General features: G+C 69.1%; 59 protein-coding genes, 1 tRNA gene and 1 pseudogene (2 of these 61 only partly in view). 30 read left to right on the forward strand and 31 right to left on the reverse strand.

All coding sequences use genetic code 11. The annotated features are described in order from the left end of the window. The 4 genes from OIE40_RS09510 to OIE40_RS09525 all read right to left on the reverse strand — a co-directional run. On the reverse strand, positions 1 to 1,188 hold the 5' portion of the coding sequence (locus OIE40_RS09510) for a flotillin family protein (protein WP_264701957.1). It extends 321 nt beyond the left edge of the window; the window shows 1,188 of its 1,509 coding nt (coding positions 1-1,188); the start codon lies at positions 1,186 to 1,188; its stop codon lies off the left edge, out of view. A gap of 37 nt (positions 1,189 to 1,225) precedes the next feature. Next, a complete protein-coding gene (locus OIE40_RS09515; RefSeq protein ID WP_264701958.1) occupies positions 1,226 to 1,723 on the reverse strand; it encodes a hypothetical protein in 498 nt (165 codons plus the stop codon). Between the two features lie 146 nt (positions 1,724 to 1,869). Further along, positions 1,870 to 3,318 (reverse strand): NADP-dependent phosphogluconate dehydrogenase, encoded by a 1,449-nt coding sequence (gene gndA / locus OIE40_RS09520; protein ID WP_264701959.1) that lies wholly within the window; start codon positions 3,316 to 3,318, stop codon positions 1,870 to 1,872. A gap of 169 nt (positions 3,319 to 3,487) precedes the next feature. Then, positions 3,488 to 4,252: a hypothetical protein gene (locus tag OIE40_RS09525; protein ID WP_264701960.1), complete on the reverse strand. Its 765-nt coding sequence runs from the start codon at positions 4,250 to 4,252 to the stop codon at positions 3,488 to 3,490. Positions 4,253 to 4,363: 111 nt separating this feature from the next. Here OIE40_RS09525 and OIE40_RS09530 point away from each other — a divergent pair, with 111 nt between their 5' ends. Further along, positions 4,364 to 5,725: a mannitol dehydrogenase family protein gene (locus OIE40_RS09530; RefSeq protein ID WP_264701961.1), complete on the forward strand. Its 1,362-nt coding sequence runs from the start codon at positions 4,364 to 4,366 to the stop codon at positions 5,723 to 5,725. A 1-nt stretch (position 5,726) separates the two neighbouring features. Then, entirely contained in the window at positions 5,727 to 7,253 is a 1,527-nt protein-coding gene (locus OIE40_RS09535) for a gluconokinase (protein ID WP_264701962.1), read from the forward strand. A gap of 87 nt (positions 7,254 to 7,340) precedes the next feature. On the opposite strand, the gene OIE40_RS09540 is transcribed toward OIE40_RS09535, so the two are convergent. From OIE40_RS09540 to pyrR, 3 genes are read right to left on the reverse strand one after another with little or no spacing between them, the layout of a single operon-like run. Next, on the reverse strand, positions 7,341 to 8,609 hold the full coding sequence (locus OIE40_RS09540) for a dihydroorotase (protein ID WP_264701963.1): 1,269 nt from the start codon (positions 8,607 to 8,609) through the stop codon (positions 7,341 to 7,343). Further along, complete coding sequence (locus OIE40_RS09545) at positions 8,606 to 9,535, reverse strand: aspartate carbamoyltransferase catalytic subunit (RefSeq protein ID WP_264701964.1); 930 nt, start codon at positions 9,533 to 9,535, stop codon at positions 8,606 to 8,608. The genes OIE40_RS09540 and OIE40_RS09545 overlap by 4 nt, the downstream gene beginning before the upstream one ends. Next, a complete protein-coding gene (pyrR, locus tag OIE40_RS09550; protein WP_264701965.1) occupies positions 9,535 to 10,080 on the reverse strand; it encodes a bifunctional pyr operon transcriptional regulator/uracil phosphoribosyltransferase PyrR in 546 nt (181 codons plus the stop codon). The genes OIE40_RS09545 and pyrR overlap by 1 nt, the downstream gene beginning before the upstream one ends. Before the next feature lie 97 nt (positions 10,081 to 10,177). Here pyrR and OIE40_RS09555 point away from each other — a divergent pair, with 97 nt between their 5' ends. Continuing rightward, positions 10,178 to 10,387, forward strand: a complete 210-nt coding sequence (locus OIE40_RS09555) for a hypothetical protein (protein WP_264701966.1) — start codon at positions 10,178 to 10,180, stop codon at positions 10,385 to 10,387. A gap of 54 nt (positions 10,388 to 10,441) precedes the next feature. On the opposite strand, the gene pepN is transcribed toward OIE40_RS09555, so the two are convergent. From pepN to OIE40_RS09570, 3 genes are all read right to left on the reverse strand, one after another. Further along, positions 10,442 to 12,994 carry an aminopeptidase N gene (pepN, locus tag OIE40_RS09560; protein ID WP_264701967.1) on the reverse strand — a complete coding sequence of 851 codons (2,553 nt, stop codon included), beginning with the start codon at positions 12,992 to 12,994 and terminating at the stop codon, positions 10,442 to 10,444. A 76-nt stretch (positions 12,995 to 13,070) separates the two neighbouring features. After that, positions 13,071 to 13,307 (reverse strand): helix-turn-helix domain-containing protein, encoded by a 237-nt coding sequence (locus tag OIE40_RS09565; protein ID WP_425326174.1) that lies wholly within the window; start codon positions 13,305 to 13,307, stop codon positions 13,071 to 13,073. An 8-nt stretch (positions 13,308 to 13,315) separates the two neighbouring features. Further along, the gene (locus OIE40_RS09570; protein ID WP_264701969.1) at positions 13,316 to 13,795 is read right to left on the reverse strand and encodes a DUF2975 domain-containing protein; all 480 of its coding nucleotides are present in this window, start codon (positions 13,793 to 13,795) and stop codon (positions 13,316 to 13,318) included. Positions 13,796 to 13,923: 128 nt separating this feature from the next. On the opposite strand from OIE40_RS09570, the gene OIE40_RS09575 reads away from it, so the two are divergent. The 7 genes from OIE40_RS09575 (at position 13,924) to OIE40_RS09605 (ending at position 18,768) form a co-directional block, all read left to right on the forward strand. Continuing rightward, positions 13,924 to 14,523, forward strand: a complete 600-nt coding sequence (locus OIE40_RS09575; protein WP_264701970.1) for a mycothiol-dependent nitroreductase Rv2466c family protein — start codon at positions 13,924 to 13,926, stop codon at positions 14,521 to 14,523. A 54-nt stretch (positions 14,524 to 14,577) separates the two neighbouring features. Then, a complete protein-coding gene (locus OIE40_RS09580; RefSeq protein ID WP_264701971.1) occupies positions 14,578 to 15,033 on the forward strand; it encodes a ribose-5-phosphate isomerase in 456 nt (151 codons plus the stop codon). A gap of 28 nt (positions 15,034 to 15,061) precedes the next feature. Beyond that, entirely contained in the window at positions 15,062 to 15,880 is an 819-nt protein-coding gene (locus tag OIE40_RS09585) for an Fpg/Nei family DNA glycosylase (protein WP_264701972.1), read from the forward strand. Further along, positions 15,853 to 17,448: a hypothetical protein gene (locus tag OIE40_RS09590; RefSeq protein ID WP_264701973.1), complete on the forward strand. Its 1,596-nt coding sequence runs from the start codon at positions 15,853 to 15,855 to the stop codon at positions 17,446 to 17,448. Before OIE40_RS09585 ends, OIE40_RS09590 begins: the two co-directional genes overlap by 28 nt. An 80-nt stretch (positions 17,449 to 17,528) precedes the next feature. Then, positions 17,529 to 17,855 carry a hypothetical protein gene (locus OIE40_RS09595; RefSeq protein ID WP_264701974.1) on the forward strand — a complete coding sequence of 109 codons (327 nt, stop codon included), beginning with the start codon at positions 17,529 to 17,531 and terminating at the stop codon, positions 17,853 to 17,855. A 29-nt stretch (positions 17,856 to 17,884) separates the two neighbouring features. Next, positions 17,885 to 18,412 carry a phosphotransferase gene (locus tag OIE40_RS09600; RefSeq protein WP_264701975.1) on the forward strand — a complete coding sequence of 176 codons (528 nt, stop codon included), beginning with the start codon at positions 17,885 to 17,887 and terminating at the stop codon, positions 18,410 to 18,412. Further along, a complete protein-coding gene (locus tag OIE40_RS09605) occupies positions 18,346 to 18,768 on the forward strand; it encodes a recombinase family protein (protein ID WP_264701976.1) in 423 nt (140 codons plus the stop codon). Before OIE40_RS09600 ends, OIE40_RS09605 begins: the two co-directional genes overlap by 67 nt. 769 nt (positions 18,769 to 19,537) lie before the next feature. Here the strand turns inward: OIE40_RS09605 and OIE40_RS09610 are convergent. Genes OIE40_RS09610 through OIE40_RS09625 form a run of 4 tightly spaced genes read right to left on the reverse strand, consistent with a single transcriptional unit; the run spans position 19,538 to position 22,864 of the window. Continuing rightward, positions 19,538 to 20,236: a hypothetical protein gene (locus OIE40_RS09610; protein ID WP_264701977.1), complete on the reverse strand. Its 699-nt coding sequence runs from the start codon at positions 20,234 to 20,236 to the stop codon at positions 19,538 to 19,540. Continuing rightward, complete coding sequence (locus OIE40_RS09615) at positions 20,233 to 21,120, reverse strand: NmrA family NAD(P)-binding protein (protein WP_264701978.1); 888 nt, start codon at positions 21,118 to 21,120, stop codon at positions 20,233 to 20,235. The genes OIE40_RS09610 and OIE40_RS09615 overlap by 4 nt, the downstream gene beginning before the upstream one ends. After that, positions 21,117 to 22,532: an FAD-binding oxidoreductase gene (locus OIE40_RS09620; protein ID WP_264701979.1), complete on the reverse strand. Its 1,416-nt coding sequence runs from the start codon at positions 22,530 to 22,532 to the stop codon at positions 21,117 to 21,119. The genes OIE40_RS09615 and OIE40_RS09620 overlap by 4 nt, the downstream gene beginning before the upstream one ends. After that, entirely contained in the window at positions 22,487 to 22,864 is a 378-nt protein-coding gene (locus tag OIE40_RS09625) for a PQ-loop domain-containing transporter (protein WP_264701980.1), read from the reverse strand. Before OIE40_RS09625 ends, OIE40_RS09620 begins: the two co-directional genes overlap by 46 nt. 84 nt (positions 22,865 to 22,948) lie before the next feature. On the opposite strand from OIE40_RS09625, the gene OIE40_RS09630 reads away from it, so the two are divergent. From OIE40_RS09630 to OIE40_RS09645, 5 genes and pseudogenes are all read left to right on the forward strand, one after another. Beyond that, positions 22,949 to 23,665, forward strand: coding sequence for a TetR/AcrR family transcriptional regulator (locus OIE40_RS09630; protein ID WP_264701981.1), 717 nt, complete (start codon positions 22,949 to 22,951; stop codon positions 23,663 to 23,665). Next, positions 23,662 to 23,814: a hypothetical protein gene (locus tag OIE40_RS09635; RefSeq protein ID WP_264701982.1), complete on the forward strand. Its 153-nt coding sequence runs from the start codon at positions 23,662 to 23,664 to the stop codon at positions 23,812 to 23,814. Before OIE40_RS09630 ends, OIE40_RS09635 begins: the two co-directional genes overlap by 4 nt. Positions 23,815 to 24,154: 340 nt before the next feature. Then, positions 24,155 to 24,439, forward strand: a complete 285-nt coding sequence (locus OIE40_RS17030; RefSeq protein ID WP_413774486.1) for an alpha/beta fold hydrolase — start codon at positions 24,155 to 24,157, stop codon at positions 24,437 to 24,439. 62 nt (positions 24,440 to 24,501) lie between these two features. Continuing rightward, a pseudogene (locus tag OIE40_RS09640) lies at positions 24,502 to 24,813 on the forward strand (leucine zipper domain-containing protein); the annotation flags it as partial. A 163-nt stretch (positions 24,814 to 24,976) separates the two neighbouring features. Next, positions 24,977 to 25,897, forward strand: coding sequence for a M20/M25/M40 family metallo-hydrolase (locus OIE40_RS09645; protein WP_264701983.1), 921 nt, complete (start codon positions 24,977 to 24,979; stop codon positions 25,895 to 25,897). Here OIE40_RS09645 and OIE40_RS09650 read toward each other — a convergent pair. The 3 genes from OIE40_RS09650 to OIE40_RS09660 form a co-directional block, all read right to left on the reverse strand. Beyond that, on the reverse strand, positions 25,894 to 26,520 hold the full coding sequence (locus tag OIE40_RS09650) for a hypothetical protein (RefSeq protein WP_264701984.1): 627 nt from the start codon (positions 26,518 to 26,520) through the stop codon (positions 25,894 to 25,896). The genes OIE40_RS09645 and OIE40_RS09650 overlap by 4 nt on opposite strands. 456 nt (positions 26,521 to 26,976) lie before the next feature. Further along, entirely contained in the window at positions 26,977 to 28,296 is a 1,320-nt protein-coding gene (locus tag OIE40_RS09655) for a threonine/serine exporter family protein (protein ID WP_264701985.1), read from the reverse strand. A 64-nt stretch (positions 28,297 to 28,360) separates the two neighbouring features. Beyond that, on the reverse strand, positions 28,361 to 30,415 hold the full coding sequence (locus tag OIE40_RS09660; RefSeq protein ID WP_264701986.1) for a S9 family peptidase: 2,055 nt from the start codon (positions 30,413 to 30,415) through the stop codon (positions 28,361 to 28,363). Between the two features lie 130 nt (positions 30,416 to 30,545). Here OIE40_RS09660 and OIE40_RS09665 point away from each other — a divergent pair. The 4 genes from OIE40_RS09665 (at position 30,546) to OIE40_RS17115 (ending at position 32,268) form a co-directional block, all read left to right on the forward strand. Further along, positions 30,546 to 30,621, forward strand: a tRNA-Pro gene (locus tag OIE40_RS09665). A 166-nt stretch (positions 30,622 to 30,787) separates the two neighbouring features. Then, positions 30,788 to 31,906 (forward strand): tyrosine-type recombinase/integrase, encoded by a 1,119-nt coding sequence (locus tag OIE40_RS09670; RefSeq protein ID WP_483403792.1) that lies wholly within the window; start codon positions 30,788 to 30,790, stop codon positions 31,904 to 31,906. 37 nt (positions 31,907 to 31,943) lie between these two features. Next, positions 31,944 to 32,117, forward strand: coding sequence for an Lsr2 dimerization domain-containing protein (locus OIE40_RS16935; RefSeq protein ID WP_319805218.1), 174 nt, complete (start codon positions 31,944 to 31,946; stop codon positions 32,115 to 32,117). Between the two features lie 22 nt (positions 32,118 to 32,139). Beyond that, complete coding sequence (locus tag OIE40_RS17115) at positions 32,140 to 32,268, forward strand: Lsr2 family DNA-binding protein (RefSeq protein WP_425326175.1); 129 nt, start codon at positions 32,140 to 32,142, stop codon at positions 32,266 to 32,268. A 444-nt stretch (positions 32,269 to 32,712) separates the two neighbouring features. Here the strand turns inward: OIE40_RS17115 and OIE40_RS09680 are convergent, their stop codons facing one another. Then, positions 32,713 to 33,984 carry an ATP-binding protein gene (locus OIE40_RS09680; RefSeq protein WP_264701988.1) on the reverse strand — a complete coding sequence of 424 codons (1,272 nt, stop codon included), beginning with the start codon at positions 33,982 to 33,984 and terminating at the stop codon, positions 32,713 to 32,715. Between the two features lie 187 nt (positions 33,985 to 34,171). Between OIE40_RS09680 and OIE40_RS09685 the strand changes: the two genes are divergently transcribed. Both OIE40_RS09685 and OIE40_RS09690 read left to right on the forward strand, forming a co-directional pair. After that, positions 34,172 to 34,474: a hypothetical protein gene (locus OIE40_RS09685; RefSeq protein WP_264701989.1), complete on the forward strand. Its 303-nt coding sequence runs from the start codon at positions 34,172 to 34,174 to the stop codon at positions 34,472 to 34,474. Between the two features lie 323 nt (positions 34,475 to 34,797). Further along, positions 34,798 to 35,394: a TetR/AcrR family transcriptional regulator gene (locus tag OIE40_RS09690; protein ID WP_264701990.1), complete on the forward strand. Its 597-nt coding sequence runs from the start codon at positions 34,798 to 34,800 to the stop codon at positions 35,392 to 35,394. A 189-nt stretch (positions 35,395 to 35,583) separates the two neighbouring features. Here the strand turns inward: OIE40_RS09690 and OIE40_RS09695 are convergent, their stop codons facing one another. After that, positions 35,584 to 35,964, reverse strand: a complete 381-nt coding sequence (locus OIE40_RS09695) for a DUF2255 family protein (protein ID WP_264701991.1) — start codon at positions 35,962 to 35,964, stop codon at positions 35,584 to 35,586. Beyond that, entirely contained in the window at positions 35,961 to 36,548 is a 588-nt protein-coding gene (locus OIE40_RS09700) for a TetR/AcrR family transcriptional regulator (RefSeq protein ID WP_264701992.1), read from the reverse strand. Before OIE40_RS09700 ends, OIE40_RS09695 begins: the two co-directional genes overlap by 4 nt. Positions 36,549 to 36,649: 101 nt before the next feature. On the opposite strand from OIE40_RS09700, the gene OIE40_RS09705 reads away from it, so the two are divergent. After that, positions 36,650 to 37,561 (forward strand): alpha/beta hydrolase family protein, encoded by a 912-nt coding sequence (locus OIE40_RS09705; RefSeq protein ID WP_264701993.1) that lies wholly within the window; start codon positions 36,650 to 36,652, stop codon positions 37,559 to 37,561. Positions 37,562 to 37,681: 120 nt separating this feature from the next. After that, on the forward strand, positions 37,682 to 38,461 hold the full coding sequence (locus OIE40_RS09710) for an alpha/beta fold hydrolase (protein ID WP_264701994.1): 780 nt from the start codon (positions 37,682 to 37,684) through the stop codon (positions 38,459 to 38,461). Between the two features lie 11 nt (positions 38,462 to 38,472). Here the strand turns inward: OIE40_RS09710 and OIE40_RS09715 are convergent, their stop codons facing one another. Together OIE40_RS09715 and OIE40_RS09720 are read right to left on the reverse strand one after the other, a co-directional pair. After that, entirely contained in the window at positions 38,473 to 39,591 is a 1,119-nt protein-coding gene (locus OIE40_RS09715) for a DNA cytosine methyltransferase (RefSeq protein ID WP_264701995.1), read from the reverse strand. An 844-nt stretch (positions 39,592 to 40,435) separates the two neighbouring features. Beyond that, entirely contained in the window at positions 40,436 to 40,948 is a 513-nt protein-coding gene (locus OIE40_RS09720; protein WP_264701996.1) for a MarR family winged helix-turn-helix transcriptional regulator, read from the reverse strand. Between the two features lie 88 nt (positions 40,949 to 41,036). On the opposite strand from OIE40_RS09720, the gene OIE40_RS09725 reads away from it, so the two are divergent. Continuing rightward, a complete protein-coding gene (locus OIE40_RS09725; protein WP_264701997.1) occupies positions 41,037 to 41,693 on the forward strand; it encodes an FMN-dependent NADH-azoreductase in 657 nt (218 codons plus the stop codon). Positions 41,694 to 41,764: 71 nt separating this feature from the next. Here OIE40_RS09725 and OIE40_RS09730 read toward each other — a convergent pair whose 3' ends face one another. The 3 genes from OIE40_RS09730 to OIE40_RS09740 form a co-directional block, all read right to left on the reverse strand. After that, the gene (locus OIE40_RS09730) at positions 41,765 to 42,262 is read right to left on the reverse strand and encodes a hypothetical protein (protein ID WP_264701998.1); all 498 of its coding nucleotides are present in this window, start codon (positions 42,260 to 42,262) and stop codon (positions 41,765 to 41,767) included. A 196-nt stretch (positions 42,263 to 42,458) separates the two neighbouring features. Then, entirely contained in the window at positions 42,459 to 43,271 is an 813-nt protein-coding gene (locus tag OIE40_RS09735) for a PhzF family phenazine biosynthesis protein (RefSeq protein WP_264701999.1), read from the reverse strand. A 123-nt stretch (positions 43,272 to 43,394) separates the two neighbouring features. Further along, positions 43,395 to 43,703: a GNAT family N-acetyltransferase gene (locus tag OIE40_RS09740; RefSeq protein WP_264702000.1), complete on the reverse strand. Its 309-nt coding sequence runs from the start codon at positions 43,701 to 43,703 to the stop codon at positions 43,395 to 43,397. A 289-nt stretch (positions 43,704 to 43,992) separates the two neighbouring features. On the opposite strand from OIE40_RS09740, the gene glgX reads away from it, so the two are divergent. Then, positions 43,993 to 46,188, forward strand: a complete 2,196-nt coding sequence (gene glgX, locus OIE40_RS09745; RefSeq protein ID WP_264702001.1) for a glycogen debranching protein GlgX — start codon at positions 43,993 to 43,995, stop codon at positions 46,186 to 46,188. Between the two features lie 229 nt (positions 46,189 to 46,417). Here glgX and OIE40_RS09750 read toward each other — a convergent pair whose 3' ends face one another. Then, positions 46,418 to 46,642, reverse strand: coding sequence for a hypothetical protein (locus OIE40_RS09750; protein WP_264702002.1), 225 nt, complete (start codon positions 46,640 to 46,642; stop codon positions 46,418 to 46,420). A 155-nt stretch (positions 46,643 to 46,797) separates the two neighbouring features. On the opposite strand from OIE40_RS09750, the gene OIE40_RS09755 reads away from it, so the two are divergent. Then, on the forward strand, positions 46,798 to 47,439 hold the full coding sequence (locus OIE40_RS09755; RefSeq protein WP_264702003.1) for a winged helix-turn-helix transcriptional regulator: 642 nt from the start codon (positions 46,798 to 46,800) through the stop codon (positions 47,437 to 47,439). A gap of 111 nt (positions 47,440 to 47,550) precedes the next feature. After that, entirely contained in the window at positions 47,551 to 48,480 is a 930-nt protein-coding gene (locus OIE40_RS09760) for an aldo/keto reductase (RefSeq protein ID WP_264702004.1), read from the forward strand. 69 nt (positions 48,481 to 48,549) lie between these two features. Here OIE40_RS09760 and OIE40_RS09765 read toward each other — a convergent pair whose 3' ends face one another. The 4 genes from OIE40_RS09765 to OIE40_RS09780 all read right to left on the reverse strand — a co-directional run bounded on the left by OIE40_RS09765 (position 48,550) and on the right by OIE40_RS09780 (position 51,924). Continuing rightward, complete coding sequence (locus OIE40_RS09765) at positions 48,550 to 49,173, reverse strand: vitamin K epoxide reductase family protein (RefSeq protein WP_264702005.1); 624 nt, start codon at positions 49,171 to 49,173, stop codon at positions 48,550 to 48,552. Next, complete coding sequence (locus tag OIE40_RS09770; RefSeq protein WP_264702006.1) at positions 49,166 to 49,951, reverse strand: DsbA family protein; 786 nt, start codon at positions 49,949 to 49,951, stop codon at positions 49,166 to 49,168. The genes OIE40_RS09765 and OIE40_RS09770 overlap by 8 nt, the downstream gene beginning before the upstream one ends. Before the next feature lie 133 nt (positions 49,952 to 50,084). Then, on the reverse strand, positions 50,085 to 50,543 hold the full coding sequence (locus OIE40_RS09775) for a hypothetical protein (RefSeq protein WP_264702007.1): 459 nt from the start codon (positions 50,541 to 50,543) through the stop codon (positions 50,085 to 50,087). Positions 50,544 to 50,640: 97 nt separating this feature from the next. Beyond that, positions 50,641 to 51,924, reverse strand: coding sequence for a beta-1,3-glucanase family protein (locus OIE40_RS09780; protein WP_264702008.1), 1,284 nt, complete (start codon positions 51,922 to 51,924; stop codon positions 50,641 to 50,643). Positions 51,925 to 52,130: 206 nt separating this feature from the next. Between OIE40_RS09780 and OIE40_RS09785 the strand changes: the two genes are divergently transcribed. The 3 genes from OIE40_RS09785 (at position 52,131) to OIE40_RS09795 (ending at position 54,366) form a co-directional block, all read left to right on the forward strand. Then, positions 52,131 to 53,393, forward strand: coding sequence for a CotH kinase family protein (locus tag OIE40_RS09785; protein WP_264702009.1), 1,263 nt, complete (start codon positions 52,131 to 52,133; stop codon positions 53,391 to 53,393). 89 nt (positions 53,394 to 53,482) lie between these two features. Continuing rightward, positions 53,483 to 53,890, forward strand: coding sequence for an aminotransferase class V-fold PLP-dependent enzyme (locus OIE40_RS09790; RefSeq protein WP_264702010.1), 408 nt, complete (start codon positions 53,483 to 53,485; stop codon positions 53,888 to 53,890). Positions 53,891 to 54,054: 164 nt separating this feature from the next. Beyond that, the gene (locus tag OIE40_RS09795; RefSeq protein WP_264702011.1) at positions 54,055 to 54,366 is read left to right on the forward strand and encodes a cation transporting ATPase C-terminal domain-containing protein; all 312 of its coding nucleotides are present in this window, start codon (positions 54,055 to 54,057) and stop codon (positions 54,364 to 54,366) included. 52 nt (positions 54,367 to 54,418) lie between these two features. Here the strand turns inward: OIE40_RS09795 and OIE40_RS09800 are convergent, their stop codons facing one another. Further along, a protein-coding gene (locus OIE40_RS09800) for an NAD-dependent succinate-semialdehyde dehydrogenase (protein ID WP_264702012.1) crosses the window boundary here: on the reverse strand, positions 54,419 to 55,344 show its 3' portion. The gene runs 547 nt beyond the window's last position; only the last 926 of its 1,473 coding nucleotides appear in the window; the start codon falls outside the window, past its right edge — the gene reads right to left on this strand; the stop codon is at positions 54,419 to 54,421.

The following is a 55,344-nucleotide window of genomic DNA, read 5'->3' on the forward strand; positions in this document are numbered from 1 at the left end:
GGTGGCCAGGATCGACGCCGCCTGCGCGTCACCCTCGGCCCGGACGGCGTCGGCCTCGGCGATCCGGCGGGCCTTCTCGGCCTCACCGCGCTTGGCGCCCTCGATCGCCTCGGCCTCGGCGAGCGCGGCGCGGCGGGACTTGTCGCCCTCGCCGGTCAGCCGTGCCTTCTCGGCCTCGGCCTCGGCGGCCGCGATGGCGGAGGCCTTGTTGGCCTCGGCGGTCAGAATGGCCGACTGCCGCTTGGCGGCGGCCTCGGTCTCGACCCGGTACCGCTCGGCGTCGGCCGGCTTGCGCACCTCGGTGTCCAGCTGCCGCTCCTTGAGCGCCGCCTGACGCACGGCCACCTTCTCCTGCTCGGTCAGGATCGCCTGGTCGCGGTCGGCCTGGGCCAGCGGGCCGGACGCCGCGGCCTGGGCCGAGGCGGCGTCCGTTTCGGCCTTGATCTCGGCGCGCTTCAGCATCAGTTCACGCTCGGAGATGGCGATCTGCTGCTCGGCAGCGATCCGCGACTGCTCGGCGGCCTGCCGTGACTGTGCCTCGGCGACGGCGGCGAGCTGCTGGATGCGGGCCGCCTCGGGGCGTCCCAGATCGGAGAGATAGCTGCCGTCGTCGGTGATGTCCTGGATCTGGAAGGTGTCCAGGACCAGGCCCTGGCCCGTCAGCGACGACTCGGCCTCGTCGGCGACCCGCTGCGCGAACGCCGCCCGGTCGCGGATGATCTGCTCGACGCTCAACCCACCGATGATGGCGCGCAGCGAGCCGGCCAGCGTCTCCTGGGTGAAGGTCTCCACCTCGTCCTGTTGCTGCAGGAAGCGCTGGGCGGCGGCGCGAACCGAATCCTCGTTGCCGCCCACCTTCACGATCGCGACACCGTCGAGATTCAACTTGACGCCCTGGCCGGACACCGCGCCGCGGATCTGGACGGGGATGCGCCGGCTCTGCAGGTCGAGCACGTGCAGGCGCTGCACGAACGGCAGCACGAACACGCCGCCACCCATCACGACCTTCTGGCCCGACAGGTCGGTGGAGACCTGGCCGGTCTCGAGGTTGCGCACCTCCTTGCCGCGGCGGCCGGTCACGATGTAGGCCTCGTTGGGGCCGGCCACCTTGTACCGGCTGACGATCAGCAGACCCAGCAGCACCAGGACGACGACGATGCCGGCGATCGGAATGATGAGTGGGTACATGCGGCTCCTTCAAGTGGGCGTTGTGGGCGGACGTGGGTCAGCGGTAAGTGGGGACGACCTTGACCGAGGTCGGGGACAGCACGTCGGTGACCGTCACCGGGGTGCCGGACGGCAACGCCTCGATGCTGCGCGCGTTGAGCCGGGTGAGGTGCCCGGCGTTGACCACGCTGATCACGCCGAAGCCCTGCTCGGGGATGTCGTTGACGACGGTGCCGGTCAGGCCGACCAGGGACGCCGTGGTGGGGGTGCTGCCCGAGCTCGCGTCACGCAGCGCCAGAGTCACCCAGCCGACGGCGAAGCCGAGCGCCAGCCCGGCCACGACGCCGATCGCGACCGCCAGCCAGGTGTTCGCCGTGACGGCCAGAACACCTGCGCCGACGAACCCGACGCCGCCCAGGAAGCCAGCAAGAGCGGCACCGGTGAACCACTCACCGCCCCCCAGCGCCTCGAACACGCCGTCGAAGAAATCGTCGGCGATCAGGGCCAGCAGCAACAGCACGATTCCGACCACACCGATGGTGAGGAAAACTGTCACTGGGCTCCTTCCGTGTCCTCACAGGATACCGGGTCGGGGTATCACCCCGGTGGCGCCGGAAGGCTCCGAGAGGTCGGCAGGGATCCGGTGTGCGCCGGGATGACGGGAAGGTGCGCGCGCGCCGGGATGGCGGGCGACGACATCCGTCAGTGGCTCTCCTCGGCCTCGATCTCGCTGCGGTCGCCCGACCACTGGGTGTGGAAGGTGCCTTCGGCGTCGATGCGGTGGTAGGTGTGCGAGCCGAAGAAGTCACGCAGACCCTGGGTGAGGGCGGCGTTGGTCCGCTTGGCCCGGACGAGGTCGTAGTACGACAGCGCCGAGCTGAAGCCGGGAATCGGCACCCCGGCCTCGGACGCCCGCGCCACCACCCGCCGCCACGCGGCGTTGCTGTTGGCCAGTTCGGCGCTGATCGAGGGCGCCTCGAGCAGAGTCTCGAGGTTGTTCGCGGCATACTCGTTGCTGATCCGGTCGAGCAGCTTGGCCCGGATGATGCAGCCGGCCCGCCAGATGCGGGCGCAGGCGGCGACGTCGATGTTCCAGCCGTACTCCTCACCGCCGACCTTGATCAGGTGCAGGCCCTGGGCGTAGGCGATGACCTTGGCGCACCACAGCGCCTGCCGCACGTCGGCGATGAACCCGTCCCGGTCGTCCACTGTGATCGAGCCGTCAGGGCCGGACAGCGCCGCCTGCGCGGCGGCCCGCAGGCCGGGGCTCGAGGAGGCCGCGCGCGCGAAGACCGCCTCGGCGATCGCCGCGGCCGGGACGGCCAGATTGAGCGACTCCTGCACCGTCCAGGTGCCGGTGCCCTTCATGCCGGCGGCGTCGAGAATGACGTCGACCAGCGGCTTGCCCGTCCGGGCGTCCACCTGGCGCAGCACCTCGGAGGTGATCTCGATCAGGTACGAGTCGAGGTCGCCGGTGTTCCAGTCCTCGAACACCGACGCCGCCTCGGCGGCCGACAGCCCCGCGCCCTTGAGCAGGTCGTAGGCCTCGCCGATGAACTGCATGTCGGCGTACTCGATGCCGTTGTGCACCATCTTGACGAAGTGCCCGGCGCCGTCCGGACCGATCCAGGTACAACACGGCTCGCCGTCGTACTGGGCCGCGACCTTCTCGAGGATGGGGCCGATGTGTTCGTAGGAGTCCTTCGGTCCGCCCGGCATCATCGACGGCCCCAGCAGGGCGCCGGTCTCGCCGCCGGAGATGCCGCAGCCGATGAAGTTGAAGCCGAGTTCGGAGAGCCTCTTCTCCCGCCGGCGGGTGTCGGGAAAGTAGGTGTTGCCGCCGTCGACGATGATGTCGCCCTGGTCGAGATGCGGCACCAGTGAGTCGATGGTGGCGTCGGTGGCGGACCCGGCCTTGACCATCATGATGATCCGGCGCGGCTTCTCCAGCGAGTCGACGAACTCCTCGACGGATTCCGAGGCGATGAAGTTGGCCTCAGGATGCGCCGCCAGCACTGCCTCGGTCTTGGCATGGGTGCGGTTGAAGATCGCTGTCGCGAACCCCTTGCTGGCGAAGTTGCGGGCCAGGTTCGACCCCATCACCGCCATGCCCACCACACCGATCTGTGCACTGGCCGTCTTGTCGCTCATCTGATTCCTCACTGTCGGGACATCTCTCGCCCCCATTCCACCAAATCGGCGACCGGTATGGACAGGATGCGGCCCGACATGGACGCCGGTGACGGCCGCCGGGCGGGCGGCGGTGCGCGCCCCGACGACCCTGGGCACCGGCACCGGCGCTGGCTGCGGGATCGGCGGATCAGGACGGGTTGGCGGCGACCGGCGGTGAACCGGCCCGGCGCACGGCCGAGGGCAGCAGGCCGATCTTGGTCCAGATCTTGCCCGACAGCTGGTTGGTCAGGTCCTCGATGCCGGTGATGGTGCTGAGGGTGATCCGGTCCTCGGTGTCCTCGCCGAACAGGGCGGCCGTCTTGCCGACCATCGACAGCAGCTCGGAGCAGTAGTCCAGGTAGTTGGCCAGTTCGATTGCGGTCAGGCCGAGCTGCACGGTCTGGGCGGTGCTGTGGAAGTCGTCACGGAGCCGCTCGGGATCCTTGGTCAGCTGGTGCATGTCGATCACGTGCGCCAGCGACCGCAGCCGTTGCAGGGTGGCCAGGTCACCGCGGCGCTGCAGTCGCTCGGGCAGTGCCCACAGGAAGTAGACGGCGATGCCGGCGAAGACGATGTCGTTGACCAGCGACTCGAAGACGCTCAGCCACGCCCAGCCCTGCGGCTCGTCCGAGGGGGTGGTCTGGGTCGCGATCAGCACCAGACCCACCAGCAGGCCGACGACGGTCAGGGCGATCAGCAGCCGGCACGCCAGCTCCAGGGCCCGTCGGCGTGAGCGCCACGTCTCCTGCCGCTGCTGTAGGTGATCGATGACCTGGATCAGCTGACCGGGCAGCACCCGCAGGTTTCGGGTCGGGAACCGGGCGCCGATCCGCTGGTCCAGCCGCACCACGGTCGCTCGGACGGACCAGGCGTCCAGGTGCTGCGGATCTGCCGGGAGGGTCGGATCGGACACGGCAGAACCCTACCGCCGCAAGGGACGGGACAACTGGCGGCAACCTCACTGATGGCACCGCCGGATGGCCTAGGCTCGACCAGCAGCAACCCCTAGGGAAAGGCCGGCATCGTGGCCCGTCGACTCAACCGATCGACTGACGGACGTCCCGTCGCGGACGTCCGCATCGTGCACCTGGGTCTGGGCAACTTCTTCCGCGCCCACCAGGCCTGGTACACCGACCGGGCGCCGGATGCCGCGCAGTGGGGGATCGCCGCCTTCGCCGGGCGGTCGATGGGCATCGGCGCCGAGTTGTCGCGCCAGCAGAACCTCTACACGCTGGTCAGCGTCGGCCCGGAGCGCAACGAGTACCGGGTGATCAGTTCGATCTCGGCGGCCCACAGCGGCCACGATGTCGCCGCCCTGCTCGACTACTTCGTCCGCCCCGAGGTGAGCGTGGTCACCATGACGATCACCGAGGCGGGCTACCTGTGCAACGAGCAGGGCAGGCTCGACACCAGCAATCCCGACGTCGCCGACGACATCGAGAAGGTGGGCAGCGGCAACCTCGTGGCCGTGCGCACAGCCCCCGGCAAGCTCGCCGCCGGCCTGCTCAGCAGGTCGCGTGCCGGCGCCGGCCCGATCACGCTGGTGTGCTGCGACAACCTTCCCGACAACGGCACCATGCTCGCCACGGTGCTGGGTGACTTCGTCCGCGAGGCCTGCCCCGAGGCGTCCGCCTACCTCGACGACGAGGTCGGGTTCATCACCACCATGGTCGATCGGATCACCCCGCGGGCCACCGACGCCACCCGGCAGGCCGTGCTCGACGAGTGCGGCGTCGACGACCCGGCGGCGCTGGCCACCGAGCCGTTCAGCGAATGGGTGCTGGCCGGCACGTTCACCGGTCCGCGGCCCTCGTGGGAGGAGGCCGGCGCCGTCTTCGTCGACGACGTCGTGCCGCACGAGACCCGCAAGCTGTGGCTGCTCAACGGGGCGCACTCGCTGATGGCCTACGCGGCCACCATCGTCGGTCACGCAACGGTGGCGGACGCCATCACCGACCCGATCGTGCGGGGCTGGGTCGATGAGTGGTGGGACGTCGCGCAACGCCACCTGGAGCTGCCCGACGACGTCATCGCCGACTACCGGGCCGCGCTGCTGCAGCGGTTCAGCAACCCGCGGATGAAGGACCAGCTGAGCCGGATCGCCGCCGACGGGTCTCAGAAGCTCCCGATCCGGATCGTGCCGGCCCTGTTGGCCGACCGGAAGGCGGGCAACAGTCCCCTCGGCGCCGAGCGGGCGGTGGCCGCCTGGACGCTGCACCTGCGGGGCAGGGGAGCACCGTTCAACGACGCCCGCAGCGACAAGATCGCCCACCTCAGCGACGGCAGCCTGGAGGACTCGGTCGACAAGGTGTGCGAGTTCCTCGAGATCGACGACCGCGACTCCAAGGCCAGCATCCTCACCCTGGCCCGGCAACTGGGGGGCTGAGATGGGCCACGCTCCGGCGGGAAGCCGGGTGGTGATCGGCCTCGACGTGGGCACCACCGCCGCCAAGGTGTCGGCCTTCGCCCTGGGCGGCGGCTGGCGCACCGGCGCCGGCCACGAGCACCCGCTCCAGCAGCCGCGCCCCGGCTGGGAGGTGCAGGATCCCGAGGTCATGTGGCGGGCCCTGCACGAGGGCCTGGCCGACGTGGCGTCCGAGCTGGGTGACGCGCAGGTCGTCGGCATCGGCGTCTCGACCGCGATGCACGGGCTGATCGCTTTGGACGCCGAGCGACGTCCGATCACCCCGTTGCTGACCTGGGCCGACTCCCGGGCCGCCGAACAGGCGATGCGGTTGCGCGACACCGACCAGGGACGCCGCCTTCACCGCACGTCGGGAACGCCGATCCACTCCATGTCGCACCTGTGCAAGCTGCTGTGGTACGCCGAGAACGATCCGGACACGGTGGCGGCGGCGCGATGGTGGGTGGGCCTGAAGGACTACATCCTGCTGCAGCTGACCGGCGAACTGGTCACCGATCTGTCCAACGCGTCCGGCACCGGGCTGCTGGACTCGCGCGCCGAGGACTGGAACCCGGAGGCGCTCGAGCTGGTCGGGGTGCGGCGCGACCAGCTGCCACCGGTGCGGCCCACCACGGACGTGCTGCGGCTGCGGGACGACCTGGCCGGCCTGGTAGGGCTGCCGCAGGGCGTGCCGGTGGTGCTCGGCGCCGGTGACGGTCCGTTGGGCAATCTCGGGGTCGGCGCGTTGGAGCCCGGTGTGGTGGGTTTGTCGATGGGCACCTCGGGCGCGGTACGGATGATCACCCCCGAGCCCTACGTCGACGAGGCCGGCAAGCTGTTCTGCTACAACCTGGCCGAGGGCGCCTGGCTGATCGGTGGCGCGATCAGCAATGGCGGCATCGTCGTGCGCTGGGGCGGCGACGTGTTCGGGGTGGACTTCGCCGACGAGCCCGGCGGCAACCCCGACGGGATGCTGCTGGAGCTGTCCCGGGACGTGCCGATCGGTGCCGAGGGGCTGGTCATGCTGCCGTTCCTGATGGCTGAGCGGGCGCCGCTGTGGAACCCGACGATTCCGGGTGCGTTCCTCGGCGTCCGGCGGGGCCACACGCGTGAGTACTTCGTCCGGGCGGCGGTCGAGGGTGTGGCACTGATGCTCTCCGCCATCGTGGACGAACTCGACCGGGTCGAGCCGATCCGGCAGATCCGCGCGACCGGGGGCGTCTTCCGGTCGACGGTGTGGCGGGAGGTGCTGGCCGCCGCACTGGGCAAGCCGCTGGTGGTGACCGACGGGGCGGAGGGCACCGCGCTGGGAGCGGCGGCGCTGGCCGTGTACGGGTTGGGTGAGGCGGCCTCGCTGAAGGAGGCTCTGGTGGCGCTCGGCGCCGACCCGGAGGCCGGCTCCGACGAGCTGGTTCCCGACCCCGACGACGTGGCCGCGTACCGCGCGGTGCGCGCCGGCATCCCGGCCCTGCTCGCCCGCTACGACGAGGTGCGCACGCTGTTCAGCTGACTGAGGCCGGTGTGGGCGCCGCTGCGGACGAGCCGGGCAGGGGTTCGGTGAGCGGTGGCCTGAAAAGGAACCGTCCCCATTTGGGGCCTAGCGGCGGTGGGTGAGGCGTCCGGCCCAGACGGTGGCGACCACGGGGTCGGGAAGGTCGCGGCCGTGGTAGGGGTTGTTGCGCGACTTGGACGCCGTCCGGTCGCGGTCGACCACGGCCCGGGCGGCCGGGTCGACCAGCACCAGGTTGGCGGGCTCGCCGACCGCGATCGGACGCCCCTGGGTGGTCGACCCGGTCAGGGACGCCGGCGCCGCCGACATGCGGTCGACCACACCGGCCCAGTCGAGGCGTCCGGTGGAGACCATCACCTCGATCACCACCGCCAGCGCCTGCTCGAGGCCGAGCATGCCGGGCAGGGCGACGTCGAACGGGTGGTCCTTGTCCTGCCGGGCGTGCGGGGCGTGATCGGTGCCGACCATGTCGATCGTGCCGTCGGCCAGCGCTTCGCGGACCGCTTCGAGGTGTTCGTCGGTGCGCAGGGGCGGGTTGACCTTGAACGTGGTGTCGAACGATTCCACCTCGCGGGTGCCGAGGTACAGGTGGTGCGGGGTGACCTCGGCGGTCACGTTCACCCCTCGGCTCTTGGCCCAGCGGATCACCTCGACGCCCTCGGCGGTCGACACGTGACACACGTGCAGTCGCCCGCTCGTGAGCTGGGTCAGCTCGACGTCGCGGGCGATGATCGCCGACTCGGCCTGGGCCGGCCAGCCGGGCAGGCCCAGACGTCCGGAGATCTCCGACTCGTGGCAGCACGCCCCGGGGCCGGCCAGCCGGGTGTCCTGGGCGTGCTGGGCGACCACCCCGCCGAACGTCCTGGCGTAGGTGAGCGCCCGGCGCATCACCAGCGAATCCATCACGCAGCGGCCGTCGTCGCTGAACATCGTCACTCCGGCGGACGAGCGGTGCATGAGGCCCATCTCGGACAGTTCCTCGCCGGCCAGGCCCTTGGTGACCGACCCGACCACCACCACCTCGGCGTGGGCGTCCCTGGCCGCGAGCGCGAGCAGGTGCTCGGCGGCCTCGGCCGTGTCGGTGACCGGGTCCAGGTTCGCCATGGCATGGACGGCGGTGTAGCCGCCGCGGGCCGCCGCCAGGGTGCCGGTGGCGATGGTTTCGGCGTCCTCACGGCCCGGCTCGCGCAGATGGGTGTGCGGGTCGACGAGGCCGGGCAGCGCGAGCAGCCCGTCGGCGTCGAGCCGTTCCGCGTCATGCACCCCGGACGCCTCGACGAACCGCCCGGCCGAGACGGCCAGGTCGCCGGTGGTGCCGTCGGCCAACCTCGCCCCGGTGATCAGCAGGTCTCTCATTCGGGGCTTCCTCCCAGCAGGTGGTAGAGCACGCTCATCCGTACCGAGACCCCCGCGGTGACCTGGTCGAGGATGAGCGAGTTGGTGGCGTCCGCGGCCTCGGAGGAGATCTCCAGACCACGGTTCATCGGGCCGGGGTGACAGATCGCGGCACCCGGCCTCAGCCGGGCCAAGCGTTCGGGGGTGAGTCCGTACAGCTCGGTGTACTCCCTGGCCGTGGGGAAGAAGCCGCCGTGCATGCGCTCGCGCTGGACCCGCAGCATCATCACGATGTCGGCCTCGTCGACGACGGCGTCGAAGTCGTTGGTCACCTCGCAGCCCCACTGCTCCACGCCGGTGGGCAGCAGGGTGGGCGGGGCGACCAGGACCACCCGCGAGCCAAGGGTGCGTTGCAGCAGCACGTTCGAGCGCACCACCCGGCTGTGCAGCAGGTCGCCGACGATCGCGATCGTCCGGCCCTCGAAGGCGTCGTCGCCCCCGGCGCGCAGGTGCCGACGGATCGCAAAGGCGTCCAGCAACGCCTGGGTCGGGTGTTCGTGGGTGCCGTCGCCCGCGTTGACGACGTGCGCCCTCACCCACGACGCGGCCTGCGCCACCGCGCCCGAGGAGCCGTGCCGGATGACGAAGCAGTCGGTGCCCATGGCGTCCAGGGTGAGCATCGTGTCGCGCAGCGACTCGCCCTTCGAGGTCGACGACCCCTTCGCCGAGATGTTGATCGTGTCGGCCGACATCCACTTGCCGGCCATTTCGAAACTGGTCCGGGTCCGGGTCGAGTCCTCGAAGAACATGTTGATCACGGTGCGGCCGCGCAGCGTCGGCAACTTCTTGATCGGGCGGTCCTGGATGGCGTGCATCTCCTCGGCGACGTCCAGGATCGAGGTGGCCTCGGCCAGGGACAGGTCGCCGGCGCTCAACAGGTGTCGCATCAGGCCTCCGGCATGCTGATCGTGACCGCGTCCAACTCGTCGATCTCGGCCAGCCGGACGTTGACCCTCGCCTCGGCGGGCGCCTGCAACACCTTGCCGACGTGGTCGGCCTGGATCGGCAACTGGCGGTGCCCGCGGTCGATCAACACCGCAAGTTGCACGAGGCGGGGGCGGCCGACGTCCTTGAGCGCGTCGAGCGAGGACGCCACGGTGCGGCCGGTGAACAGCACGTCGTCGACGAGCACCACGACCTTGTCGTCGATGGTGCCCGGGATGGACGTGCGTCCCACGGCGCGGGTCGGCTGTCGGCGCAGGTCGTCGCGGTACATGGTGATGTCGAGTTCGCCGACGGCCACGTCGCTGCCTTCGATGCCGCGGATCTGGTCCGCGAGGCGCCGCGCCAGCAGCACGCCGCGGGTCGGGATGCCGAGCAGGACCAGGTCGCGGCTGCCGGCGTTGGATTCGACGACCTGGTGCGCCATCCGGGCCACGGCACGCGCGATCCGGTGGCCGTCCCAGACGACCTGGGCGGGTTGGTTGGTCACGCGGATGCTCCTCAGCGGCTCTCCGGGGTGGTGCGGGCGGGACGAATCGGCTCCGCCCCGCAGCAATTTAACGGAAGCCTGCAATACCCTTGGCTCCATGTTCGGACTTACCCCGCTTGAGACCCTGCCGGGATGGCCCGAGGCGGCGAACCCGTCGGCGCTGGAATCGTTGGCGCTGTTCCTCGGCGTCCCGGCCGCGATCTTCGCCGTGCTCGTGGTACTGATCATGGCGCCGAGCTGGTTCGGCAACGCCCGCGACGCGGCCACCCCTGACAACCCCGACTCCACGGACGCCTCGAACGCCTGAGCGGCGTCACTCCTGGTCCACCCGTGGACCGGGAGGACCGTCCCCGCGGTCCACTCAGTTCGCGGCCTCCTGGCAGCGCAGCGCGCGCTCGACGTCGTCGCGGCGCTCGCTGACCATGCGCCGCACCGAGTCGTTGAGCTCGGTCTCGGCCATCCAGTCGTCGATCCGGGCCAGCAGCGAACGGTCACCGAACGGACGCGGGAACAGCAGTTCGCCGACGTTGCGGCGGATCGCCAGAGAGCGGTGCCCCCAGCCGTTGCGTTGGGCGGCGATGTCACCCATCACCTCGAACCAGGCGTCCAGGTAGGGCTTGAGTTCGGAGTCCTGGTCGAGCTGCCAGAAGTTGAGGCACAGCTGGGTGTGGGTCTCGTTGGGGACGCTCGGATCCTCGGTGGCCAGCTGCCAGGCCACGGACTTGGCGTCGGCATCGGGCCGGGCGGCGCGCGCCCCGGCCGCCTTCTCGGCGCCGGTGGCGGTGTTGTCGCGAGCCAGCTCGGCGTCGATGCCGGCCTCGTCGAGCCCGCCGAGCCGGGCCAGCTGGGTGACCAAGCGCCAGCGCAGGTCGGCGTCGACGACCAGGCCCGGGGGCACCTCCTCGCCGGCCAGCCAGGCCCGCAGCAGCGCGGCGCCGTCCTTCGTGGTGAGCGACACCGCCAGGGCGCGGACGATCGCGAGCTGATGGTCCGAACCGGGCTCGGCCTGCTTCAACAGCCGGGCCAGCCCCGCCGTCCAGCGCGCCGCAACGGACGCCCTCGACTGCGGCGGCGTGTAGTAGCGCACGGCGCTCTCGGCCTGGGCGAGCACGGCGGTCACCGCCGTCAGGTCGGTCTCGACCGCCACCCCACGGACGACCAGGTCGGCGTAGTCGGAGGCGCTCAGTTGCGCGTCGCGGCACATGTCCCAGGTCGCCCCCCACAACAGTGCACGGGCGACCGGGTCGTGGAAGTCGTGGATCCGATCGACCACCACGTCGAGGCCGCGATCGATGCGGATCTTGGCGTAGGACAGGTCGCCGTCGTTGAGCAGCACCACGGCCGGGGCGGGAACCCCCACCAGCGACGGCACGTCTGTGCGCTCGCCGTCGATGTCGAGCTCGACGTGATGGACGCGGTCGATGCCGTCGGCGTCGGCGTCGTAGCAGCCGATGCCGATCCGGTGCCGGCGCAGCGTCGGCCACTGCGCGGGGGCGTGCTGGACCACGGTGAACCGGGTGAACCGGCCGTCGGCATCGATCTCGTAGTCGCTGGTCAGGGTGTTGACCCCCGCCGTCTGCAGCCACTGCCCGGTGAAGAAGGCCAGATCACGGCCGGACGACTCCTCCAAAGCCCGCAGCAGGTCGGCCAGCGTGGTGTTGCCCCAGGCGTGCCGGGCGAAGTAGGTGCGCACCCCGGCGAGGAACGGTTCGAGGCCGACGAAGGCGACCAGTTGCCGCAGTGCGGAGGCGCCCTTGGCGTAGGTGATGCCGTCGAAGTTGAGTTCGACAGCCTGCAGGTCGACCATGTCGGCGGCGATCGGGTGGGTCGAGGGCAGCTGGTCCTGCCGGTAGGCCCAGGTCTTTCGCTGGTTGCAAAAGGTCGCCCACGGGTCGTTGCCGCCGTAGCGCTTGCGGATCTCGTCCTGGGCGAAGTGCGAGGCCCATTCGGCGAACGACTCGTTGAGCCACAGGTCGTCCCACCAGGTCATGGTGACCAGGTCGCCGAACCACATGTGTGCCAGCTCGTGCAGGATCGTGTTGTTCCGCGACTCGTAGGACGCCGCCGTCACCCGCGAACGGTAGAGGTACTCGTCGCGGATGGTGACGCAGCCGGCGTTCTCCATCGCCCCGGCGTTGAACTCCGGCACGAACACCTGCGCGTAGTCGCTGAACGGGTAGGGCTCGCCGAACTCCTGCTCGAACAGGTCGAAGCCGCGGCTGGTGGTGGTGAACAGCCGCTCGGCGTCCAGGTACGGCGCCATCGAGGCCCGGCACGACAGCGAGAACGGGATCTCCCCCTCTCGGCCGGTGTAGGTGGTGCGCACGGTGTGGTATTCGCCGGCGATCAGGGCGGTGATGTAGGTGGAGATGCGTGGGGTGGGGGCGAAGTCCCACCGGCCAAGGTCGCCCGAGACGATCGGTTCGGTCTCCGGCGAGTTGGACAGCACCGTCCAGTGCGCGGGTGCGATCACCGAGAACTCGAACGACGCCTTCAGGTCGGGCTGCTCGAAGCAGGCGAAGACGCGCCGGGCGTCCGCCACCTCGAGTTGGGTGTAGAGGTAGATCCGCCCGTCGACGGGGTCGACGAAGCGGTGCAGGCCCTCACCGGTGTTGCTGTAGCGGCAGACCGCCGTGATGGCCAGCGTGTGCTCGCCGGCCCTGATATCCAGGCCGAGCCGTTCGCCGTCGAATCCGGTGGTGTCCAGGGGGGTGTCGTCGAGGGTCGCATCGATGATCGAGTCGGCGATCAGGTCGACGAAGGTGCGCCCGACCTCGGAGGTGAAGGTGATCGTGGTGGTGGAGGTGAAGGTCGTCGGTGACCCGGTCAGATCGACGGTGACGTGGTAGCGATCGGTGCTGAGGAGAGCCGAACGCGAACGGGCTTCGTCGCGGGTGATGTTAGCCGGGTACATGGTCCTCCTGGTCGGCAACGGACGCCAATCGCTGACCTTACCCGCGCGGGTGCCCGACGCCGAACCCGGGGGAGCATCACGCCTCCAGGTCGGGACCCGACCGGGACGCCACAACCTCGTCCGGCACGTACTCCAACAGGTCCCCGGGCTGGCAGTCCAGCACGCGGCAGATCGCCTCCAACGTGGTGAAGCGGATGGCCTTGGCGCGTCCGTTCTTGAGCACCGCCACGTTGGCGGGGGTCAGCCCGACCAGCTCGGCGAACTCGCCGACCCCCAGCTTGCGGCGGGCGAGTTCGACGTCCAACCGCACCACGACGGCCACTAGATCACCGCCGCGAGCTCGGACCGCATCCCGGTCGCCCGGCGCAGCAGTTCCCGCAGCACGAGCACCACCAGGCCCGCCACCGCGGCGAACAGCAGCGCCACCAACATCAGCAGCGGGCCGCCAGGATCATCGGCGCCCCACACCGCCCACAGCGCGCCGCCGGCCGCCAGAACCCACGCCGTGCCCACCGCGCCGACGATGACGTCGACCCAGCGCAGGGCGGGTTCGGTGAAGATGCTGTCGCGGGTGACCAGGGTGAGCAGCCGCCACGTGCAGACCACGATGACCTGGGCACAGAGGATCTCGACCGCGACGAACACCGTCAACGGCCACCGCAGCCAGGCCTGTTCGGGGTGTTCGGCCGCCAGGTGGGCGAACTGGCCGGGGAATGACAACGTCTGCAGCACCAGCAGCAGCCCGAACAACACCACCAGGCCCGCCCGGAGCAGCGGAGCGACGCGACGCATGAGAGTCATGCATCGACTATCGCTCGTCATCTATCGAAAAACAATAGATAGTGGCCGCGTTCTGACGGGCTGCACGCCGCTCTGGTCCACCGATGGGCATCCGGAGCCGGAACGGCCGGGCTGGCTAGGGTTGTGGCATGACGCAACGTGTGGATATGTGGTTCGACTCGGTATGCCCGTGGGCGTGGATGACCTCCCGGTGGCTGCTCGAAGTCGAGAAGGTGCGCGACGTCGAGGTCACCTTCCACGTGATGAGCCTGTCCGTGCTCAACGAGGGCCGCGACCTGCCCGAGAGCTACCGGCAGCTGATGACCGAGGCCCTGCCACTGGCCCGGGTGGCGCTGGCCGTGCAGCGTGAGCATCCCGACAAACTGCGGGAGTACTACACCGCGATCGGCACGTTGCTGCACCCGGGCGGGGCCGAGCGCACCGACGAGACCGTGGCCACCGCGCTCGAGCAGGCGGGACTGCCCGCCGAGCGCGTCGAGGCCGGCCACACCGACGCAGAGGACGCCGAGCTGGCGGCGTCCCATCACGAGGGCATGGATCCCGTCGGCGATGAGGTCGGCACCCCCGTCGTCCACCTCAACGGCATGGCCCTGTTCGGGCCGGTCATCTCGCCGGCACCCAAGGGCGAGCAGGCCGGTGACCTGTTCGACGGTTTCGCCAAGCTGACCGCCTACGAGGGCTTCTTCGAGGCCAAGCGGACGCGCACGGTCGGGCCGATCTTCGACTGACACCGGCCGCGGTCGGGGTCGGGGGATCCGTCGCGGGTTCGCTATGTTGACCGCATGCGCGTTCACATCGCGGCCGATCATGCGGCCTACGACCTGAAGGAGTTCCTGGTCACCGAGCTCAAGGGGGACGGCTACGAGGTGGTCGATCACGGCGCGCACAGCTACGACGCCTCCGACGACTACCCGACCTTCATCCTGCCGTGTGCAGAGGCGGTCGCGGCCGAACCGGATAGCCTCGGCATCGTCCTGGGCGGTTCGGGCAATGGCGAGCAGATCGCGGCCAACAAGGTGAAGGGCGTGCGCGCCGGACTCGTCTACAACACGACGATGGCCAGGCTGGCCCGCGAGCACAACGACGCCCGGATCGTCTCCCTGGGCGGCAGGATGCAGTCGCTGAGCGATGCCCTGGCGATGGTGCGCGTCTTCCTCGAGACGCCGTTCTCGAACGATCCGCGGCACGTCCGGCGGATCGCGATGCTCGACGAGTACGAGCAGGCGCACACGCGCTGACGGCGGACAGCGGACGAGCGGGGGAGCCATGCCCGAGGGGCACGTGATCCATCGGCTCGCGGGCGGGCTGACGCAGTGGTTCGGTGGGCGAACGGTGCGGGTCAGCAGCCCGCAGGGCCGCTTCGCCGACGAGGCGGCCAGCCTGGACGGCTCGGTGCTGGCCGGCGCAGAGGCGTACGGCAAGCACCTGTTCGTCGACTTCGGTCCGGACCGGGTGGTGCACATTCACCTGGGCCTGATCGGCAAGCTCTGGCTGATCGATGGCGAACCGACCTCGCCGGCCGGTCCGGACACGCTGCGGCTGCTGATCACCGCCGACGCCCGGCGGGCCGAACTGCGCGGCCCGCAGTGGTGCCGGCTGATCACCGACGAGGCGAGGGATGCCGTCATCGAGGCCTCCGGCGACGACCCGATCCGCCCGGATTCGACGGGCGAGAAGGCGTGGGCGCGCATCTCCCGTAGTGGACGCAGCATCGCCTCGCTGCTGATGGATCAGCGGATCACCGCCGGGGTGGGCAACATCTACCGCGCCGAGGTGCTGTACCGGCACCGGATCAATCCCTTCAAGGAGGGCCGGACGATCTCGCGGCGCACCTGGAACGCGATCTGGGCCGACCTCGTGGTGCTGATGCGGGCCGGCGTCACCGACGGCCGGATCGATACCGTCCGCGACGAGCACCTGCCCGAGGCGATGGGCCGGCCGCCCCGGATCGACCGGCACGGTGGTGAGGTGTACGTGTACCGGCGGGCCGGCCTGCCCTGCCTGGTGTGCGGCACCGACATCCGCACCCAGCCGCTCGAGGGACGCAACCTGTACTGGTGCCCGCGCTGTCAGCGGAGACGTTGATGCGCTGGGGCGCTTTCGCGGTGCGGGTGAGCGACGACGGTCGGGAGTTCACCCTGCTGCACGGGGCGGACGCCTGGGCCTCGTTCACGCTGCACGGAATGCAGCCCACGGGCCGGTTCACCGATGACGACGACGAGGTCGAGCACGGCTTCACCATCCCCGGCGCCTCGGTGGCGGTGCGGCACGCGGTTGGTGAGGCGTGGACGATGCGCTGGGCGTTGAGTGCGGCGGAGGGGTCCGGTGAGCCGGACGGCCCGGCGGCGTCCGACCGGGAGAGCGAACCGGCCGCGGTGGGGGTTGACGCGGAGGGCGACGAAGGCGGGGAGGGCACCGCGGAGGTGCCCGGTCCCGCAGCGGTCGGGGCGACGGCGTCCGCCCTGGCGGGGCTGCTCGCCTCGCTCAACGGTCTCGACGTCGTCCCCGAGTTGCGAGTCATCCCCGGCCCGGGGTGCGTGGTGTGGGCGTGGGCGGCCGGGGCCGAGGCGATGATCGCGGTCGCGCCCGGACGCCGGGCGGCTCCGGTGGTCGGCCTTCGGTTGACGCAGGGCTGGCTGCAGGAACGCCCCGGCGGGTTCGCGATGGCGCCGGCCGGGTTGGAGTTGACCGCCGGGCGGCGCTGGGTCGGCCAGCTGCGTGCCCAGCTGTACCGGGGCGTCGACGACCTGGCCGCGCGGCTGCCCGCCTGGCTGGCGCCGTTGGAGCTGTCCGCGGGGCAGCCGTGGGAGTTCCGCGACCCCGACCACGCGCTGGTCGTCGAACCGCCGGCCACCACCCGCGCAGAGGGGGACGTCATCCAGGTGATCGGGGAGGCCGGGCGGGCCTGCGTCGCGCTGCATTCGCCGCGCGGGCTGACCGAACTGACGGTGTCGTTCGCGCCCAGCCTGGACACCCTGCTGGCGGCGGGCGCCGCGCACGTGCTGCGGCTGCCTGGACGGATCCCCCCGGCGGGGGCGTTCGTCCTCGCCGAGGCGCTGGCCAGGTCGCTGATCAGCGAGCCTGTGGCGGCGGAGCGGCTGCTCGACGACTTCGATTGGAGTCATGATTCCGACCTGCTGGCGATCGCCACGGGGGTGGCGCGTGCGCAGCGCAACGGCAATTCGCGGATGCTGCGGGCGGCCCTGCGCCGGCTGCAGCTGGTGCACCCCCAACCCGGCTACGGCCGGGTGGTGATGGCGGCCTGGCTGGCCAGCCTCGCCCTGGGCGAGGACGCCCGCGACGAGGCGCTCGCCCTACTGAGCCGGCCGACCGGCTCGGAGTGGGTCGCGCTGGAGCTGAATGTGCTCAACCTGCGCAGCCTCGAGGTGGCCGGCGGGCTGTTCCACGGCCTGGTGAACGCGCTCGGCGGCGACCTGCCCGGTGACCCGGTCGGGCTGGACGCCGTCCGCCAGGCCCAACTGGTCGGGCTGCTGCAGCTGTGCCCCGAGGAGTGGCCGATGGCGACCGCTGCCGCGGCGTGCGCGGGCAAGAACTCGCGGCGGCTGCTGGCCGGCGTCGCCGAGTCGGCCTTCGCCGATCCCGACGATCTCGCCGTGCTGGCCTGGCTGGCCCTTGGCCATTCGCTGCTCTAGCGGCGTCGTCCCGGTTTCGTTTCCGGTGGTGCTGGACGGTGACCGGCTGAATCCCGTGTTCGCCCAGGAGTTCGACGCGGGTGGCCTGGCGACTGAAGGATGTCGACTGGCTGGCGCCGGATCGTCGGTTCCTTGACGAACTGGCCGAGCGATTGCTGGACGGCGAGCCGCTGCCGGGCGGCAACGTGGGTGGTGCGGTGCGGATCGGACAGACCGTCCGGCGACCGACCGGCCCCTGGACGCCGGCGGTGCACGCGGTGCTGAGCCACCTGTCCAGTGCGGAATTGGCTGCGGTGCCGCGCGTGCACGGCGTCGATGTGCGGGGCCGTGAGGTGCTCGACTACCTGCCGGGCGAGGTGATCGACGTCGACACCGCACTGCTGAGCCCGTCCGATTGGTCAATCTAGGCCGCTGGCTACGGACTTTGCACGAGGCGATGACCGGCTTCGAGCACCCGGGACCGTGGCGCTTCTTCGGTGTGGTCGCCCCGACGTTGATCACCCACAACGACGTCGCCCCCTACAACGTCGCCTTCGACGGTGACGAGGTGGCGGGGGTCTTCGACTGGGACCTGGCCGGGCCGTCCACGCCTGATGCCGACCTGGGACTGACCGCGTGGACCTCGATTCCGCTGTTCCGTCCGATCCCGGTGAACGATGCGGCCGAGCGGCTGGGGGTGTTCGCAGCCGGCTACGGCACGGCGGCCGAGCGCGTGCTGGACGCCGTCGAACCACGGGTGCAGCTGGCGATCGACGGCATCCGCGAGGCGGTGAGGCGCGGGGATGAAGGCATGATGAATCTGGCCGTCACGCAGGGTGAACCGGAGCGCACCGAGGCGGCGCTGGCCGACTTCCTGGCCGTGAGGCACTCGCCGCCTGCCGCGCAGGAGACACGCTCGTGGTCACGAAGCTCGACCGTTTGGCCAGATCGCTACCGGACGCTCGGGCGATCGCGGACGAACTGACCACGAGGGAGATCAGCCTCAGCCTCGGCGGTTCGGTCTATGACCCCACCGACGCCGTCGGACGCCTGCTGTTCAACGTCCTCGCCATGGTGGCCGAGTTCGAGTCCGACCTGATCCGGCTGCGCACCGTGGAGGTGATGAAGGTCGCGAAGGCCAAGGGTCGGCTGAAGGGTAAGCAGCCCAAGCTCAGCCGCAAGCAGGAGGCGCACCTGGTCTCGCTGGTGCACAGCGGCGAGTACAGCACCCTCGAGGTCGCCGAGCTCTTCGGCGTCGGCCGGTCCACCGTCTACCGCGCCATCGAGCGCCAACGCATCGCGGCGAAGGCCGGGCTCGTTGAGGCCCCGTCACGACGCTGACTCCTCCTATCGTGGGCGTCCCGCAACTGAGACCCCAGCGGGACGCCAACGAGCCGAGTCCCTTCATAGCCCGCCCCCGCACGTTTGCGTCCCGGAAGCGGTTCCGCTTGCGGGGCGGGCTCTCCACGGAGTGACGCTATCGCCATCTCCACTTCGACCTCGCGGAACGGCAACGGGTCCACACAGCGATTCGCTACCGCCCCCCGCAGGGTTGAGGACGCGCCCGAGCACGCGTCACTCGGTGGTGCTCATGCTGGTTCAGGTCACTTTGGCGTCGGCCGTGTCCGGGGTGTCCGGCCGCGGCGGCGCGCGAGGTGGCTTCCCAGCACCACCAGACCGACGCCAGCGGTGATGACGAGCAGGTTCACCACGCCGTAGCCAGCGAGTTCGTGGGGCTGAACTGGACGGGAAAGCCGTTCGGTTTGGGGCCGAATGCCTCTCCTTCGAAGCCTTGTTGGGGTCCAAGCCACTCGAGGAGAACGGCGAGCGTCTGGTAGGTGAAGACGATCGCGTCTAGTGCGAGATGGGTAGGATAGCCAGCCCGCGCTGCTTGATGAAGTAGCCGAGCGTGAAGGACGACGCGAGGGTGAAGATGATGTTCACTGGAGAACTCCTTGACGGGTGGAATCTCGTGGTGCTCGTTTCCGAGCCCGACCGCGGCTGGGGGTTGTGCGTGGGTGAGGTGGAAGGTTCGGCGTAGCCAGCCTGCGACGGCGGCAGGATCCTGGGAGCCTCGGTGCAGCGGTGTCCGATGTGAGCGGCGCGGTCATCAGCGCGAGCGGTCCCGGCGCCACAGCGCCACACCAGCGCCAGCGAAGCCGAGGGCAGCCACCCACAACCCGATTCCGGCCACGACGGGGCCAGGCATGAACGGGTGGGTGAACCCGCCCAGGGCCAGGGCCCATCCCGCCCAGGCTGGCGCCGCGTGGCTGCGCCACAGGGCCAACCCAAGCAGGAGCAGCCCAAAGGTGATTCCGATGATGAAGGACAGACCGGCGAGCAGCATGATCGGGTGTTCCTCGACTGCCGTCTCAAGCTCGACGACGGGGTCGACAGGAATGCGTTCCTCCACGATGAGTGCCGCTTCGAGCACGGGGCCTGGCAGGTTGGTCAGGCCGAAGAGCAGTCCACCGCCGGCCACCACGGCTGCTGCGGTGGTCAACCGCGGTGCCCCTGAATACGCCACCCAGATGACAGCGGCGATGGCGGGGAGAAGGAGGAACATGAAGGGGACGGTGAGCCACTCCATCAGGTGGATGCGGCCCGGGTCCTGGGTTGCGGCGGCGACCTGCTCCGGAAGCGGCGCGTCACCAGAGAACGGGCTGACTAGATAGGACGTGCCCATTGCCAACATCGGGACGGGTGCAACGACGGCCAGCAGCCGCCGCAGGATGTCCGGAGCGGGGCCGCCGGGCGCGCTGGACGGGCTCACGGGCTGAGAGATTGCTGCGCCGGTAGGGGTGCTCATGATGCGCTCCGGTTTTGACGTGCGGGGTTGAAGGCGGCGGCGTTCTCGGCGAGGAAGTCACGCACCGGGCGTCCCGGCCTCCCGAGCACGTCGGTGACCGTCGGGGTGGTGGACGACTGGGCTCCTGCCCGGAGCTGGTCGAAGATGGCGAGGATCTGATCGGTCACGAACCCCGGGACTCCTCTCTCACCCAGCGATTGGCGCACCTGATCGTCCGTCCCACCGACGTAGCTGATCGGGCGTCCGGTGACATCGGTGAGCAGTTCGCCCAGCTCGGCGAAGGTGACGGCCTGGGGTCCGGTGAGCTCGAGGACGCGCTCAGTGGGGAACGGCTCGGTGGCGAGCAGGTGCGCGGCGACCTCGGCCACGTCGGCAGGATGGACCATGGCGACGGGGGCGGCTAGGGCGGGTGCCGGCAGGATGTCGTGGTCGCGGACCTGGTCGGCGTGTCCGAGCACATTGGCCATGGAGAAGCCCGCCCGCAGGGCGACGTAGGGTACGCCGCTGCGTTCGAGGTGGGACTCGATGGCCGCGTGCCACTGCCAGAACGCGACCGGGGACGTCTCGTGGGCGCCGCGGGCGGAGAGCTTGACGATCCGACGCACGCCCGCGGCAGCTGCGGCGTCGATGACGGCGCATTCGTGCTGCACCTGGTCTGGTGTGTTGGGGCTGAGCAGGAACACGCCGTCGACCCCGGCCATGGCGGCGCGCAGGGTCTCGGGGTCGCCGAAGTCGCCGACCCTGCACTCGACGCCCGGATGGGTCACCGCGAGTCGTTCCGAGTCACGCCCGAAAGCGACGGGTCGGTGACCACGATGTGCCAGCGCGGGCACGACGTGTCGGCCGATGGTGCCGGCCGCGCCGGCGACGAGGATGGTACTCATGAGGTTGCTCCGTTCTGATGGGTGAGTGAGATCGAGGAGGGTGCGTGTGGAGGGATGTTCCGGTTGAACCGGAACACGTTGTGCGGGTCGTGCTCGTTCTTGAGCGCGACCAAGTGCTCCCAGTCCTGCTGGGTGTAGGCGGCGCGGACTCGTTCAGGTGTGGCGTCGCCGTCGAGGAAGTTGAGGTAGGTGTCCCCGGTCAGGTGCGGCCGCAGGCTGGTGAAGATCCGGTCCTGGGTCGCACGCACCGCCGCTACGGCGTCGGGCGTGGGGACCACGCCGATGCAGTTGACGCTGTAGCGGGCCCGGGTGCGCGCCATCGGGTGAGGGCCGCGGGGCGACTTCTCCATGGCGCCGCCGAGTTGCCGCGCCTCACACATCACCAGCGATGACCCGAGATGCGGGATAACGTGCTCCAGCAGTGTCGAGGCCACTTCGTCGGTGATGTCGGTCAGTGACTCTCCGCGCTGGACGAATGGCAGTGGGCTGGCGGGGTCGAGGCTGACCCCGTCGAGGTCTGTGGCCGCTCGCTTCCTCCAGGTATCGATGTCGGGGTCGCCAAGCTGGCGACGAACGTCGTGGAGGTGGTCCTCGCCGGACTCCTGGTCGGGGAAGCAGCCGCGGACCACGACGAAGCGACGGCCCCGGAATGGCTCCGGCACGCTCGGTGCGTCGGGCAGCCCGCTCAGTGCCAGCGCGCTCATCGCATCCGTCGGGAGGGTGGCCGACCACCGGGCGTAGGTTGCGATCACCTCGCTCGCCTGGTCAACGGGGTAGTAGAGGCTCCCCGCGTACACTCCAGCGATCGGATGGAGGTCCAGGGTCAGGCTGGTGACGACGCCGACGTTGCCCGCGCCGCCCGCCACCCCCCACAGCAGGTCGAGGTCGCCGTCGCGGTCCCGGCGCAGCGACCTGACCCGGCCCGATGCGGTGACCAGCTCCGCGCCACTCACCGAGCCGGAGGCGAAACCGAGGCGTCGGCTGAGCCAGCCGAAGCCGCCACCGTGGGTGAAGCCGACGACGCCGACCTGCGAGCTGGACCCGCAGATCCCGACGAGGCCGTGCGGTGCGCACGCCGGGAGGACGTCGGACCAGCGCGCTCCGGCCGCCACCGTCGCGGTGCGTCGGGCCGGATCGATGCAGACCGAGCGAAGCGAGGCGGTGTTGATCAGGACACCGTCCTGATCAACACCCGCGACCCCGTGACCGGTGGACATCACGGCCACCCCGAGTCCCTCCCGGACGGCCCAGCGCACCGCCTGGGCGACGCCGTGGGCGTCGGCGGGGGCGAATACGGCGGCGGGCCGGTGAACCGTCATCCGGTTCCACGCCGACGTCGCCGCGGCGTGCTCGTCAGTCCCCGGGATCAGCGGGTGGTGGCCGGCGTGGTGTTGGTGGGTTTGCTGGGACATGACGCCTCCTGGATTGGCCCGGGGGTGCGGGTGGGTTTGCTGGGACATGACGCCTCCTGGATTGGCCCGGGGGTGCGGGTGGGGTGGGCGATGCGCAGCCCGAGCATGAGAGCGGTGACCACGAGGTAGAAGCCGTGCAGGAACCAGATGGGCCCCGCCGGCAGGCTGATCACGTACACCGAATAGAGCAGGTTGCCCACGTTGGCCATGACCAGACTGACCAGGCTGTAGGAGACCAGGTCACGCGTGCGCACGGCCTTGAGCAGAGTGGGGACATAGCTCAGCGCGAACAGCGCGGCCGAGAAGGCGCCGAACGCGGTGGTGAGTTCCATGACCCCTCTTTCGGTAGATAACGACTACACCCAAGATACGAACTGGTAGAGTGGATGTCAACCCAATAGAAGGTCGGTGATTCGATGGCAACGTCCCCGAACCCCCGTCGCGACTACCACAGCCCCCAGCGCCGTGCTCAGGCCGAGCGCACTCAACAACGGGTCGTAGCCGCAGCCGGGGCCTTGCTCACGAGCAAGGGGTGGGCCGCGATGACCATGGCGGAAGTGGCCCGCCACGCAGGCATCTCGAGCGCAATGCTGTACAAGATCTTCGCCACCAAGGCCGATCTGGTGAAGCGGGCCTACGACATTGCCCTGGTCGGTGACCAGGCCGAGGTCGCCTTCCGGCACCGGCCCGAGTTCGTTGCGGTGCTCGAGGAGCTCGACCCAGCTGCGAAGCTGCGTGGCTACGCGGGTCTGATGCGAACGGTGGCGGAGCGGGTCCTGCCGATCTACAGCCAGCTGGTGGCCGCCGTCACGGCCGGCGACGGCGACGATCAGTTGCGCGAGCTCGTTGACACGGCTGAGGCTGAGCGGCTCTTCGGCGCCCGAGGAATCGTCCGCGACCTGCAATCAGTCACTGCCTTGTCCCCCACGCTCAGCGAAGCCCAGGCCGTCGACCTGGTCTGGATGGCCATGTCGCCCGAGTTCTGGGCACTGCTCGTCCGCGGCCGCTCATGGAGCTGGGACGAAGCCGAGGAGTGGGTCGGGGATCACCTCATCTCCACGCTGACCGGTCAGGCGCCCGAGGGGGTGCACGGCACGGACGGCGTGGATGGCACGACAGGGCTGGGGTCGTGAGTCTGGAAACTGCGCTCGACGAGATTGCCTCGGAGGTGCGCTTCTCCGGCTTGAGCCGCGCCGACCGCGGCGGGGCGCCCATGGTCAGCCGGGGGTACGGCATGGCCCGGCGCGACCTGGGCTTCTGCTGGCGGGTCGCACGGTGCTGATCAACATAAGCAAGCCGCGACCGGTCCGCTATGAGCGAGACGCGAGGGACGTTGATACCTGTACGGACCGGCCTCGCCGTCACTTCGGCGACCGGCCGCGTGAAGATCGTGGTTTCGGGCGACCTCGCACCCAGATCGCGTTCTTGGCCGTCGTTGAACAAATGGTGGAGGCGCTTCGTGTCGAAGCCTGACCTCTTCCGCAGCGACGAAGGCGAACGGACGTCGAGAGGGCCTACACCGCCTTGCTGGACACCGAGTTGGCGGGGTTTGAACACTGCACAGTCGCGACGGGACTCGGGCCGACATTCGTGGTGAGCGCTGACCAGCCGAGGCCCCTCCGGTGCTGCTCCTACACGGCTCGGGTTCGACAACCGCGCTGTCGTGGACTCTCGAGCTGCGCCTCTTGTCAGAGCAGTACCGGCTGCATGCGATCGACCTGGTTGGTGAGCCCGGCCGCAGTGCCCCCGCCCGACCTGCCTTGACCAGCCCTCTGTACTCCGCGTGGCTGACGGAGTTGGCCAACGTCCTCGATGCACGACCGGCAGTCGTGATAGGTCTGTCCCTGGGGGGATGGCTAGCTGTACTGACCACGGACGTTAGGTACGGCGTGCCTGCTGGACGATGACTAGGACCTCTGAGTGAGGTGTGGAGCTACCACGCACCCACCCTCAAGCCTCGGAGGTCTTCGTGTCCCACGCTAACGCTCAGCTCACTCCCGCCGGTCGGCTACGTCTGGCCAAGCTCGTCGTCGAGAAGAAGTGGACGCTTCGACGGTCGGCCGAGCGGTGGAACTGTTCGGTCACCACCGCAAAGCGGTGGGCCGATCGGTACCGGCTCCACGGCGTGGCCGGGATGGTCGACCGGTCCTCCCGTCCCCGGACCTCACCACGCCGAACGCCGTCGCGTGTGGAGCGGCGCGTGATCGGCATGCGCGTCACGCGCCGGTGGGGGCCGGCACGGATCGCCTACCGACTCGGCCTGCAGCCTCGTCGTGTACACCACGCCAGGGAGCAGACTGCGCGGCGATGAGCCCGACAGCGCCGACGTCTATCCGCCCGGCAGCCGGCCGCGCGTCGACGTCCACCGTTAGGGGGCGAGGAAAGTGGTGCGTAGGACGGAGTGCGGGGATCTCACCGCGGCGCTCGCTGACCACATTGGCTTCTTGGCCTCGGCACCGCGCAATGGCCGAACCAACCCGCATCATCACCAGCGCTGCCTCAGCTATGTCGCCCAGCAGCTCACGTCCATCGGCTGGGCAGTCGAGCGCCAGGAGCTCCACGTCCGAAACACCCTAGGCATTGCCGACAATCCCAACCCGGTATGGCCGCTCGGCTGGCATCACAACCTGACCGGCACCAAAATCGTCGCCACCTGGGGCACCTCCGCTCCGGCGCTTGTGTTGATCGCCCACCACGACACAGTCGGCCGAAGCCCCGGAGCTGACGACAACGCATCCAGCGTCGCCGCCTTGCTCGAGGTAGCAAAGATCATCGCCCGCAGCGGAACCAGCCGACGGATCATCCTTGGCATCGTTGACCTGGAGGAGACCGGGCACCAGGGCTCTCGCAATCTCGCCGCACGGCTGGCGAACACCGAACCTATCGCCGCGGCGATCGCGTTCGACGCCATCGGCTATTACACCACCGGCCCTGGCAGCCAGCAGCTCCCCGGTCTGCTGCGCGGCTTGGTCATCGGCGCCAAACCCGGCCGTCGCCCCGCCGGCGACTTCCTCGCCGTCGTCTCACGCGGTTCGTCCGCGGACATCGCTGCTGCCTGGTGCGGCAACGCTGAGCGTTACCAGCTGGGCACCTTGCAGGTACGGGATCCCCGAAACGATGGACGCCGAGGCATGGGGACGTTCGCACGGCCGTGGTTGCTCGATCTCGACCGTTCCGATCATGCTTCGTTTCAGCGGCTGGGTATCCCGGCCGTCCTGGTCACCGACACAGCCAACCTGCGCAGCCGGCATTACCACCGACCTACCGACACCCCTGACACCCTCGATGTCGAGCGCATCGCAGCAGCTGCACTCGCTACCGCTGATCTGGCCACGCAACCTCAGTCGTTGACCGGCCGTCCCTAAGGTCGGGTATCGCTGTCAGTCCAGCGTTTTGTGATGGCCAGGCAGGCGCGGCAGCTGACGCGGATCGACCTGTCGTCACTGTTGCGGTCGGTGATCGCAAACAGATCGGCCCACTTGGTGCGGTTGGCCGCCGCGCACAGGTACTCGCCGGCACGGCGCCGTAGCCGGCCCGCGTCGAGGTCATCGATCAGTCGGACGTGGTACGCCGGTGCGGTCCGACGAGGCTTGCCGTACCACTCGGTGGCGAGATACGGGTTGGCGTCCGGCAGCCAACGCGCCGGCACATTCAGGCGTTCGTTGAACTCCTGGTTCTCTCGATCCTTTCGGCCCCCCTCGACGAGCTGCTGACCTGATGCCGAGTGAGCGGCGGCCTGCGGTATCTCGGCTTCACGCTGCAGTTCATCGACTGGCCGCGCCAGGAGGTACCCGCCAAGGTCCCGCCGGAGGCCGACAGCCGTGCCGGGATTCAGCGGGGTTGTCGGGCGATAGGCGTCGCCGAACAGCACGACGGACCCATCGGCGCTGACAAGAATGGTCTCGGGGAGGTGGCCTCGGACCGCGGCTGGGTTGACGAATCGGGATCCGCGGACCAGCTTCACCCATCCCGTGCCCTGGTCGCTCATCGGGCCGCCTCACGTCGACGCTGCCCACCACGGCGATCCTCGGTATCACCCTCCAACACTTCTCGGCTAAGCCGTGCCGCAGTGAGTGCCAATGCCTTCGGATTGAGATCTCCGCCGAGGAACCGGCGCCGGCACCGCCAAGCCGCGAGCGCGGTCTCTCCACCACCGATGAATGGGTCGACCACCAGCGACTCCCAGGTCTGACCCCCGTTGTCATCTCCCGTGCCGTCCCCCACCCGTTCTGCATGACCCGCCCGACGCAGCGACTGCAGGGCACCTCTGGCGCGCCGTCGCCAGCGAGTGTCGGCCTGGCTGGTGCCGCTGCTGGTCCGCCTGCAGGCGGGCGAGGACGTCACCAGGAGATCATCGACGGCTACCGCGTCGAGCCCGGCAGGTACCCGGCCGACCTGTACTGAGCGACGCTGGGCCGGCCTTGGGGGTCGGCGGCGGGCCGGGCTACGGTCGGTTGCCGGACCGGGGACGGGTGAACGCCCATTCCGGGTCGGTCAGCATTCGGGCTCCGGACAGTCCGGCGACCATCGCCACGACCACCAGCACGGTCGACACCCCCGACTCGATGGCGGCGTTGATGTCGGTCTGGTCGAAGTAGATCAGGGTGCGCAGCGCCGACGAGCCGGGGATCGAGACCAGCAGGGTCGGCACGGTCATGATGATCTTGGTCATCTTCAGCCAGCCGGCGACGAGCCCGCAGACCAGGCCGATGATCACGCAGGCGACGAACGTGGCGACGTGCGGCTTCACCCCGGCGTCCAGCAGCAGTTCGCGGGGGATGTTGCCGACGATGGCGATCACCCCGGACGCCACGGCGGTGCGCGGCGGCACGTTGAACATGGTGGCCCAGCCGAAGACGGCCAGGAAGCTGGCGAGCACGATGGCCAACCACACCAGGGCCGGCGGGCCGTCGAGGCGTCCGACCGGGTCGGGGGAGACGCCGGTCACCGAGGCCACCAGCCACACCCCGATGGCCATCGCGACCACCACCATGGCGGCGTAGGCCATCCGCGGCACGCCGGCGTCCAGATCGAGACGGGTCAGGTCCAATCCGGCCGTGACAAGCGGGAATCCCGGGATGAGGAAGATCGAGGCGCAGATGAAGCCGGCCGCGAACCGATCGCTCGAAGCGCCGGCGGCCACGGTGATCAGTTCCGCGAACGCCCAGTACAGGGCGGAGGCGAGCGCTGCCGAGGTGAGCACGACCGCCAGCTGGTTGAGCTGCAGCCGGGTGAAGAGCCGATGCAGTCCGTAGGCGATTCCCGAGGCGGGCAGCACCGCGAGCACCTCGCGCCAGCTGCCGTTGGACAGCACCGCCACCGACGCGCACGCGAAGGCGACCAGCACCACCAGCAGCCAGGCCGGGTACCGGCGCGGCTGCTTCTCGATGGCGTCCAGCCTTGCCTCGACGTCGATCGCACGCTCACGCTCGGGCAGTTGGTTCGAGAACTGGTGCAGCCGGGCGATCCGGTCGGCGTTCACGCCCGGCCGGGTCTCGCCCACCTGGGTGCGGAAGATGCCGCGGCGTCCGATGGTGAGGATGATCTGGGTGAAGGTGACCTGGGCGTCGATCTGTTGGACGCCGACCGTGCGGGCCACCGCCGCCATCACCTCGCGCACCCGCAGCGCGCTGGTGCCGGCGCCGAGCATCATCGTGCCCGCTCGCAGCACGACGTGCGACCGGCGGATCAGGTGGGTGGGTTCGAGCTGGTCCTCGTACTCGTGCTCGTCGATCGGGCGCGGCTCGTCCTGCGCGTCGGTCATGGTTCCACGCTAGACCCGGACGCCCGGGGCGGGCGGCGTCCGCCCGGTGGTGGGACGGCGCGAGTCAGCCGAGCAGGTCGGGGTATTCCTTCGGTTCGCCCAGCACGTGCTCGGCCAGGAAGGCCGACACGGTGCCGTACCAGATAGCCGCATGCTGCGGGGTGAGCACCCAGTGGTTCTCGTCGGGGAAGTACAGGAAGCGGTGTGGCGTCCTGCCGTCGGCGTCCAGGGCGAGTGTGGAGCGGCTGAGCAGTTCCCACCACAGCCGCAGGCCCTCGCCGATCGGAACGCGGTAGTCCTTGTCGCCGTGCACCACCAGCATCGGGGTGGCGATGTCGTCGACGAAGGCGTGCGGCGAGTAGTCGCGCACCATCGCGTCGCTGACCTCACGCGCCCAGTAGTAGGCGTGGTCGGTGGTGGGGCCGAACTGGTCCAGCGCCCACAGGGACGCGTGCGTGACGATCGCCTTGAAGCGGTCGGTCTGGCCGGCCACCCAGTTGGCCATGTAGCCGCCGAACGAGCCACCCATCGCCGCGGTGCGGCTCTCGTCGATGTCGTCGCGCGCCACGACCGCGTCGGTGATCGCCATCAGGTCGGTGAACGGCTCCGCGCCCCAGCGGCTCCAGCCGCGGGCGATGAACGCCTCGCCGTACCCCGTGGACAGCGCCGGGTCGGGCAGCAGCACCGCGTAGCCCTGGGCGACCATCAGCCACGGGCACCAGCGCCAACTCCAGGCGTTCCACGAACTCAGTGGCCCGCCGTGGATCCACAGCAGCAGCGGGGCGGGGTCTGCGGCGCCCGTACCCTCGGGAAGGGCGAGCCAGCCCCGCACCTCGCTACCGTCGGACGCCGTGGTGCTCACCTCGGTGAGGGTGCCGGGCAGCTCGGGGGCGGGCACCGGGTTCGGCAGCAGGTCGGCGGCGACCGGCTCGCCGGAGCCGCGGAAGGCGTCCAGGTCGATCCGCACCACCTCCGACGGCGCGGCGTAGGACGTGCGCAGCGCGTACACCCAGCGACCGTCGGGCGAGACCTGCGGATCGGTGAAGGCGGCATCGTCGCCGGTCACCCGACGCACGCTGTCGTGGCCCAGGTCGAGCAGGTACACCGGAGAACGGCCGTGGTCGTCGGCGGTGAGGACGAGGCCGCTCGAGTCGGGCAGCCAGGCCTGGCCGGCGTGCCAGCGGTCCCAGTCGGCGGCGATCCGGCGCGTGCTGCCGTCGGAGAGGTCGAGCAGGTGCAGTTCCACGTGCGGCGGACTCTGCGGGGTGCTGATGGTGGCGCGGGTGAACAGCACCATGGTGCCGTCGGGGGAGATGAGCGGGCCCTCGGCCTCGGCGGCCGGATCGTCGTACAGGGTGACGGACTCTCCGGTGGCCAGGTCGAGCCGGCAGAGCACGGTGCGGCGGTCGCCGGCTGTCGTGATCCGGGCCTCCACCACGACGGCAAAGCCGGCGTCGGGTGCGAGGTCGAAATCCTGCAGGCGGTTCGGCAGCGCCTGCGGGGTGCGGTCGGTCAACTCGAGCCGGACGCCGTCGGCGTCCGTTCCGCCGGAGCCGGGAAGGGCTGCCGTGAGCAGGTGGACGGCGCCCGGGCCCAGGTCGTGGTCCCAGTGCCGGACCGGGTAGCTGGTGTGCAGCACCGCAGCGACGCTGCGCTCTTTGCGCTCTTTGCGCAGCTTCTCTTCGGACGCCTCGTCGACGGCTCCCGGCAACCGCTGCGCTGCGGTGACCACGACGTCGGAGTGGCTGAGGGTCTTGCCGAAGCCCCCCAGCCGGTTGCCGATCAGCCGCGCGTCGCCGCCCTGCGCCGGCAGCAGCCAAAGCGCGGCCGGGCCGTCCTCGTCCTCGTCGGCGTCCGGGTCGGGGCGGGTGGAAGTGAACAGCACGTCGCCCGCGTCGGTGAACACCGCCGACGACTCGCCCTTGCGCGAGCGGGTCAGCCGCCGCGCCGGTTCGGTGCCGTGCGGGTCGAGTTGCCACAGAGCGGTCCGGTACTGGGTGCGCTTGCCGTTGAGGGTGGCGATCGTGGTGACGAGCCGGGTGCCGTCGGGTGAGAGGCGCAGGCCCGAGAGCCGGGGCAGGCCGAGATACGCGTCCAGGTCGTGAAAGGGGGTCTGCATCCGATGACACTAATCCATCGCGCCAGGCGCTCCCCGACGTCAGGGGCGGCCACGCCGGGTTTCCCGGCGGTGAGGCTGCTGGCCTACACTCGACCCCGGGTCGGACGCCGCGGCGTCCGACCAGCACGACCGGGGCGTAGCGTAGTGGCTAGCGCGCCTGCTTTGGGAGCAGGAGATCGCAGGTTCGAGTCCTGTCGCCCCGACCATTTTGCTACAAAGCGCTGAGTAGCGATTTAGCCTCGTTGGCTAGGGGTTTCACTTAGGACGGTGCGAGGCACATGGTGGCAGAAGTGGGCAGAAACCGGCTAAGTTGAGACACGTATAAGACACGACGTGGTCCACAGGAAGCCGAGAGTGCCCCAAGCCAGCCCGGTGCGACGCCCGCGACGCGGCTTTGGACGTATCGCTCGCCTCCCGTCCAAACGATTCCGAGCTCGCTACCTCGGGCCAGATGGGCAGCTTTACAGCGCCCCTGACACGTTCAGCGCCAGAATCGATGCGGAGGCCTGGCTTGCGGCCATGGAGCGGACCATCAGCCGCGGTGACTGGCAGCCGCCCGCGCCCCCCAGCCTCCGCGGGAAGGCACTGCGAAGCTTCCGCGATTACGCGCTCAACGACGTTCAAAGCCGGACTCTGACGCCCAGGACTCGCGAACTCTACGAGCGCCAACTTGAGCGGCTTATTCTTCCACACTTCGGCGAGACCGAAGTCGAGAAGATCACCACCACCAACGTTCGCGCCTGGTACGCCCAGCTCTGCCCAGAGCAGCCCACGCAGCGTGCGCACGCGTATGCGCTCCTTCGGTCAATCCTTTCTCACGCGGTGGACGACGAACGCATCACAGCCAACCCCTGCCACATCCGGAGCGCCACGAGCCGGCGGCGAATGAAGAACGTCGAGCCAGCCAAGCCAGACGATTTGGCCCGACTGCAATCAGAGCTGCAACCACGCTTTGCGCTGCCCATCCTCATTGCTGGCTGGTGCGGCCTTCGATCTGGTGAAGTTCGCGCCCTCCGTGTCAAGGACGTGGACGTGGTGGGCGGCTGGATCAGGGTACGACAAGGCGTAACCCGAATCTCCGGCCAAGTCCTTGTTGGTCCTCCCAAGACACCAGCCTCGGTCCGTGACGTCGCGGTCCCGCCGCATCTACTTCCCTCAATCAAGACTTGGATCGAGCACCTGCCCAAGGGAGAGGCTGAGCGGTATCTCTTCCCAGGCCGCGAGCCCACAGCACCGATGAGTGAGAAGGCCCTGCGTCACGCCTTCGCCAAAGCGAAGGAGTTGATTGACAGGCCAGACATGACCTTTCACGATCTGCGCCACACGGCAGCAACATTGGCCGCTCAGAACGGTGCCACAACAGCCGAGCTCATGCGCAGGCTCGGCCACACGACCGCTTCAATGGCCATGCGTTATCAACACAGCAGCGCCCAGCGGGATCGCCAGATCGCGGAAGCCCTCTCCTCGTTGCTCAAGTCGGAAGAGAAGTGACACTTCACCCAGTTCCCAAGGTTCGGAGCCTCCGGACATGCCGGGGCGATACACCGAGGACGACTTGGACGGTGGTAGTGCCGACGTGCAGGTCACGTTTGCTCTCGAAGGTCAGCAATACGAGATCGATCTGAATCATCGCAATGCCGATGCGCTGCGGCTGGCGCTGGAACCCCTACATCCAGGCGGGACCAAAGGCCAGCGGCCGTAGCCCGCGGCGATCATCCCATCGGGTGCGTAACAGTCGCGAACACCTCGCCTACGTCCGGGCCTCGGCGCGCGCGAACGGTCACAGTGTTTCTGATCGGGGCCGGGTCCCGGCCACCATCCTCGACGCCAACGCCAACGCCAACGCCCACTGATCCGCTGCTGCCAGGGCTAGCTGTGCCCTGCGGGGACAGGGCTGACCGTGGCCGCCGCCACCACTTCCAGATGCAGCGACGAGGTGCTCGTGGCCCACACCACCCTGGCTTGCCAATCGGGACCGGATCGTGACCATTCCAGCAAGATCCCCGGATGCTGAACGCCGTCGACCAAGACAGTGACACATGCCGGTAGGCGGACCGCTGAAGTCCGGCCCGCCACCCTGTCCGCCAACGTTCCCGGCCCGAGCTGACCTTCCCTGTCATAGCCACGCAACACACCTTCCGGGCGCCCTTCGATGCTAGAACACATGTTCTAATCAGGCCACGGACATGTTATCCTGCATGGCCGATCGGCGCTCACGACCGAGCTGGGATGTCGGCACGACCAAGGGGGCGGACTCCGTGTTGGTGGCCGAAACCAACTGGTCAGCCGCCTGTGGGTCAGGGTGCGAGGAGGCCCAGGGGAACGACGGCGATCCCATCGGGGCGCCGGTAGGCGTTGGGGCCGGTGTTGATGACGATGGCGTCCAGCAGCTTGTCGCCCATCCGCTCGGCCAGCCAGTGGAGGTGTTTGGTGTCGGAGTCGGTGACGGTGTTGGCCAGCTTGACCTCGACGGCTAAGGCCCGGCCGTCGTCACGCAGGACGACCAGGTCGATCTCGTGGTCGCCGTTGCGGGTTCGCAGGTGGCCGACACGTGCTTCGGCCGCCTGGGCGGGTACCCGGACACACAGTGTCACCAGTGACTCGAACAGGTGACCGAGCACGCTACCCGCTTGAGGGCCCACAGCAGTGCCGGCGCCGTCGAGCAGCGCGTCGCGGCTGAGGCCGAGGAGTCGGGCGGCGAGGGCCGGGTCGGCCAGGTGATGCTTGGGTGTCTGGCCCAGCCGGGTCAGCAAACTGCCCGAAGGCGCCCAGGCCGGCACCGGGTCGAGCAGCCACAAGCTGGTCAACACGTCGCGGTATGCGATGGAGGTGGAGCGGGCTGGCTTGTCGCCCTGGCCGGGGGTGGCGGCGTCCAGGATCTGCGCGTAGCTGGCCGTGGTCGCCGTCGCGGCAGCGTAGGCGCGCAACCACTTCAGCATCGCTTCGGGCTTGCGGACGGCCAGGCCCTGTTCGGGGACATCCCGATCGACCGCGGTGTGCAGATAGGAGTCGAGTTGGAACCGTCGCGATCGCCCCTCCAAAGGCCGGATCGCCGGATACCCCGACGCGACGATCTCCTCGACGTAGTCGCGCAAGGTCAACGGGCATGCCCCGGCCAGCGGCTCAGGGCCGCCCGCCAGCAGCCGACGCAGGCTCACCGTCGGCGCGGTCACACCGCGTTCGGACAGGGTCATCGGACGCATCCGCAGCCGGCCGATCCGACCCGCCCCGGAATGGGCCGTGGCGCCCGGCGCCGGGGAGGCGCTACCGGCCAGCAGGAACTGGCCACCAGCCGGTTCGGCGTCCACCGCCCGGCGCACCACGTCCCACACCTCAGGGACCTTCTGCCACTCGTCGATCAACAAAGGACGCCCGCGCCCCAACACCTGCTCTGGTTCCGCGGCGATCGACTCGCGGACGGCTTTGGAGTCCAGCCGGACCACGCTGGCGACCCGCTGTTCGGCGGTGGTGGTCTTCCCCACGCCTTTGGGCCCGTCGATGGCGATGGCCGACACCTGGTCGAACAGTTCATCCAACTCGGTATCAAGGATGCGGCGCACGTACTCCATGAGCGAAACATACAAGACGCATGCTTTGAATCAGTCAACTAGCACGGTTTGAATCAGGCATATCGCATGCTACCCATCACAGACCGCTCCGGCCCGTCGGCACCGTGACCAACACCCGCACCGCGTCGGGTGCGGCAGAAGATGGTCTTTCGGCGATCCCGCGACAAGTAGGACCCAGTTTGGTGTCATGCCATCCGACCTTGAGTGGCTTTCCGCCAAATACGAACGCAGTGAGGCAGCGTTCATGCGAGCGGTCGCGACGGGCTGCCAAAGGGATCAGCTAGCTGACTTGGCCGAGGCCACAGCCGCGTCCGCGGCTGAGCTGTTGACCGAGGCTCACCGTGCTGACATTGCAGGCGAGACCGCGCGGAAGCCCTTGAATGAGCTCAGTGAGGCGTTCGAGCAGGTTGGTGACCTGTGGAGCGATCTGGCCAACGCGTATGCCGCACGCCCCGTCCAGAGCGAGAACTCCTTCCTTCGGCAGGAGTGACCGGGGCCAGGTCTCTCGGCTTGGACACGCCACGCCCGCGGCAGCCATGCGCTACCAGCACGCAGCGAAAGGTCGAGACCAAGCGATCGCGGCAGCCATGTCTCGCCTGGTGGAGGGCGGCTAGGTTCACCACTGGTATGGGCGCGCCGGATAGCCGTTGTCCCCCGCGTGGGTCTGGAGACCAAGCATGTCATCATCGTCGGGCCCGTCGAACCAGACCACTTTCGCCGTGACGCGACCAATAGAGAGCGGGTACTCGCGGAGTTCCGAACCGTTGACCCAACGACCGGTTCTGCCGAATACCGTTCGTCGCCTGGTCGGCTTTGAGCCGGCCTTTCGACCCTCAGGGAGGCATCGGCTCTGGTTCAGATTTCTCGGTTGGCGTAGAGGCGGGTGGAGATGATCGCCGAAAGTGCGAGGGCGGCGATTCCCGCGCCGCCCGCGCCGGTCTCACGGCCCGCACTTTCTTTCGGCACTTTGCCGACAAGCGCGAAGTTCTCTTCAACATCGAGACGGGTTTGCGGGAAGAGATGGCGCAGGCACTCGCCGCCGTGCCGGACGACGTGCCGCCGCTGGCCGCGGTGCTCCAGGCGTTCCGTTCCATGGCTCCCGGACTGGAGGAGGGTCGACGGCTCGCCGAGGTTCGGCACCGCGTCATCGCACAGACCCCGGCGCTGCGGGAACGGGAGTTGGCGAAGGCCGAAGCCATGAGCGTCATCGTCGCCGACGCGCTCCGTGCACGCGGCGTCCCCGACTGGCGAGCCGCTCTGCTGGCTCAGGTCGGCACCGCCGCGCTAGGGCACGTCATCCATACGTGGACGGCCGATCCATCGAGTGACTTCGACCCTCTGATCACCCGTGCATTCGAAGAGCTGCGTAGCTTCTCCGAAGCCTCCGAAACGACGAACACCCGCACCTGAGCCGCGTGACATCGTGCTACTGCACGAGATCGGTTCGGACCGTTGTCCGTCAAAGAGGCGGCGGGTTCCGGCCTCGCGGCGCTGCCAGGAGGGCTTGTTCGCGTGGGCATAACGGAGTCGTCGGCGAGCTAGCCGGAATCGACGGCGCCTGCCAGGCCACACGTCCCTTCTTCTGCGTCGCCGACGCGGTCATGTGTCGGCGGATACCCGTGTGATGCGGGCTATCCTCTCCCTCGATCGGTGCAGCACCTCGGATGAGAAGTACGGGTCCGCCGCGTACTTCCGGGCGAACGCGTCGTCGACGCGATCCCGAAGCGCCTCGTCGGTGACATGCTCGAAACGAACCTGGTGCGGAACCCGGCTCGTCTCTACGATCCCCGCGCGCTGTGACATCGCAGCAGCGAACCAGCGGGACGCCGGATTTGTGCTCCGGACGAACACAGCCTGATCCACCACAGCGCTCCACACCCAGATCAGCGTTCCCGGTGTCGCGCCGTCCTCGCGGTAGGGCGCGATCTTGAAGTCGTCGCTGCCCTCGATGTGCCGCAGTTGGTCATCCGACCATGTCATGCGTCCCCCCTCGTCTCATTGTTCGTGCGGCACCCGACGAGCAGGCGGGCGACCATGTCCCTCGCCTCTGCCTGGCCGTAGTGGGCTCCGAGGATGCACAGGTTCCCAACGGCTCGCATCAGGGTGTGCGCGGTCACTCCCGGGTCGATCTCGCCGGCGGTCACACCGGCGTCGATCAGCGATGCGCAGGCGGGAACGAGTTGGTCGAGCATCAGTCTGTGGAGGCTGATCAGGCTGGGGTCCTGGGATTGCAGAGCGACGCCGAGCCCGTGCTTGGTCACCAGGAACTCCACGAAGGCGTCGACCCATCGACTCAGCGCGACGGTGGAGGCGACGGGCTCCTGCAGGAGACTCGTGGCGAGGGCCCTGCATTCGTCGAGCTGGTGTCGGTACACGGAGGTGACCAGCTCCGCCCGGCTGGGGAAGTGCCGGTAGACGGTGCCGACGCCGACACCGGCGCGACTCGCGATGTCGCGGATCGGCGCCTGCACCCCCTGCTCCACGAACACGGCCGCCGCAGCGCTCAGTAGTGCTTCGCGGTTGCGTTCCACCCCGGCTTGGCGCGCGCCGGTCGACTCTGCCATGCCACCCTCCTTGCTCGCGGAACGATGTTCCGCTAACTTTGGCGGAACATCGTTCCGTCAAAGTATGCCAGAAGGGCATCCACGGAGAAAGTAGTATCACCATGCCCACTCATCAGCTCGAACAGCAGATCGTCGCGGTCAAGCCCATCACCGTCCCCACGACGGGACGCGGCATCGACCTCCAGGTCAAGGTCACCGCCCCCGCCTCAGGCGAGAACCTCCCCCTGATCGTGTTCTCGCACGGCAACGCCTGGTCGATGGACGGCTACGAGCCCCTCGTCGATCAGTGGGCCGCAGCCGGGTTCGTCGTCGTGCAGCCGACGCACCTCGACTCCCGTCGCAACGGCATCGGATTCGACGACCCCCGGTTCGGCACGATCTGGCGCGTCCGCATCGCCGACCTGCACTCCGTCCTCGACAACCTCGACGACATCCTGGCCCGGGCTGGAGGTTTGGACGGCCGAATCGACCGCTCCCGTATCGCCGCCGTCGGGCACTCGTGGGGCGGGCAGACCGTCGGCACGCTCCTGGGTGCGCGCGTATTCGATGCAGAGGGTCAGCCCGGAGAGGACTTCTCTCACCCGGCCGTGAAGGCAGGAGTGGTCATCGCCGCCACCGGGACCGGCGACACCCTCACCCCCTTCGCGCTCGAGCACCTGTCCTTCATGAAGCCGGACTACTCCACCATGACCGGCCTCGCGCTCGTCGTCGCCGGCGGGAAGGACCAGTCGGCCATGTCCACCCGCGGACCGGACTGGTTCACCGACGCCTACCACCTCAGCCCGACCCCCAAGAGCCTCCTCACCATCGCCGATGGCGAGCACACCCTCGGCGGCATCGCGGGCGAGAAGGTCGCCGAGACCACCGACGAGGACCCGGTCCGCGTCGCCCTGGTCGCAGATGCTGTCGCCTCCTACCTGCTTGACGCCTTCGACCTCGACGGTGCGGCATGGGGAAGTCTTCGCGACCGGGCCGCCGCCAGCGAAGGCCTCTACAGCATCGACAGCAAGTAGTGCGCACCGGAGCAGAGCGGAGCGGTTCGGTCAGCCGACAGCCGCCTCGCCGCTTGTCATCAGCATCATCGCCGCCGCCGGCGGCATAGTGCGGATGGATCCGATCAGAAGGAGCAGTTCATGACCACCGATACCACCCTTACCATCACAACCTCCGCTGGCCAGGTCCCGGTCACGATCGGCGAACGCGGCAGCGGGCGCACCGTGCTCATCCTGCACGGTGGCGCCGGACCGGCATCTGTCACGGGTTTCGCCGGCCTACTCGCCGAACACATCGGTGCTCGCGTCATCACGCCCACCCATCCCGGCTTCGGAGGTATGCCTCGCCCCGAGGCGCTGACAACAATTGCCGGGCTTGCCGAGCTCTACGCCGGTCTGCTCGACGCGCTCGACATCGATGACGCCACCGTGATCGGCAACTCGCTCGGCGGCTGGATCACCGCCGAGATCGCCCTCCGCCACTCGCCCCGTGTGGGCCGCGTCGCACTCGTCGACGCCGTCGGCATCGACGTGCCGGAGCACCCCGTAGCCGACTTCTTCGCCCTCACCCCGACACAGATCGCCGAGCACAGCTACTTCGACCCGTCGAAGGCTGTAATCCCCGACCTCTCGACACTGCCACCGGCCGCGCGGCAGATCGCACTCGGCAACCGCGACGCCCTCGCCACCTACGGCGGCAGCATGAGCGACGCGGGACTTCTCACACGCCTCCCTTCGATTGACGTGCCCGCACTCGTCCTATGGGGCGAGGCGGATCGGATCGCAGACTCTGACTACGGCCGCGCGTATGCCGAAGCGATCCCCGGCGCTCAGTTCGTGCTCCTCAAGGGGACAGGGCACGTGCCGCAGATCGAGACACCCGAAACCCTGCTGGATGCGCTGCAAGGATTCGTCGCGTAAGGCCGGGCGATTCAACCGAAAGGACGAAGTTCTGGCTGCCGCCAGAGGTTGGCACGGAGCGCGCAGGCTGCCTGTCCCGGTACGACGCCATTTCCAAGTGCGGTGAGTTGTTGGACGTGCGTCAAGCCGAGCAACGGGTTCGTCACCCAGCCCTCATCAAGACTCATGAGCCATTCCACGAAGATAGGTGAAGGTCGTGGCCCTGCATCCTCGTTCAGGACGGTAGGCGCTGGGGCGGAGCGTCCGACGACCTGTTCCCATCGGCTAATCGCTGCGGCGTAGCGTCCCCAGCGTCGAAGAACTCCTCGATCAGCGCGAACGTCGCCTCCGGGGAGGGTTGGCGTCCGTGCTTGGTGACGAGGTCGAACACCTGGTGGCTCAGGGCGATAGTTCCGCGACGTGTTCGCACCTGGTCCAACGTCTCGCCACCCCTCGCCGAGTCGGATGCGAGGGGGGTGCGGAACAGTGTGATGGGCGAGGACAAAGATGCGGAACCGAGGATGGGGTGCGCCGATTGCGGAAGCGGGTAGGCCGATCCATCGCGCGTCGTACCGGAGATCGGCCAGGTCTCCGAGTACGGCGCCAAGCGCCCGTAGAGGTCGGGCTGGCTGGTCTCCCAGACCCCACGGGTCGGGTTCCAGACCGCGAAGGGTTGCGTCCTCGGGGGTTGCGGCTGAGGGGTTGTGTCGCTCATCGTCGTCTCCTTCCGAGCTCGGGCGGATCGCGGGTGCGGAGAGCAGCCCGCGGACGTTCTCGATGACGACCCACTCGGGTTGCAGCGCCTCAACCGCTGTCGCCATGTGCGCCCACAGGCCCGAGCGGGTACCGGGCACGAGTCCGGCCATCTTCCCAACCGTCGATACGTCCTGGCAGGGGAACCCGCCGCAGAGCACGTCGACCGGCTCGACGGCGCTCCAGTCGATGGCAGTGATGTCTCCGAGGTTCGGAGCGTCGGGCCAATGGTGGGCGAAGACGCGAGCGACGGGCTCGTTGATCTCGGAGAACCAGATCGTGCGGGCGTCGAACACCTGCTCTACGGCGAGGTCGAGTCCGCCGTAGCCGGAGAACAGCGACCCGACCCGCAGACGGCGGTCAGTGCTCTCGTCGCGTTCGTCGTTCGGCTCGCGCATGAGGACTCCGGCAGATCGGTGACCCCGGGCCGTCGTCCATTCGTGAACTCGGCTCCGGGCTGGTCACCTGCCAGGTGCTCGCGCCGCCTCCCGCACCGGCCTCACCCGAGACGGCCCGGTCCCTCCCGAGCCGTCGTCTCCGCGGCCTCACCCCAGAGCCACCACGCCTCTTGCAGGTCGAGGTTGAGCCCGCCTCCGCGGGCTGTCGCTCAGCGCGGTGGCGAATAATGCCCAGGGCGGCGGAAGGCCGATACCTTGGGGAACGTGCTGCACTTACTCGTTGACACGTCGACCTGGCTCGATCTGTGCAAGCGGCGAGACGGACAGCGGTGGATCGTTGCCCTTCGTCTCCTGGTTCATCAGCGGGACGTTGAACTCCTCGTTCCCGAACTCGTGATTGAAGAGTTCGAGCGGAATCGGGAACGGATCGGGGCATGACCCCAATGAAGCGTCAACGCGATAAAGCGTGAGAGGCCGGCCGCCGCGTCCGCGCCGATGATGACGCCATGCTGCGGCGTCCTGGCCACCAAGAGACCAGGCCCAGCTGATCGAGGAGACGCTCGCAGCCGACGCAAGGCTGAGTTCTGGGCTGCGCTCGAGGCTGAGACCCCCGACCACGAGATCTGGACGAGCTGTCCGAAGCGGATGCGGCTTTCGCCGCTGACATCCCGAGGCTCGGCCTCCACCGTGGCGATGTGTGAGCAGGTGAAGTCCCGGTCGATCAACCGCGTCACCCGCGTTGATCGGACGCCTTACCCGGTGGGTCAGGTTGATCAGGTGCCCAGATCCTCGCCCTGCTCACGGCGGCCGGTGAATGTGTACCCGAACCTCGCTCGCTCGGGGGTCAGTCGTCGCTCAGGTGCCTCTCGGCGATCAGATGTGCGATTGCCTCTGCCGTCTCGGGCGAGGCTGCCCGGGTGAGCGCCAGTGCGATGCCGTGCAGTTGGATGACCTGCTCGCGGGTGAGCACGTCGAAGACGAGTCGCCTGGCTTCCCGGACGTGGTCGGGAGCGGCCGCTTCGAGCGCTGCCAAGCCCCGATCGGTGAGTACGAGCTCGGTGGAGCGTGGTTCGCCCACGAGCGCCCGGCGCCGCAGCAGGCCGGCGCACTCCAGCCGGCTCGCGGCGTGCGACAGTCGTGAGAGGGAGCCGCCCGACAGTGTCGAGAGTCGGCTCATCTGCAGGGCGCGGTCCGGCGCGTCGGCGAGCTGCGCCAGGATCGAGTACTCGAAGAAGTTCACCCCCGAATCCCGCTTGAGCTGGGCGTCGATGGCCGGAGGCACGCTCATCACCATCCCGATCAATGCCAGCCAGGCTCGCATTTCCGCCTTGTCCAGCCACGGTGCGGGTTCGCTCACCCCGCCATCGTAGGAACTTGAACATTCAAGTGCTAGGTGCAACAATCTTATTGAACATTCAAGTCCAAGCTTTCAGGAGGCACCTCTCATGTCCGTTCTGAGGATCGATGCCAGCATCCAGGGTGCGCGCTCGGCCAGCTCCGAACTCGCCGACATCACCGAAGCCGCGTGGCTCGCCACACGTCCCGACACCACCTTCGTGCGGCGTCACCTGGGCAATGAGCCCCTGCCCGCCGACGCCTGGGCTGCCGCAGTGCATGCGGGCTTCCTTCCCGACGAACAGTGGACGAGCGCCCAACGCGAGGCCGTCGCGCTGGCGCGCACCCTGGCCGACGAGTTGCGTCGGTCAGAGGGCGCGATCCTGGCGCTGCCGCTGTACAACTGGGGCGTCTCGCAGCATGCGAAGACGTGGTTCGATCTGGCCATGGCCGGCGGCGTGAACGGTGAGCGGCTGCTCGACGGCAAGCCCGCGATCGTGCTCACCACCCGCGGCGGCGGCTATGCGCCAGGTACGCCCCGGGAGGGCTGGGACCACAACACCGGCTACCTGCGGCGGGTCATCGGTGACGTCTGGGGTGCCGATGTGATCCTGGTCGAGCGCGAGCTGACCCTCGCCGGCGTCAACCCGGCCATGGATTCCCTGCGCGGGATCGCCGACGCGCAGAAGCAGGCCGCTCTCGAGGCGTCCGACAGGGCCGGCCGCGAGGCGGCCGCCGCAGTCGAGAGCGGTCGGCAGGCGGCCTGATCCGCGCGGCTGAGGCGACGCAGCGGCATCCATGGAACAGATCCCTCCGCCGTTTCAGCGCAACGCCGTCCTCAGCGCTGAACCTCGTCGGGTTCCATCATGAATTCCCACGCGAGTCCGTGCGCCCGCACCACCAGCAGAATCAAGGCGACCGCGGCACTCTGCAGCGGCGTCCCGCCGATGACGGACGCCACGCCCGGCACGAGCGCGAGCACGACGATCGCCGCGTAGAGCACGGCCACCACCCAACGGAACCGGCGGAACGGTCCTCGCGTCGGGCTGCGGTCCGCGCCGAGCAGCCGGGCGGTGTTCACCAAGCCGACGATGGCCGCGGCGGTGAAACTCGAGCGCCAGATGAACGGGTTGGTTGCGTCCACCTGCGCGAACGTGCTCATCAGGCCTGGCAGTAGGAACGACAGGTACACGCCGCCCGACAGCCGGCGCCTGGTGGGGTCGGTCTTCCACTCGGGGTGGCGTTGGATCACTGTCCACCACAACCCGACCAGGGTGAAGCAGGTCACCGACATCAGCGAGTAGAAGGCCGACAGGTCCATGGGCTCAGTCCTCACCGGTGCGATTCGGGTCTCGAGCGTCGTTGATCAAACCGGCCCCTACAGGGGTGGGCCGTCGCGGCCGAGCACACACCCGCCAACCTAGGCACGAACCCACAAGGCCGGGAAGCGGTACTTCTACTGAGGTGGGGGCGCCTGCGGCCCGCCCCGCGCCAGGGTGCGGTCACCGGCTCGCGAGTCGGCTTCGGCCGATTCAGAGCGCGATCATGCCGCTGACCCCAGCCGTGACGTGGCCACCGACCCAGACATCGGAGCCGTCGGCGGTCACGTAGATGCGTCCACGACGGCCGAGCAGGGTGCCCTGGGCGGCGACGTAGCGCCGGGGAAGATAACCCGACCCGATCAGCCACTGGGCAAGAGAGGCGTTGAGGCTGCCGGTCACCGGATCCTCGGAGAAGCCACCGCCTGTCCGGAACAGCGCCCGTACCTCAACCTCGCAGGCACTGCCAGCAGGATGGCGTCCGATCAGGCCAACATCGGTGAGCCTGCACTCACCGTGCGGTGTGGCCGACAGCACCGTCTCGGCGTCCCGCAGCAACAAGGCGACCCACCCCGGCCCGTTGTCGACCCACTGGGCGTCGAGCACGTCCGCGCGGTCGATGCCCAGCCAGCGGACGAGCTCGTCACGATCGTCCGGATGCACAGTTCCACCGTGCAGTACGGGCGGGGCCGCGAAAGCGAGCCGGTCCCCTTCGACCCGAACGGGTACCAGGCCGGCCCCACACTCCTGGACAATCCGGTCAGCTGCGTGTGGCGCGCCGCCGGTCGCCAGCCAGGCATAGGCCGAACCGAGCGTGGGGTGCCCGGCAAAGGGTAGTTCTCCGTCGACGGTGAAGATCCGCACGCGGTAGTCCGCCGCGGGATTGGTCGGGGACAGCAGGAAAGTCGTCTCGCTGAGATTGGTCCAGCGCGCGACGGCGGACAGTTGGTCATCACTCAGGCCATCGGCGTCATGCACGACGGCGAGCGGGTTGCCGAGGGTCAGCTGGTCGGTGAACACATCCACCTGGGAGAATTTGCGCACATGGGCATCCTTCCAGGCCTCATCCGGTGCCTGGCCACGGCACGGCTACTCACGTCATCACGGCCACTCCCGGTCGATTAGCCGCTCACGCAACCAGTCAACCCGTCAGGTGGCGCTCGGTTTGGCTGCCCCGTAGGTGATCGCCAGGTACTCCGGATGCCGCTGGATCCAGCCCTTGATGAACGGGCAGACCGCCAGCGCCTTGCGGGTCCCCTCCGTGCGCAGGTGGTCCAGCGCCGTCCGGGCCAGCGCCGAGCCGACGCCGCGGCCCTCGAAGGCGGGCTCCACCTCGGTGTGGGTGAACACCATCAGTTCGTCGGTGAGCTGGTATTCGGCGATGCCGGCCAACTCCCCGTCCAAGTGTGCTTCGAAGCGCTTGGCGGCGGGGTTGTCGGTGACGATCGGGTCGCTCAACGGATTCTCCTTCGGTGTCGGATCAGGTCCGGGCTCTGCAGACATCTGTACCACCACGCTCGTGAAAGCGGTGCTGCCGCAGGGCACGAGACGGGGAGCAGGCGCCGCTGGGCCGAGTGCTCGCACACCGCAACGGGTGGGTGCCAATGGTGCCGCCGCCTGAGCACCGCACCCGGACAAGGGGAAACGCCGAACGGAGCGACTGCAGGGGGTGACCGCGCGCGCAAGCCCAACGACCGCGGCTGGTAGGTTGCACGAGGTTCTCATCGTCTCCCCGTGGAGGAAGCCCGTGCACGTCTGGCCCGGTTCGCCCTACCCGTTGGGAGCCACCTTCGACGGTTCCGGCACCAACTTCGCCCTCTACAGCGAGGTCGCCGACCGCGTCGAGCTGTGTCTGTTCGACGCCGATGGCGCCGAGACCAGGGTCGAACTCACCGAGGTGGACGCCCTCGTGTGGCACTGCTACCTGCCGCAGGTCGAACCCGGCCAGCAATACGGCTACCGCGTCCACGGCCCGTACGACCCGTCGCGGGGGCGGCGCTGCAACCCGGCCAAGCTGCTGCTCGACCCGTACGCCAAGGCGACCGCAGGCACGATCGACTGGGGCCAGCCGCTGTTCTCCTACAACTTTGGCGACGAGAACTCCTTCAACGAGGAGGACTCCGCCGGGCACATGCTGACCGGTGTCGTGGTCAACCCGTTCTTCGACTGGACCGGCGACCGCACCCTCAACGTCCCGTACAACGAGAGCCTGATCTACGAGGCCCACGTCAAGGGCCTCACTGAGCTGCACCCCGACGTCCCCGAGAGCATGCGCGGGACCTACGCCGGGCTGGCGCACCCGTCCGTGATCGCGCACTTCAAGCGACTGGGCGTCACCGCCGTCGAACTGATGCCGGTTCACCAGTTCGTGCACGACTCGGTGCTGGTCGAGCGTGGCCTACGCAACTACTGGGGCTACAACACCCTCGGATTCTTCGCGCCGCACTCCGAATACTCCTCGGTGCGCGAGGGCGGCGGCCAGGTGCAGGAGTTCAAGGCGATGGTGCGGAACCTGCACGCCGCGGGCATCGAGGTGATCCTCGATGTTGTCTACAACCACACCGCCGAGGGCAATCACCTCGGCCCCACGCTGAGCATGCGGGGCATCGACAACCCCTCGTACTACCGGCTCGTCGACGACCAGCCGCGCTACTACATGGACTACACCGGCACCGGTAACTCGCTCAACGTCGGCAACCCGCACTCGCTGCAACTGATCATGGACTCGCTGCGCTACTGGGTGCTGGAGATGCACGTCGACGGTTTCCGGTTCGACCTGGCCTCCGCGTTGGCGCGGGAGTTCTACGACGTCAACCGGCTGTCGGCGTTCTTCGAACTGGTGCAGCAGGACCCGGTCGTCAGCCAGGTGAAACTGATCGCCGAGCCGTGGGACGTCGGCCCCGGCGGCTACCAGGTGGGCAACTTCCCGCCGCAGTGGAGCGAATGGAACGGCAAGTTCCGCGACGCGATGCGTGATTTCTGGCTGGGGCAGCCCCGGTTGGGTGAGTTCGCCGCCCGCGGGGCCGGTAGTGCCGACCTGTACGAGCAGTCCGGACGCCGCCCGTTCGCCAGCATCAACTTCGTCACCGCCCATGACGGCTTCACACTGCGCGACCTGGTGTCGTACAACGAGAAGCACAACGAGGTCAACGGCGAGAACAACAACGACGGCGAGTCGCACAACCGGTCCTGGAACCACGGCGTCGAAGGGCCGACCACCGACCCAGCGATCCTGGCGGCCCGCGCCCGGTCCCAGCGCAACCTGTTGGCGACGCTGCTGCTCAGCCAGGGCGTCCCAATGCTGTCCCACGGCGACGAGGCCGGCCGCACCCAACGTGGGGTTAACAACGGCTACGCCCAGGATTCACCGATCACCTGGTTCGACTGGGCGAACACCGACGAGCCGCTGCTGGAGTTCACCGCGACACTGGCCAAGCTGCGCGCCGACCATCCCACCTTCCGGCGCAAGCGGTTCTTCACCGGCGGCGTCGGCGCCGACGGGCTCGGCGACATCGTTTGGCTCCACCCGGCGGGACGGGAGATGGAGCAGGACGACTGGCACAGCGGAGCGACCGTGGGGATGTTCCTGAACGGCTCGGCCATCGAGGGCATGGACGCCGTGGGCCAGCCGATCACCGACGACGACTTCGTCCTGTACTTCAACGCCGCCACGGAGCCCGTCGAGGTGGTGCTGCCCGGTGAAGAGTACGCCCCGGCGTGGGACGTGGTGATCGACACCGCCGCCGACGAACCTGCCGAGGAGCCGCTGGCGGCAGGGGCGAGCGTGCAACTGGATGCGCGCAGCACCCTGGTGCTGATCGAGCACCGGCAGGCGCCCGCCAAGCCGAACGTGTCCGCCGCCGCGTCGGTGGCGGTGATCGCCGAACAGGTGGCCACCGAGGAGTCCGCCCAGTCGCCCCAGGATCCCGAGCCGGCCGACTAGCCGGCGTTGTCAGGGCCGTGTCACTGGCGACCCTGTGAACAGGATGCGGTCGGCCGGATCGTGGCCAAGCGCAAGGGCACGGTCTCCATCACGGTCAAAGCTGGCGGCGTTGCGGTGCGGTACGAGCTCTCCGTGAAGTAGCCGGTCTGCGACGAAGGGGTCCGGTGTGGTACATCCACACCGGACCCCGTCGGTCACTGAACGTGCCGGGACGGCGGAGTCGCAGCCGTCAGTCCTCGGGCCCCGGGTCGCCGATCGCCCGGCCCTCGGTGTACTCGTCGTCGGGGTTGGTGGTCGGGCCGGGGTTGCCGATGGAGCGCGGCTGGTTGTACTCGTCCTCGGGGTTGGTGGTCGGGCCCGGGTTGCCCACCGCCTTCGGCTGCTCGTACTCGTCGCCAGGGTTCTCGGTGTCGCCCGGGTTGCCGACGGCCCGGGGCGGATCCTGCTCGGTCATGTGCGTCCTCCTTGATGCCGGGCCTTCGATGGCCTCACCACGATCCTAGATGCGTCCGGGCGGAAGTACCGGCGACCCGTGCACGACGGCTGGATGGATCCCGTCGCGGCCGAGCAGGGGCCGCGGACGCTGAGCGACCAGCAGGCCTGAGGGCGGTGGCTGCCCGCGACTACGGCCAGTACTGCGGGGTGACGCGAGCCCTGGAGCTGATCGGCGAGCGGTGGGCGCTGCTCATCGTGCGCGATCTGTTGGTCGGGCCGCGACGCTACGGCGAACTCGCCGCCGGGCTGCCGCGGATCCCGAGCAACATCCTGGCCGCACGCTTGAAGGAGCTGCAGGGCGCGGGGCTGATCCGGCGGGCGCCGCGCTCCAGGATCGTCATCTATGAGCTCACCCCGTACGGCCGCGAACTGGAACCCATCGTGCTCGCGCTGGGCGCCTGGGGTTTCAAGGCGCTGGGCGATCCGCGCGACGAGCAGGTGATCACCGCGGATTCGATGACGATGGCGCTGCGTACCGCCTTCCGGCCCGACGTCGCCGCAAGTCTGCCGTCGACCGCCTACGCTGCCCGGTTCGGCACCGCAGAGCTGTTCATCCGGGTCGACGCGACCGCCCTCCACGTCCGGCGTGGGGACGGCGCGGCCGACCTCGCCTTCGCCGCCGGCCCGGGCATCCGGCGGCTGATCTCGGGCGAACTTCCCGCACAGCAGGCGATCACCACCGGCGTGGTCGAGGTGTTGAGCGGGTCTGGTCGGCTGCTCGACAGGTTCGCCGACACCTTCCACCTGGCGGCCTGAGGCGCTGCGCCGGCCGGGCAGGCCTTCCCGGTGGGATGCGTCGGGTTGGAGCACGCTCAGGCTCGCGGGTGGCGGCAGGATGGGTGCTGTTCCGACGATCAGGAGACAGCGATGAAGAGCAGCACGATCAGCGGACTGGACCGTCCGGTGCCCAACGTGACCCTGGGGCTGATGCGCATCCAGGATCTGGACGACGCCGGTGTCCGGCACCTGGTCGGCGCCGCCCGCGACGCCGGCATCGACTTCTTCGACCACGCCGACATCTACGGCGCGCAGCTGCACGGGTGCGAGCGTCGCTTCGCCGAGGCGATGGCCTACACGCCCGCCGAGCGCGAGCAGGTGGCGCTGCAGACCAAATGCGGCATCGTTCCCGGCCAGGGCTACTTCGACTTCTCCTACGCGCACATCGTGAGCTCGGTGGAGGAGTCCCTGAGCGCCCTGCGCACCGAGTACCTCGACGTGCTGCTGCTGCATCGCCCGGACGCCCTGGTCGAGCCGGACGAGGTGGCCCGCGCCTTCGACGACCTGTTCACCGCAGGCAAGGTCAGGGCCTTCGGAGTGTCGAACCACACGCCGCGGCAGATCGAGCTGCTGCAGGCGTCGGTCCGGCAGCCGATCGGCGTCAACCAGCTGCAATTCTCGCTGGCCCACGCCTCGCTGGTCGCGCAGGGCATCGCCAGCAACATGCAGGACCACGCCCAGTCGACGACGTTCGACGGCGGCGGCGTCCTCGACTTCTGCAGGCTGCACGACATTCGGGTGCAGGCCTGGTCACCGTTCCAGTCGCCGACCGGGGTGCTCCTCGGCTCGCCCGACTACCCCGAGCTCAACGCGGTCATCGACCGGCTGGCGGCGTCCTACGACGTCCAGCCGATCGCGATCGCGACCGCCTGGATCACCCGGCACCCGGCCGGCATCCAGGTGGTGCTGGGCACCACCAACCCGGGCCGGGTCGCCGCGGCGGCCGAGGGGTCCGACCTGCCACTGAGCCGGGCCGAGTGGTACGAGTTGTTCCGCGCGGCCGGCCACATCGTCCCGTGAGTGCTGTGGATTGTGGCGACGGTTCTCGCGGTCCGGAACTGAACCGGATCAACCGTCCCCGTGGTCCACTCACAGCATCAGCGGCAGGTACTTCACCCCGACCAGCGTGACGATGCCCATCAGCCACACCGCGACCACCAGCAGGTCGAGGTCGTGGGCGATGAACGTCTGCGCCGCCCGGGACGCCGGCTCGGGCAGGTACAGGTTGCCGTCGCGAATGTTGACGTGGGTGAGCGAGGTGAACACCAAGGTGGTGGAGAGGGTCACCAGCAGGCACCACGGGCACAACGCGCCGATCACGAAGTACGCCTGGAAGAACAGCCAGTAGGCGAAGATCACGCCCAGCGTGTAGACGACCTGTGCCGACAGCATGAACCAGCGCGGGAACCTCACCCCGCCCAGGCTGGCGACCGCGATGGTGATCACCACGGGTTCGGCCACCAGGCCCAGGAACGCGTTGGGGAAGCCGAACAGGCTGGCCTGCCACGAGTTCGCAACCGTGCCGCAGCTGAGCACCGCGTTGATGTTGCACGACAACGCCGCCTGCGGGTCGGCCGCCAGGATCAGCGCGTCGACCGACAGCACGAACGAGGCGGTCAGGCTGATCAGTGCCGAGGCCAGCATCGTCGCGAAGATCCACCCGTTCGACTGGCGAACCCCGCGCGCCCGCTGCAGCAAGGTGGTCTCACTCACCGCCGGCAGCCTGGGCGATCGCTTCCTCCAGCGGACCACGGTTGTAGACGTCGCCGGTGAAGGTCTCACCGTTGATCTTCACCGTCGGGGTGCCGGTGATACCGGAGTTGAACGCCTGTTGGGTCAACTCGTCGATCCAGCCGGTGTAGGACAGGTCGGCGATCTTCGCCACCACCTCGGGCGAGGCTCCCGCCTGGGTCGCGAAGTCGGCGAGTTGGGCATCGGTCAGTCCAGAGGAGCCCTCGCTGGGCTGGTTGGCGAACAGCAGCTGGTTGAAGGCGAGTGCCGCGGTCTGGTCGGCGGCGGCGATGGTCACGAAGGCGTTGGCGGCCCGGGTGGAGTACTGCGACCCGTTCGACTGTGCATCCAGGAACGACATCGGGTGGATCTCGAGCTTGACCGTGCCGTCGGAGACCAGCGAATCGATGGCCTCACCGTTGACGCGTTCGAACTGGCCGCAGTAGGGGCACATGAAGTCGGCGTAGACGGTCAGGGTGACCTTGGCGTCCGCCTCGCCGAAGCTGAGCGCGCCGGCACTGGTGGCGTTGGGTGGGACGGCCGATCCGCCGGCCGAGATTCCGGCGTTCTGGTTCGACTTGGCGCCGACGACCGACCAGCCGATGACGCCCACCATGACGGCGATGAGGGTGATGCCGGCGATCCAGGCGGTGCGGCTGAAAATCTTCATCCGGTGTTCGGCGGCGGCGCGGGCGGCCTGCTGGCGGCGCAGCGCCTCACGGCGTCCGGGGTTGGAGGTGGTTGAGTTCTTCGAGGACATTGCGTTTTCCGATTCCGGGCCGCAACACGGCCCTGCTGAGAGTGTGGGCGCGGCGGACGCCGCGTGCCGGCGCGAGGCGCCAGGCGGGAGTCGGCCGGTCCGAGGGCGCCCAGGCGCGGCGGCCGGACCGGAATCAGAAAGCGCAGGGAGGACCGCGGTGCGGGTTGGTCCGCGACCAGCAGCGAGTGGCGGCGCCGACCCTGACCGGGACGGGCGCCGGACGCCAGCCGAGCTGAGCCACGCCGTCCAACCAGGCGAAGACGAGGGCCAGCAGTCGGCGGCCGAAACCGGCGAGGTCACGGGCTCCACGCAGCATCAGCCCGACGCCGAGAAGGGCGAGCGGCAGCAGCACCAGTTGCACCGCCAGCGCGGCACCGACCATCAGCGTCCAGCTGACGACGGACGCCGGGGCGGTCACACAGTGCACCGACTCGACCGACGGCACCAGGCTGTACAGCGGGTGGCCGGGCTCGAAGCAGGTGACGATGGCGACCGCGGGCAGTTGCTTCAGCAGCGGCACCAGGGCGACCAGCGTGAGGGCCAGCGCGACGACGCGCGACGTCCACGAGGGCAGTCGCAGCAGTCTGGTCACTCGCTGATTCTACCGAGCCCGACGGGATGCCCCGAATCGACCATTCGGAGCGGCGTCAGGCGGCCTGCAGCTCGCTCGCCGCCGGTACGGGCCAGCCTCAGCCCAGACTGGGCAGCGTGATCGTCACCGAGGTCGGGGCTGCGTCGTGCACGAGCGATTCCTGATGAGCCACGTCGTCGAAGGCGAAGGCGTACGCCTTGCCGTCGGCCATGGCCGCGTGGACCGCCTTCGCGTACGGGTTGTACCGGCCGGTGCGGTAGTACGACGAGGGGGTGGCGACCGGCTCGGTCTTGCCCGAGGTGAGGGTGCCTCGATTCAGCGCGGCGCACAGGGTGCGGGCGATCGGCCCGACCACGAGGTCGTTGGGGGCGGCCAGTTCGCCGGCGCACTCGAAGACGTCCACCGACGAGGGCTTGGCGAACGATGCCACCCGGACGCCGGCGCGGGTGAACACCAGCCGGGACCCGACCGTCCGGCCCGTGTAGCCCGGCTGGTCGGCGAAGGGGCGCACCTTCAGGGCCTTGCTGGCGGCGCGCTTCCAGGCGGCGTCGATCGCCGACTTCAGGTGGGTGGCGCTCAGCAGGCCAGACCTCGTGGCGTGACCCGGGGCGAGCACCCGCACGACGCGTCCGCCCGATCCGGTGACCACCAGCCGTGCCGTGGCGGCGCTCGCCTTCATGGCCTTGATCACGCGCTGCCGGCCGCCTGAGACGAGGCGCCCGGTGGTCCGGGTGCCACTGCTGCCCTTGACGGTCACCGTGGTCGGCAGCGCAAATTGATCGACCTGGGTGGAGTTGATCCACAGGCCGCCGTTGTAGGTGAACTCGGTCCAATCGAACAGCTTGGCGTGGTTGGGGTCGCTGGTCACCCACGGCGCCGGCTGGACGAGGCTGGTGGCGCCGAGGGCGTCGCGGACGAGCTTGAGGCTGAGCTTGCTGCCGACCGAGTAGTACAGGCGGCCGGAGATGCCCTTCGGGATGCGGAGGGTTCCCGTGCCGCCCGATCGTGGTCCACGGATCGAGACGTCGGGCGCCGCTTTCGGGGTGCCGGACGCCGCGGGCCACGCGTGGAAGCGGCCCTTGGCGTCCACGTAGCCGAGCCTGCCCGACGACAGGTCGGTACCCAGCACATACAGGTAGACGGCGCCGGAGGAGCCGGTGGAGTTCTTCACCGTGACCGGCAGGGTGGTCGCGGCCGAGGCGGGGGTCGCGGCGCCGAACAGGCCGGTGACCAGGGTGATCGCCGCGGTGAGGACGGTGAGGCGGAAACGGGGACGGGGCAATGAGGGGGAGCCGTGGGGGAGCACGAGCGCACCTTCCGGGGTGGGGGCGGGGGTGGCGGCGCAGGCAGCCGTGACGGTGCCGGCGATGCGGGAGGGCAACGGGCGCCCTCGGCGTCCGCAGCCATCGTTGGGGGGTGTTCCTTCACCCTAGCCCATCGGCCGGCTGCCGGATGGTGCGACCGGACGCCCATCGCGCCACCGCGGCGTCACGAGGCCACTCGGTTCTGCCCGGGGCCGCCCGACGGCCCGGCCAGGTCGTCCGCGACGCACAGCCGAAGCACAGCGACCCGCGCCACACTGACCGCATGCCACCGATCTCGCGCCGTTCGCTGCTCACCGGCCTGGGTGCCACAGCCGTCCTCGTCGGCGCGGCGGCGTGCACAGCGCAACCGGCCGCGGCGCCCTCCGCCGACCCAGCGGCCGGCACCGTGCTGGAGGAGAGCGCAGTGCACACCATCGCGGTCACCGTCGACGCAGCAGCGTTCACCGACATGCTGCAGACCTATGTCGACAGCGGCGACAAGGAGTGGATCAAGGCGGACGTCACCATCGACGATCAGTCGTTCAGCGGGGTCGGCATCAAGCTGAAGGGCAACTCGTCGCTGCGCGGGGTCACCACCGATACGGCTGCCGAGACCCTGCCGCTGCGCATCCGACTCGACAAGTACGTCGACGACCAGTTGATGGACGGCTACGGGGACTTCACCGTCCGCTCCAACAGCTCCGCCACCGCCCTGAACGAGGCCGTGGCACTCGACCTGCTCGAGGTTGCCGGGCTGGCCAGCGAGAAAGCGATCTTCACCCGCTATTCGGTCAACGGCAGCGCCGAGGTGTTCCGACTCACCGTGCAGAACCTGGACGACGTGTGGGTCGGTGAGAACTTCCCCGACGCCGGGGACGACAGCGTGCTGTACAAGGCCGAATCCGAGGGTGATTGGTCGTGGCGCGGCGACGACGGCGACTACAGCAGCTCGTTCGACATCGAGGCCGGTAAGGACGGCTACCAGCCGCTGATCGGGCTGCTCGACCTGCTCAACAACGGCACCAGCAGCGAACTGGCGAAGCAGCTGCCGAGCCTGCTCGACCTGGACGCCTTCGCCACCTACCTGGCCTTCCAGGAGGCGGTCGACAACTTCGACGACATCGACGGCCCCGGCAACAACTCCTACCTGTTCTGGGATTCCGGCGACGAGCAGTTCACGGTCGTCGCCTGGGACCACAACCTCGCCTTCGGCGTCTCCAACCGTGGCGGCGGGGGAGGCGGCGGTGGTGACCAGCCGGGGGGTGGGCGTCCGACCGGCACGCGGCCCAACGGCGGCGGCAACGGCGGCGGACCGGGCGGTCGGGCGCGCACCAACCCGCTCGTGACGGCGTTCAAGGCCAACACCGACTGGTCGAAGACCTACGACCAGCAACTCAGCGCGTTGACCACCTCGTTCACGTCCGGCGGCGCCCTGGTCACTGCGTTGGACGCCCGGATCTCCACCCTCAAAGCCGGGGCGTCCGATCTGGTGGACGCCGACACCCTCACCAGCGAGGGCGACGCCATCCGCGCCTACGCCGGCTGACGGCTCGCTGCTCGACGTCGCGCGCGGCCGGTCACATTGCCTGTGTTGCAACGCGCGCGATGTGACCGACGACGCGCAATGTTCCGATCATGGCCGGCGCGACCGCTGCGGTCGACTTCATCGCGGGCCTGGCGCCCGGCCCTGGCGACCGCCGCAGCAGGCTCCGCGTCGCTCACGAGGTGATCGACGCCCACGAACTGCGGCTACGCCGGCGGGTCGAGGACGCCCTGGCCGGCTTCGGCGACCGGGTCACCGTGTTCTCCCGGGCCGCCGACCGGACGCCGACGCTGCTGCTCGGCTTCCCCGGCGCCGACAGCATGGACGCCTACCGGCACCTCGCCCGCAGTGCCGTCGCGGCACCCGCGGGCACCTTCTACGCCTACGAGCCGGCCCGGGCGCTCGGGATCGACGCGGCACTGCGGATCGGGCTGGCGCCCTACAACGACGATGACGAGGTCGATCGGCTGCTAGCCGGGCTGGCGGACCTCCTGCGCTGAGGCCGTCCGTTCCCGCTGCCCCGCAGAGCATTGCCGACCCCGGCGCAGCACTCCGGAGGCATTCACGATCATCAATGCCGTCGTCGGCTACGCGCAGGAGGGACGGGCCGAAAAGGCCCTGGCCGGCATCCGGGGGATGCTCTCGCCCGGGGCCAGCGTGCGCCGTGACGGCGACTGGGCGACGATCGCGGCGTCCGACCTCGTACCCGGCGACGTCGTCCTCGAGCCTCACCCTCGACGTGCTGCGGGGCAATCCGGCGGTGTGGTGGTCGGCGCTCGCCCTGGTCGTCGTCCAGCTCGTGTACACCTACACGCCGGTGATGAACGACCTGTTCGACTCCCGTCCACTGGGCTGGCAGTCGTGGATCACCCCGGTGGTCCTGGCCGTCGCCATCTTCTTCGCGGTCGAGGCGATCAAGCTGCTCGAGCGCCAACTCGACCGACCACCAAGCCCGACACCGCCGAACAAGCAATGAGTCCGGACATCGAGTTCAATGTCCGGACTCACACTGTGCTGAAAGGGGCGGCTCAGCCGAACGGGTCGGGGGTGAGGGTGTACTTGGTCTCCAGGTACTCGGCGATGCCCTCGTCGCCACCCTCACGACCCAGACCGGACTGCTTCCAGCCGCCGAAGGGGGCAGCGGCGTTGGAGACGACCCCGACGTTGAGGCCCATCATCCCGGTGTCGAGGCGTTCGATCATTCGTTGCCCGCGAGCCAGGTCCCGGGTGTACACGTAGCTGACCAGGCCGAACTCGGTGTCGTTGGCCAGTGCGACGGCCTCGTCCTCGGTCTCGAACGGCACGATCGCCAGCACCGGGCCGAAGATCTCCTCGCGCAGCAGGTCGCTGCCGGGCTGGACGTCGCTGAGCACCGTGGCCTCGAAGAACGTGCCGGGGCCCTGGACGGCCGACCCGCCGGTGCGCAGGCTCGCGCCACGCTGGACGGCGTCGTTGACGAGTTCGGACGCCTTCGCCACCGCCCGGTCGTCGATCAGCGGCCCGATGGTGACACCCTCGACGGTGCCGCGTCCGCTGCGGAAGCCCCGCACGCGTTCGGTGACCCGGCGGGCGAAGTCGTCGGCGACACCGGCCTGCACGATGAAGCGGTTGGCGGCGGTGCAGGCCTGGCCGATGTTGCGGAACTTGGCCGCGATGGCGCCGTCGACGGCTTTGTCGAGATCGGCGTCCTCGAACACCACGAAGGGCGCGTTGCCGCCCAGTTCCATCGAGGTGCGCAGCACATTGTCGGCCGCCTTCTTCAGCAGCCCGACACCCACCGGGGTCGACCCGGTGAAGGACAGCTTGCGCAGCCGCCGGTCGGCGATGATCGCGTCCGACACCTCCGAGGAGTGTGTGGTGGTGACCACGTTCACCACGCCGTCCGGAACGCCGGCGTCGGCCAGCAGCTGCGCGAAGTACAGGGTGGTCAGCGGGGTAAGCGAGGCGGGTTTGA

The organism is Micropruina sonneratiae (assembly GCF_025972045.1).
Classification (GTDB): Bacteria; Actinomycetota; Actinomycetes; order Propionibacteriales; family Propionibacteriaceae; genus Micropruina; species Micropruina sonneratiae.

Bases quoted from the DNA above. Each gene is read 5' to 3' on its own strand.
- OIE40_RS09715 (WP_264701995.1), bottom strand. From the start codon at position 39,591: ATGCGCGAGCCGAACGACGAACGCGACGAGAGCACTGACCGCCGTCTG.
- OIE40_RS09555 (WP_264701966.1), top strand. From the start codon at position 10,178: ATGTTCGGACTTACCCCGCTTGAGACCCTGCCGGGATGGCCCGAGGCG.
- OIE40_RS09540 (WP_264701963.1), bottom strand. From the start codon at position 8,609: ATGAGAGACCTGCTGATCACCGGGGCGAGGTTGGCCGACGGCACCACC.
- OIE40_RS09620 (WP_264701979.1), bottom strand. From the start codon at position 22,532: ATGTCCCAGCAAACCCACCAACACCACGCCGGCCACCACCCGCTGATC.
- OIE40_RS09575 (WP_264701970.1), top strand. From the start codon at position 13,924: ATGACGCAACGTGTGGATATGTGGTTCGACTCGGTATGCCCGTGGGCG.
- OIE40_RS09660 (WP_264701986.1), bottom strand. From the start codon at position 30,415: ATGCAGACCCCCTTTCACGACCTGGACGCGTATCTCGGCCTGCCCCGG.
- OIE40_RS09680 (WP_264701988.1), bottom strand. From the start codon at position 33,984: ATGGAGTACGTGCGCCGCATCCTTGATACCGAGTTGGATGAACTGTTC.
- OIE40_RS09785 (WP_264702009.1), top strand. From the start codon at position 52,131: ATGCCACCGATCTCGCGCCGTTCGCTGCTCACCGGCCTGGGTGCCACA.
- OIE40_RS09770 (WP_264702006.1), bottom strand. From the start codon at position 49,951: ATGTCCTCGAAGAACTCAACCACCTCCAACCCCGGACGCCGTGAGGCG.
- OIE40_RS09790 (WP_264702010.1), top strand. From the start codon at position 53,483: ATGGCCGGCGCGACCGCTGCGGTCGACTTCATCGCGGGCCTGGCGCCC.
- pepN (WP_264701967.1), bottom strand. From the start codon at position 12,994: ATGTACCCGGCTAACATCACCCGCGACGAAGCCCGTTCGCGTTCGGCT.
- OIE40_RS09545 (WP_264701964.1), bottom strand. From the start codon at position 9,535: ATGCGACACCTGTTGAGCGCCGGCGACCTGTCCCTGGCCGAGGCCACC.
- OIE40_RS09585 (WP_264701972.1), top strand. From the start codon at position 15,062: ATGCCCGAGGGGCACGTGATCCATCGGCTCGCGGGCGGGCTGACGCAG.
- OIE40_RS09610 (WP_264701977.1), bottom strand. From the start codon at position 20,236: ATGAGCACCCCTACCGGCGCAGCAATCTCTCAGCCCGTGAGCCCGTCC.
- OIE40_RS09535 (WP_264701962.1), top strand. From the start codon at position 5,727: ATGGGCCACGCTCCGGCGGGAAGCCGGGTGGTGATCGGCCTCGACGTG.
- gndA (WP_264701959.1), bottom strand. From the start codon at position 3,318: ATGAGCGACAAGACGGCCAGTGCACAGATCGGTGTGGTGGGCATGGCG.
- OIE40_RS09615 (WP_264701978.1), bottom strand. From the start codon at position 21,120: ATGAGTACCATCCTCGTCGCCGGCGCGGCCGGCACCATCGGCCGACAC.
- OIE40_RS09580 (WP_264701971.1), top strand. From the start codon at position 14,578: ATGCGCGTTCACATCGCGGCCGATCATGCGGCCTACGACCTGAAGGAG.
- OIE40_RS09750 (WP_264702002.1), bottom strand. From the start codon at position 46,642: ATGACCGAGCAGGATCCGCCCCGGGCCGTCGGCAACCCGGGCGACACC.
- OIE40_RS09685 (WP_264701989.1), top strand. From the start codon at position 34,172: ATGCCATCCGACCTTGAGTGGCTTTCCGCCAAATACGAACGCAGTGAG.
- OIE40_RS09650 (WP_264701984.1), bottom strand. From the start codon at position 26,520: ATGAGCGACCAGGGCACGGGATGGGTGAAGCTGGTCCGCGGATCCCGA.
- OIE40_RS09600 (WP_264701975.1), top strand. From the start codon at position 17,885: ATGACCGGCTTCGAGCACCCGGGACCGTGGCGCTTCTTCGGTGTGGTC.
- OIE40_RS09655 (WP_264701985.1), bottom strand. From the start codon at position 28,296: ATGACCGACGCGCAGGACGAGCCGCGCCCGATCGACGAGCACGAGTAC.
- OIE40_RS09700 (WP_264701992.1), bottom strand. From the start codon at position 36,548: ATGGCAGAGTCGACCGGCGCGCGCCAAGCCGGGGTGGAACGCAACCGC.
- OIE40_RS09570 (WP_264701969.1), bottom strand. From the start codon at position 13,795: ATGACTCTCATGCGTCGCGTCGCTCCGCTGCTCCGGGCGGGCCTGGTG.
- OIE40_RS09760 (WP_264702004.1), top strand. From the start codon at position 47,551: ATGAAGAGCAGCACGATCAGCGGACTGGACCGTCCGGTGCCCAACGTG.
- OIE40_RS09725 (WP_264701997.1), top strand. From the start codon at position 41,037: ATGTCCGTTCTGAGGATCGATGCCAGCATCCAGGGTGCGCGCTCGGCC.
- OIE40_RS09630 (WP_264701981.1), top strand. From the start codon at position 22,949: ATGGCAACGTCCCCGAACCCCCGTCGCGACTACCACAGCCCCCAGCGC.
- OIE40_RS09625 (WP_264701980.1), bottom strand. From the start codon at position 22,864: ATGGAACTCACCACCGCGTTCGGCGCCTTCTCGGCCGCGCTGTTCGCG.
- OIE40_RS09695 (WP_264701991.1), bottom strand. From the start codon at position 35,964: ATGACATGGTCGGATGACCAACTGCGGCACATCGAGGGCAGCGACGAC.
- OIE40_RS09705 (WP_264701993.1), top strand. From the start codon at position 36,650: ATGCCCACTCATCAGCTCGAACAGCAGATCGTCGCGGTCAAGCCCATC.
- OIE40_RS16935 (WP_319805218.1), top strand. From the start codon at position 31,944: ATGCCGGGGCGATACACCGAGGACGACTTGGACGGTGGTAGTGCCGAC.
- OIE40_RS09710 (WP_264701994.1), top strand. From the start codon at position 37,682: ATGACCACCGATACCACCCTTACCATCACAACCTCCGCTGGCCAGGTC.